43 protein-coding genes (2 of these 43 cut by a window edge) are annotated in these 57,671 nt (G+C 58.8%); 28 read left to right on the forward strand and 15 right to left on the reverse strand.

Going from position 1 to position 57,671, the window contains the following annotated elements; all coding sequences use genetic code 11:
• A protein-coding gene (locus tag NG895_RS27840; protein ID WP_252855843.1) for an FG-GAP-like repeat-containing protein crosses the window boundary here: on the reverse strand, positions 1-727 show its beginning. Its footprint begins 1,772 nt before the window's first position; 727 of the gene's 2,499 nt are visible here — the first part of the coding sequence; it begins with the start codon at positions 725-727; its stop codon lies off the left edge, out of view.
• 682 nt (positions 728-1,409) lie between these two features.
• On the opposite strand from NG895_RS27840, the gene NG895_RS27845 reads away from it, so the two are divergent.
• Together NG895_RS27845 and NG895_RS27850 are read left to right on the forward strand one after the other, a co-directional pair.
• On the forward strand, positions 1,410-1,808 hold the full coding sequence (locus NG895_RS27845; RefSeq protein WP_252855844.1) for a BlaI/MecI/CopY family transcriptional regulator: 399 nt from the start codon (positions 1,410-1,412) through the stop codon (positions 1,806-1,808).
• On the forward strand, positions 1,805-5,950 hold the full coding sequence (locus tag NG895_RS27850) for a M56 family metallopeptidase (protein WP_252855845.1): 4,146 nt from the start codon (positions 1,805-1,807) through the stop codon (positions 5,948-5,950). Before NG895_RS27845 ends, NG895_RS27850 begins: the two co-directional genes overlap by 4 nt.
• A gap of 1 nt (position 5,951) precedes the next feature.
• On the opposite strand, the gene NG895_RS27855 is transcribed toward NG895_RS27850, so the two are convergent.
• From NG895_RS27855 to NG895_RS27865, 3 genes are all read right to left on the reverse strand, one after another.
• Complete coding sequence (locus NG895_RS27855; protein ID WP_252855846.1) at positions 5,952-7,187, reverse strand: leucine-rich repeat domain-containing protein; 1,236 nt, start codon at positions 7,185-7,187, stop codon at positions 5,952-5,954.
• 15 nt (positions 7,188-7,202) lie between these two features.
• The gene (locus tag NG895_RS30710) at positions 7,203-8,402 is read right to left on the reverse strand and encodes a leucine-rich repeat domain-containing protein (protein WP_252855847.1); all 1,200 of its coding nucleotides are present in this window, start codon (positions 8,400-8,402) and stop codon (positions 7,203-7,205) included.
• Between the two features lie 87 nt (positions 8,403-8,489).
• On the reverse strand, positions 8,490-9,320 hold the full coding sequence (locus tag NG895_RS27865; protein ID WP_252855848.1) for a rhomboid family protein: 831 nt from the start codon (positions 9,318-9,320) through the stop codon (positions 8,490-8,492).
• A 141-nt stretch (positions 9,321-9,461) separates the two neighbouring features.
• Here NG895_RS27865 and NG895_RS27870 point away from each other — a divergent pair, with 141 nt between their 5' ends.
• From NG895_RS27870 to NG895_RS27890, 5 genes are all read left to right on the forward strand, one after another.
• On the forward strand, positions 9,462-10,475 hold the full coding sequence (locus NG895_RS27870) for an ABC transporter ATP-binding protein (RefSeq protein ID WP_252855849.1): 1,014 nt from the start codon (positions 9,462-9,464) through the stop codon (positions 10,473-10,475).
• A gap of 185 nt (positions 10,476-10,660) precedes the next feature.
• Positions 10,661-11,494, forward strand: coding sequence for an ABC transporter permease (locus NG895_RS27875; protein WP_252855850.1), 834 nt, complete (start codon positions 10,661-10,663; stop codon positions 11,492-11,494).
• Between the two features lie 157 nt (positions 11,495-11,651).
• Positions 11,652-11,849: a type II toxin-antitoxin system HicA family toxin gene (locus NG895_RS27880; RefSeq protein ID WP_252855851.1), complete on the forward strand. Its 198-nt coding sequence runs from the start codon at positions 11,652-11,654 to the stop codon at positions 11,847-11,849.
• On the forward strand, positions 11,846-12,079 hold the full coding sequence (locus NG895_RS27885; protein ID WP_252855852.1) for a hypothetical protein: 234 nt from the start codon (positions 11,846-11,848) through the stop codon (positions 12,077-12,079). The genes NG895_RS27880 and NG895_RS27885 overlap by 4 nt, the downstream gene beginning before the upstream one ends.
• A gap of 81 nt (positions 12,080-12,160) precedes the next feature.
• Entirely contained in the window at positions 12,161-12,460 is a 300-nt protein-coding gene (locus tag NG895_RS27890; protein ID WP_252855853.1) for a hypothetical protein, read from the forward strand.
• An 85-nt stretch (positions 12,461-12,545) separates the two neighbouring features.
• On the opposite strand, the gene NG895_RS27895 is transcribed toward NG895_RS27890, so the two are convergent.
• Together NG895_RS27895 and NG895_RS31005 are read right to left on the reverse strand one after the other, a co-directional pair.
• The gene (locus tag NG895_RS27895; protein ID WP_252855854.1) at positions 12,546-13,091 is read right to left on the reverse strand and encodes a hypothetical protein; all 546 of its coding nucleotides are present in this window, start codon (positions 13,089-13,091) and stop codon (positions 12,546-12,548) included.
• 132 nt (positions 13,092-13,223) lie between these two features.
• A complete protein-coding gene (locus NG895_RS31005) occupies positions 13,224-13,865 on the reverse strand; it encodes a type II secretion system protein (RefSeq protein WP_425267267.1) in 642 nt (213 codons plus the stop codon).
• A 726-nt stretch (positions 13,866-14,591) separates the two neighbouring features.
• Here NG895_RS31005 and xrt point away from each other — a divergent pair.
• Both xrt and NG895_RS27910 read left to right on the forward strand, forming a co-directional pair.
• On the forward strand, positions 14,592-19,745 hold the full coding sequence (xrt, locus tag NG895_RS27905; RefSeq protein ID WP_252856070.1) for an exosortase: 5,154 nt from the start codon (positions 14,592-14,594) through the stop codon (positions 19,743-19,745).
• A gap of 23 nt (positions 19,746-19,768) precedes the next feature.
• Positions 19,769-20,428: an exosortase-associated EpsI family protein gene (locus tag NG895_RS27910; RefSeq protein WP_252856071.1), complete on the forward strand. Its 660-nt coding sequence runs from the start codon at positions 19,769-19,771 to the stop codon at positions 20,426-20,428.
• A 53-nt stretch (positions 20,429-20,481) separates the two neighbouring features.
• Here the strand turns inward: NG895_RS27910 and NG895_RS27915 are convergent, their stop codons facing one another.
• A complete protein-coding gene (locus NG895_RS27915) occupies positions 20,482-20,910 on the reverse strand; it encodes a hypothetical protein (RefSeq protein WP_252855855.1) in 429 nt (142 codons plus the stop codon).
• A 241-nt stretch (positions 20,911-21,151) separates the two neighbouring features.
• Here NG895_RS27915 and NG895_RS27920 point away from each other — a divergent pair, with 241 nt between their 5' ends.
• From NG895_RS27920 to NG895_RS27935, 4 genes are all read left to right on the forward strand, one after another.
• Positions 21,152-22,237: a polysaccharide biosynthesis/export family protein gene (locus tag NG895_RS27920; RefSeq protein WP_252855856.1), complete on the forward strand. Its 1,086-nt coding sequence runs from the start codon at positions 21,152-21,154 to the stop codon at positions 22,235-22,237.
• 1,856 nt (positions 22,238-24,093) lie between these two features.
• Positions 24,094-24,639, forward strand: a complete 546-nt coding sequence (locus NG895_RS27925) for a hypothetical protein (protein ID WP_252855857.1) — start codon at positions 24,094-24,096, stop codon at positions 24,637-24,639.
• A 269-nt stretch (positions 24,640-24,908) separates the two neighbouring features.
• A complete protein-coding gene (locus NG895_RS27930; protein ID WP_252855858.1) occupies positions 24,909-25,505 on the forward strand; it encodes a hypothetical protein in 597 nt (198 codons plus the stop codon).
• A 252-nt stretch (positions 25,506-25,757) separates the two neighbouring features.
• On the forward strand, positions 25,758-26,507 hold the full coding sequence (locus NG895_RS27935; RefSeq protein ID WP_252855859.1) for a J domain-containing protein: 750 nt from the start codon (positions 25,758-25,760) through the stop codon (positions 26,505-26,507).
• A 34-nt stretch (positions 26,508-26,541) separates the two neighbouring features.
• Here NG895_RS27935 and NG895_RS27940 read toward each other — a convergent pair whose 3' ends face one another.
• Complete coding sequence (locus tag NG895_RS27940) at positions 26,542-26,817, reverse strand: hypothetical protein (protein WP_252855860.1); 276 nt, start codon at positions 26,815-26,817, stop codon at positions 26,542-26,544.
• A gap of 155 nt (positions 26,818-26,972) precedes the next feature.
• On the opposite strand from NG895_RS27940, the gene NG895_RS27945 reads away from it, so the two are divergent.
• The 8 genes from NG895_RS27945 (at position 26,973) to NG895_RS27980 (ending at position 37,714) form a co-directional block, all read left to right on the forward strand.
• On the forward strand, positions 26,973-27,614 hold the full coding sequence (locus NG895_RS27945; protein ID WP_252855861.1) for a hypothetical protein: 642 nt from the start codon (positions 26,973-26,975) through the stop codon (positions 27,612-27,614).
• A 902-nt stretch (positions 27,615-28,516) separates the two neighbouring features.
• A complete protein-coding gene (locus NG895_RS27950) occupies positions 28,517-29,527 on the forward strand; it encodes an AAA family ATPase (RefSeq protein ID WP_252855862.1) in 1,011 nt (336 codons plus the stop codon).
• Between the two features lie 53 nt (positions 29,528-29,580).
• The gene (locus NG895_RS27955; RefSeq protein ID WP_252855863.1) at positions 29,581-30,456 is read left to right on the forward strand and encodes a DUF58 domain-containing protein; all 876 of its coding nucleotides are present in this window, start codon (positions 29,581-29,583) and stop codon (positions 30,454-30,456) included.
• Positions 30,453-31,454, forward strand: coding sequence for a hypothetical protein (locus tag NG895_RS27960; protein ID WP_252855864.1), 1,002 nt, complete (start codon positions 30,453-30,455; stop codon positions 31,452-31,454). Before NG895_RS27955 ends, NG895_RS27960 begins: the two co-directional genes overlap by 4 nt.
• On the forward strand, positions 31,444-32,532 hold the full coding sequence (locus NG895_RS27965) for a vWA domain-containing protein (protein ID WP_252855865.1): 1,089 nt from the start codon (positions 31,444-31,446) through the stop codon (positions 32,530-32,532). Before NG895_RS27960 ends, NG895_RS27965 begins: the two co-directional genes overlap by 11 nt.
• A gap of 25 nt (positions 32,533-32,557) precedes the next feature.
• Positions 32,558-33,655, forward strand: coding sequence for a VWA domain-containing protein (locus tag NG895_RS27970; RefSeq protein ID WP_252855866.1), 1,098 nt, complete (start codon positions 32,558-32,560; stop codon positions 33,653-33,655).
• Positions 33,656-33,666: 11 nt separating this feature from the next.
• Positions 33,667-34,875, forward strand: coding sequence for a hypothetical protein (locus NG895_RS27975; RefSeq protein ID WP_252855867.1), 1,209 nt, complete (start codon positions 33,667-33,669; stop codon positions 34,873-34,875).
• Positions 34,876-34,915: 40 nt separating this feature from the next.
• Complete coding sequence (locus NG895_RS27980) at positions 34,916-37,714, forward strand: BatD family protein (protein ID WP_252855868.1); 2,799 nt, start codon at positions 34,916-34,918, stop codon at positions 37,712-37,714.
• 45 nt (positions 37,715-37,759) lie between these two features.
• Here the strand turns inward: NG895_RS27980 and NG895_RS27985 are convergent, their stop codons facing one another.
• Positions 37,760-39,229 (reverse strand): DUF1501 domain-containing protein, encoded by a 1,470-nt coding sequence (locus NG895_RS27985; protein ID WP_252855869.1) that lies wholly within the window; start codon positions 39,227-39,229, stop codon positions 37,760-37,762.
• Positions 39,222-42,332, reverse strand: coding sequence for a PSD1 and planctomycete cytochrome C domain-containing protein (locus tag NG895_RS27990; RefSeq protein ID WP_252855870.1), 3,111 nt, complete (start codon positions 42,330-42,332; stop codon positions 39,222-39,224). Before NG895_RS27990 ends, NG895_RS27985 begins: the two co-directional genes overlap by 8 nt.
• Positions 42,333-42,402: 70 nt before the next feature.
• On the opposite strand from NG895_RS27990, the gene NG895_RS27995 reads away from it, so the two are divergent.
• From NG895_RS27995 to NG895_RS28010, 4 genes are all read left to right on the forward strand, one after another.
• Positions 42,403-43,155 (forward strand): AraC family transcriptional regulator, encoded by a 753-nt coding sequence (locus NG895_RS27995; protein ID WP_252855871.1) that lies wholly within the window; start codon positions 42,403-42,405, stop codon positions 43,153-43,155.
• 124 nt (positions 43,156-43,279) lie between these two features.
• Positions 43,280-44,209, forward strand: a complete 930-nt coding sequence (gene pyrF, locus NG895_RS28000; RefSeq protein ID WP_252855872.1) for an orotidine-5'-phosphate decarboxylase — start codon at positions 43,280-43,282, stop codon at positions 44,207-44,209.
• A 10-nt stretch (positions 44,210-44,219) separates the two neighbouring features.
• Positions 44,220-44,648, forward strand: coding sequence for a GNAT family N-acetyltransferase (locus NG895_RS28005; RefSeq protein ID WP_252855873.1), 429 nt, complete (start codon positions 44,220-44,222; stop codon positions 44,646-44,648).
• 97 nt (positions 44,649-44,745) lie between these two features.
• Entirely contained in the window at positions 44,746-46,062 is a 1,317-nt protein-coding gene (locus NG895_RS28010; RefSeq protein ID WP_252855874.1) for a 3-keto-disaccharide hydrolase, read from the forward strand.
• A gap of 473 nt (positions 46,063-46,535) precedes the next feature.
• Here NG895_RS28010 and NG895_RS28015 read toward each other — a convergent pair whose 3' ends face one another.
• From NG895_RS28015 to NG895_RS28025, 3 genes are read right to left on the reverse strand one after another with little or no spacing between them, the layout of a single operon-like run.
• Entirely contained in the window at positions 46,536-46,976 is a 441-nt protein-coding gene (locus NG895_RS28015; protein ID WP_252855875.1) for a hypothetical protein, read from the reverse strand.
• Complete coding sequence (locus tag NG895_RS28020) at positions 46,960-50,637, reverse strand: serine/threonine-protein kinase (protein ID WP_252855876.1); 3,678 nt, start codon at positions 50,635-50,637, stop codon at positions 46,960-46,962. The genes NG895_RS28015 and NG895_RS28020 overlap by 17 nt, the downstream gene beginning before the upstream one ends.
• Positions 50,630-51,208 carry an RNA polymerase sigma factor gene (locus tag NG895_RS28025; protein ID WP_252855877.1) on the reverse strand — a complete coding sequence of 193 codons (579 nt, stop codon included), beginning with the start codon at positions 51,206-51,208 and terminating at the stop codon, positions 50,630-50,632. The genes NG895_RS28020 and NG895_RS28025 overlap by 8 nt, the downstream gene beginning before the upstream one ends.
• 447 nt (positions 51,209-51,655) lie before the next feature.
• Between NG895_RS28025 and NG895_RS28030 the strand changes: the two genes are divergently transcribed.
• The 3 genes from NG895_RS28030 (at position 51,656) to NG895_RS28040 (ending at position 52,860) form a co-directional block, all read left to right on the forward strand.
• The gene (locus NG895_RS28030) at positions 51,656-52,159 is read left to right on the forward strand and encodes a hypothetical protein (RefSeq protein ID WP_252855878.1); all 504 of its coding nucleotides are present in this window, start codon (positions 51,656-51,658) and stop codon (positions 52,157-52,159) included.
• Between the two features lie 104 nt (positions 52,160-52,263).
• On the forward strand, positions 52,264-52,557 hold the full coding sequence (locus NG895_RS28035; RefSeq protein ID WP_252855879.1) for a hypothetical protein: 294 nt from the start codon (positions 52,264-52,266) through the stop codon (positions 52,555-52,557).
• A 102-nt stretch (positions 52,558-52,659) separates the two neighbouring features.
• A complete protein-coding gene (locus tag NG895_RS28040) occupies positions 52,660-52,860 on the forward strand; it encodes a DUF2530 domain-containing protein (RefSeq protein ID WP_252855880.1) in 201 nt (66 codons plus the stop codon).
• 167 nt (positions 52,861-53,027) lie between these two features.
• Here the strand turns inward: NG895_RS28040 and NG895_RS28045 are convergent, their stop codons facing one another.
• Together NG895_RS28045 and NG895_RS28050 are read right to left on the reverse strand one after the other, a co-directional pair.
• Entirely contained in the window at positions 53,028-55,979 is a 2,952-nt protein-coding gene (locus tag NG895_RS28045) for a hypothetical protein (RefSeq protein ID WP_252855881.1), read from the reverse strand.
• A 317-nt stretch (positions 55,980-56,296) separates the two neighbouring features.
• Positions 56,297-57,671, reverse strand: partial view of a LamG-like jellyroll fold domain-containing protein gene (locus NG895_RS28050; RefSeq protein WP_252855882.1) — the end only. 2,768 nt of this gene lie beyond the right edge of the window; the window shows 1,375 of its 4,143 coding nt (coding positions 2,769-4,143); the start codon falls outside the window, past its right edge; it ends in the stop codon at positions 56,297-56,299.

The raw sequence follows: 57,671 nt of genomic DNA on the forward strand, positions 1-57,671 counted from the left end.
GAGACACCTCCAGTGGGGCGTCGCTATCCGCGACATTTTCCACCACGCTGCGGGTCCAGGAACTGAAGCTCGAGTTCGCCCGGTACACGGCGATCTCGCCGTCCAACTGCGATGACGAGACAATGTCCATTCGGCCATCGCCGTCGATGTCCGCGGCCAATACGTCCACCACGCCGTTGGCGGAGCCATTGCTAGTCACGGCGCGTGCCGAGCCCAGCGTGCCATCGGTGATCGAGGGGGGCAGGATCTCCACTTGGTGGTCCTCGACCTCGCCGTTGTTTACATCGCCCCCCTGCCCTACCCCGTCGGCGGCCGCTCCATCACTCACCCGAAAGCGAGCGTAAGTGAGGCCGTCTTCGGCAATGGCCGGAATGTCGAATTCTAGCAACACCACGCCATTGCTCACCTCCCGCGCATCGAAGATTTGTTCAGCGGCCCCGCTGAATGATCCGTCCTGATCGAAATCGATCCATGCATCGAGGATCGAGCCACTGTTCGCGCCCGAAATGGTGACCACTATCTGGGCGTCGAGTTGCCCTACCTGCATCGCAAAGAACTCGACCCCATCGTCGGCGGTCCGTGCCGTTCCCAGTCTGGGCCCGACAGAAGCCGTGACGGTGGCCTCGGGGTAGGGAACTGGTGCGTCTCCCACCAGGGTTAATAGATCCCGCCGTTCGAGTGGTTCGAAAATTCCTCGTCGCCTGCCCCCAATGTTGCGCTGTCGCATACCAACCCCGGCTAATCAAAAGTGTCGCGCCCCAGATCTGGCCGACATTGTATCCGGAATCGGCAAACCCTACCAATTTGTTACCAGAGTGCTGCCATCGCCGCCACCGAATCTCGATGACGGACTCCGGAATCGAACGCTCTGCGGGGGGCAGAGTATTAGAGGTTTTGGTTCGCTTCTTCGAACACGCTTTTTTGGGATCCAAAACCTCCTGGGTTATGGTCATACCGGTATCGAAAAGCCCCTGTTTTTATAGGGAGAACCATGTGGGGGGGTGACCAGAACCCTGGGGGTTTTGACCCCACGCATTCGAAGGCCACCAAAACCCAATTGCAGCAGCGATTTAGAGGGGCCGTGGCGCGGGGGCGAGCGAAGTCGCGGCGATGGCCGCCATCCTCTCATTGGACCAAGTTCGCGGGCGACCTCAACGGCCAGCGTTTTGCACGTCCTGGCATCGGCGGTACGGGCCAGACTTTTGAGTCTCGATCGGGTGAAAGTGGTAGCCGGCGCGTCTGCCCCGCCAAGTCGAACCGGATCGTCGAAGAAATTAAAAGATTGTGTTGACGCCGTGATTCGGCAGCGGTAGGATCATCTAAAGAATTCGATGATGTGGCCCCGCTCGCCTTCTCAACCTCCCGCGGGAGCCGCCAGCGTACCAGCGGTTGCGTAAGGAAAAGCGACGATGCCTCGGCCTGAATCGGAAAATCCCACCGAGCTGGAGCTCGAAATCCTCAAGGTGCTGTGGGGCGAGTCCCCCCTGCCGGTCCGCGAAGTGCGAGCCCGGCTCGAGGCCGACGCTGGCCGCACGCTAGCGCACTCCAGTGTGATCACAATGCTCAACATCATGCACCGCAAGCGGCTGGTAACCCGCAAGAAAGAGGGCAAGGCGTTCCTGTTTTCTCCCCGGGTGGAGAAAGAGCGAGTGACTGGCCAGATGATGAGCGATCTGGTGACACGCGTGTTCGATGGTTCGCCCGCCGCCATGATGCTGAATCTGATCGAATCTTCAGAACTCGATGCAGAGGAACTAGCGGAACTTCGTCGCCTCATCGGCCGCAAGGCAAAGGAGCAACAGCAATGAACCTAGCATCCTGGTTCAGTCCCGAAGCAAGTGCTGCGCTCAGCTTGACGCTCGTTCACTCGCTGTGGCAGGTGAGCCTTGCTGTCGTGACGCTATGGTGCATCGGCCGGATATGGGGACGGATGAGTGTCGAAAGATCGTACGCACTGCACGTGGCTGCGCTCGTGATCTGCCTGATAGCGCTGCCAGTTACGTTTGCGACGTTGTATTCGCCCCAGCAGACCGGTGTGACCCGTTCTCAACCGGTGCCAGATGGGAAGGCCGTCAGGTCGACCACTGCCATCGAGAGCACTCCCCTGCCCCAGCCGATTCCCCCGGGAGGAGATGCATTGGCGGCGTTCTCCTCGGATAGCTCGCCATTGGTCGTCGAGCAGCCCAGCGGTCCTGTGGCCTCCCTGCGAGACAATTGGTGGCTTGATCTTGCCAATTGGACAAGCGGCGCCTACGTACTGGGCGTGCTGATCATGTTGCTGCGATTGGCGCGGAGCATCTACCGCACCGAACGGCTGCGGAGTCAGGCGCAGCCAATCACCGCGGGGCCACTTGCGCAATCGCTCGAGCGTTTGGCGCGCGAGTTCGCGCTACCGCTGCGGTGCACGTTAGCCTCCTCGAGTGAGGTGCTGGTGCCGACCGTGGTGGGGTTCGTGAAACCGACTATTCTGCTACCGGCGTCGGCGCTCACGGGACTCTCGGCCAGCGAACTGGAAATGATTCTGGTGCACGAGTTGGCACACGTTCGTCGCTATGACTTGTGGGTGAACCTAGTACAGCGCTTGGCCGAAGTGGTGCTGTTCTTTAATCCCGCGCTCTGGTACCTCAGTCGCAGGATCGCCACGCTGCGAGAGTATTGCTGCGACGAACTCACCTGCCGGCAAGCAGCCACGTCGACCAGCGAGCCCCGCGTCGAGTACGCCACGACGCTGTTGCGAGTGCTTGAACTCGCGCGGCCTGAGACGGCGCATGCCGACCTGGCTGCCCTAGCAGCCACGGGACGTACGCCATCGGAATTGCGCCGCCGCGTTGCGCGACTGTTCGGCGAGCCACTCACCGAACCGGTGCGGCTGTCGCGTGGCGGAATGTGGCTGGTGGGCGTGATGCTACTGTTGTGCTGCGGTGTGTTTGCGCAGTCGCAGAGCGGTGGTGACGACCAGAATACTGCGGAGAAGGACTTTACGGAGTTGAGTTCCTCGGCAGAAGACGACGAGGGGGGTAAAGCAAAAGCACCTGACGGCTCCGGAGATGAATCGTCCGTAGATGTCGATGTTGCCACCAGCCGACCGACCCCGGCAATTGATCCCGAGCGGATCAAGTATCTGAAAGAGGTCGTCGAGTCGCGCCGCCACGAGTTGTCGGTGGTGGAAGTATTGGTTCGCACAGCTCATGCGCCGCAAAACGAAGGCCTTTTGGCGCAGTATCAACTCGCGAAGGCCGAGGCCGAGTTGGCAACCGCCCAAGGCAGGCCGGAAGAGGTCGTCAAGCACTACGCCGAGGCCGTCAAGGCCGCGGAGCGAATGGTCGCTACACATGAGGCTGTCTACAACGCGGGCGTAATACCTATGGACACGCTGCTCATCTCCAAACGTCGCCTGGCGGAGGTGAAGGACCAACTGAGCATGGTGAAGCGTGCAATGGTAGAGGCGAAAAACACGTCAGCCGCCACCGAGGCATCCAATTCCGACGCGGAAGATGAGCAACCCGATACGGAACGCATTAAGTACCTCGAAGAGATAGCGGAATCGTACCGCAAAGAACTTGCCGTTGCCGAAGTTCAGTTTCGGCAGGGAGAACGAACGCAACGCGAGGTGCTTCTGGTCGAATACGCGCTAGCCACTGCTGCCGCTCAGTTGGCAGAGGCGAAGGGCGCGGCGGAGGAAGTGGTGCAGCAGCGCGAGGCTGCGGTCGCCGCCCTGCAAAAGAGTGTCAAGTTGTTGGAAATGATGTACCAGCACGGCGGCGTCGTGACCTACACGGAGGTCCTCCAGGCGAAACGCCAGCTCCTGGAGGCCAAGGAGAAGCTGAGACTGGCCAAGCAGACGTTGGAGCAGAAGGACGCTAAAAAGTCGACGCGGGCCACATCTCCGGTCCCAATGTTCTGCGTCGATGCCGATGGCAACGGGGTGGCCGGCGCCGAAGTCTATGTGTTCCAGCACACCGGTGGTGACGACGGTGAATACGAGCAGTTTGGTCCCTTCACTACCAACGCGGAAGGGCATGCCGAGTGCGCTGAAGCGGTCTTCACCAGCGATGTGGGCAACTTCGACCGTTTCTACTACGCACGCCTGCCAGGCAAGTTGGTGGGGGTAAGTCGCTCGGCCAATTGGAAGAACCGCAGCACATTCAACGTCGAAGGCAAAGTTGAGATGCGTCCTTCACGCACGATCGATGGCAAAGTGAACGTGCCCGAAGGGTTCGATCCGACAAGCGTCAAAGTAGTCGTACGCTCGCTGAACGTTCGCACTGGGCCGGGTGAGCTCGAGTTCAAGATGTTCCCTCGCCACTTGCCGTTTGCCACCCTCGACACCGCTTTGCCGCAACTCTTCGAAACGATCCCGGATAGCAACGGGGCATTTCGTATGCACGACATTCCCGTAGAACGTGGCGCTACGCTGGTCACTGAAGCCCGCGGCCTGGCCGAAGCGCAGTGGTACAACCGAGACGGAGAAAATACTAAGGGGCCGATTGAATTGAACTGCGTCCCCGAAAGCGTACTCACTGGTAAGATCACGACGCCAGATGGTTCGCCCGCAGCGGGCATTGAGGTCACTGCGCGAATCCAATCCGGCATGAACCGGAGCGTCGGATTTGAGACGACGTTCCGCACCGTGACTGACGCGGAAGGACGCTACGAGCTGGGCGGGCTGCCCGAATGGGACCTGGTGATGTCGGTCCGCGACCCCCAGGATCGCTGGATAGCGTGTCCCAGCGAGCCATTCTTCCTGTCGCCCGGCAGCAGCGAAACGCTGGACCTGCAGTTGGAAGATGGTGTGATGGTTTCGGGACGAGTGACGGACCCCGAGGGCGCACCGGTGGAAGGTGCCGCTATCTCGGCGCTGGTTAGTAACAACTTGCACTCCGGAGTCGCGGGTGACTCAACCGATGCGGATGGGCGATACACGCTGCGCATGCCGAGTGGTACTTACGAACTGTATTTTAATTCCCTGCCGCCGGGGTTTGCTTACCCCGACCCGCAAATCGTCAGGGCGTTTGCGATCAGAAAGAACCAAGCTGCCATCGACAACATGGACTTCACACTTGAGCGTGGGACCGAAGAAGCAAAGCCGGCAACGAATACTGTTCCAAGCGACACGCGCGACACCTTGAAGTCGCTGCTCGAAACGATGGCGCTGGTGCATGGATACGCTCTGGATGAGGATCAAGTTGTCGGCCGGGTGGCCCCACCCTTCCCGCCGCTTCGTGCGGAGTGGTACCGCCTGGAGCGGGGCACCGAGCCTGATTCCAATCCGCCGACGTCCATGACGTTTCGCTGGGACGGCGACACCCTCACCAGCTGGGGGATGAGCTTCAACGACCCGGACAACCCAGGCTACACGCTCAGCGGTTTGATGAACGCACTGGTCAACATCAAGCCACAGCAGATGGACGGGCCGGCAGAGCTGCTCGATCGGCGCTTGCCCGGCGACTGGGTCATCCGGCCGGGCGCCGACCGCCAGGAGGTGATCGCCCAAATCGAAGCGATCCTGCGCGAAGAGTTTGATATGAAGGTGAAACTCGAATTCCGCGAAGTCCAGCGCGAGGTGTACGTCGTCAGCGGAAGGTACCACTACAGCCCGCTGGAGGACCAAGTAGACGAGGAGCCCCCGCGCCGCGGGGCGTCCGACCCCATTCAGGTGTTCGGCACAAAGACGCTGCCTGAAGACTTCGCTGGGAACGGGCTTGGCGACTTTGACAAGTTTCTCCGGGGGGTGGGTGACTGGATCAATACGCCCATCGTGAACGAATTGGAAGTGCCCACCCAGCGTCGACTTACTTGGAAGTTTTACCGGAAGTCTCCCCACACCAACGAGAGTCATCGCCAGAATCACGACCCCGTGACGGTACTGCGGACCATCTCTCGCCAGACCGGACTGGAATTCACCAAAGACAGACGGAAGGTAGAACTGTTGTTCGTGGAGCCCGAGTAGGCTAGAACTCGAACGGATTGTCGATCCTGCCCGCTTTGTTGGGGCGGTTGTCGAATGCTCGCCACAAGCTTCCAGGGTTTACGCTGTGCCATTCAAGTTCGACAGTCGATGGATCGCCGAACAACGCCGCGGCTTGCTTGTGCTCCGATGGTTTGAGTTCCCACCCCACCTGGCTGCCAAACAGCGACAGGTGCCTCAGCGACGCTAGTTCCGTAAGCTCTTCGAGGCCTTTCAGATCGACTTCGGTCCGCTGCAGGTCGATGGTTTGCAGCTTGTCGAGTGTGGCGAGCTTGGCCAGTGCGTCGCCAGTGATCTTCACGCCCGCCAGACCAAGCGAGGTGAGCTCCTGCAGCGTGGCGATTTGTTCGGCCGCAGCGTCGGTCAGAGGGTTTTCAGAAAGATCGAGTTGCCGGAGTTCAGCCATTTGTTGCAGGCCGCTGAGGGTTTCGTCAGTGATGCCGCAATGCCGCAGTTGCAATGACTGTAGATTTGGCAGCTTGGCAATTTCGTTCACCCCATGGTCGGGTAGCCGGCAGTCGAACAGCGATAGTCTGCGCAGCTTTTTCAGGTTCGCGATCGTTTGCAGCGAGTCCTCGCCCAGGTCGACTTTGTATAGTTGCAGTTCCTCCAGATCGCGAAACGTGGCCAGCGGCGCGAGGTCGATCTCGCCCTGAATTCGGTTGCTGGGGACGGTGCTGTTGAATTGATTGTACCGATCGGCGTCGGGGGCAAGTGCCAGCCGATCGACGCGGCAGCCAAAGTGCGGGTGGACCCAATAGCACATCTGCTGGGCCAGCGCCCCATCGCCCAACAGCCCCAACGCATAGGCCGCATCGACACTAATGCCCTGCTCGCCCGACTGATCAAGTTCATCGAGCGCACGTGCCTGCCGCCGTGCTCGCATTAGTTCGGTGCCAAATGTCCCCAGCAGCACCGCGACCAACGTGACCAGCACCAACATGGTCCGCAGGCCGAACCTGGGGAGGCGAAAGCGACTTGATGGCGGCTGATAGCCGTCGACGACCTGACTGGCCAGCAGGCGAAGCTCCTTGCGCAGCGTGCGCAAACGCCACAGTACAAACCCAGCGAACAAGAATACCAACAGGCTAATCACCGAGAGGGTCACGTTCCAGGTGCTGGTGGTGGATGGCTGCGTTAAGGGAATGCCAGCCCCGCTATCGAAGGAAATGGTTGTGTCGTCGGCCGGTCCAAACAGATTGGTCAATTCGGAATCCATCGCCAGGTCCTACGGTTAAAACGCCCCGCCACCACCGAAACCCCCGCCACCGAAGCCGCCACGGTAGTACAACGAACCGGGGCGGTTGTCCTGCAGTTCCCAAGGTTCGTCGAGGCCGGAACCGTACTGCCAGTCGAGTTCGATGAGCGGGTTCTTTCTGAGCTCTTTCAAAAACGCCTCAGGTTCGCCCTTCTCGTTCCAGTGAATGGACTCGAGGCCAACCAGGTTCAGGTAGCGGAGACGAGGAAGCTGATCGAACTCGGCTACGGCCGTTGGAGTCAAGTTGGACTGCCCGACGTGAAGTCGGATGAGATTCTCGAGTGCGAGCAGGTGCCCCACTCCCGCATCGTCGATGGGATTGTTCGACACGTCCAGAACCTGGAGCATCTGCAGCTTTTCGATCTCTCGCAGAGAGTTGTTGCTCAAGCGATTTGAGCGGACTGACAGTCGCTTGAGCTGCTTCAAATTGCCGATGCCCTGCATGCCCTCGTCTTCCAGGTGGCAGTCGCTGAGTACCAGTTCTCTTAGTTGGTGGAGCCTCTCGAGGTGCTGGCCCACCTTCGGTGGCAAGTTGCACTCGCAGAGCGACAGCTTGTGAAGCTTCGGCAGGCTGCAAATGGCGTGCAGTTCCTCACTGGTGAGGTCGCCCTGGATGATCTGCAGTGCTTCGAGATCGTGCAGCTCGCCCAGACTTGCCAGGAAGTCCGCTTCCATTTCTGGCGGTGTGACCACGCGAGACCGATCGCCCTCGAGTACCAAATGCGTCAGTCGGCAACCGAAGTGCGGATGGACCCAGTTGCAGATCAGGCCGGCGAGTTTGCTATCGCCCAGCTTTCCGAGACGGTAATGCACTCCGTCGTATTCATCGAAGTCCGCGGAGATCTGCAGATGTTCGACGATGGACGCCTGCCGCCGAGCGCGAGAAAACTCTTTGGCAAATAAGCCGAGCAAGACCGCTACGATGGTGAAGACGAATAGCATCGTCCGCATGCGAAATCGCAAGAACCCCAGGGGGCCGGGCACGGGCACTTGTTGGCCGCTGTCCTGCTGAAGCTGTTGAACCACCCGTACCAACGAGCCGACTCGCCACACGCTCCACAACTGCAAAAGCACCAGCAAGACGATGACCGGCAAGACAATCCAGTAAGCATGCCAACTCGGAACCGATGGGGTCGGCACCATGGTTTGCGCGAAGACTGGTTCGAGGCTGGTCACGGCGAACTTCCAGCGGCGAGGCAACGGTTGGGGGGAGAGTGCGGAGTAGGTTCGGCCCGCAGCCCCCAGTCTATTCCGTCCCTCAGTTTACTTCTTCGCCGCCGCCTCGACCACATGTTCGTGATCGCGGATGTGGTCGGGGCAGTAGCATTGCTGGCCCACGCATTGCGAGCAGTAGCGGAACGAGGTCTTCGGCTCTTCGGCGCTCGAGCGGCCGCAGACCCCGCACACGTGCACCAGTCGCTTAGAGCTACTGGGGGCGGCTTTGGCCTGAAACCTCGCCCGACGTTGGCTGTCCTTGAAGGCGCGAAGGTGATCCTTCCAGAAGAACAGCAGGTAGTTCGCAATGGTCGCCAGAATCATCCATCGCATAGCCGGTGCGGTGACTAACACCCCGCCGAGCAGCGCCCACTGAAAGTAGGCCAGCCACTTCGCCTTGATCGGCAGAATGTAGAACAGCCGGATCACGTAGTCGGGGTACAGCCGGGCAAAGGCCAGGAACACGCTCGACAAGAAAAACGCATTGGTAGCGGGGATCGCGGGTTGCAGGAAGGCGGCAGCCACCGTGGCCAGGTAGCCCACCAACAGGTACATGTTGTACCGGAATACGCCCCAGCTGCCTTCGAGCACCGAGCCGATGAAATAGAAAAACAGCCAGGCGATGAGGTTGAAGAGCAGTCCATTCGCTCCATCATTTGGCGGGACAAACACAAAAGTGAAGACACGCCATACCTCGCCGCTGTAGACCAATTGACCTAACAGCATCATTCGCGACACCAGGGACGTGCCCCCATTGTCCTGGGCCAGCGATGCCATGTCCGCTACGTACACCAGCACCTGCCCCAGGATCAGGAGCAGCGTTATGTTCGGGATCGCGTAGGGCGACAAGCGTCGCTCCAACCCATCGAGCAGCTTCATCGGGGCGGCTATGTGGTGCAAAGGGGCAGATGAGCGGGAAAATGCAAACCGTCCAGGGTAATCGGAATCTGCCGCGGCCGATAGGCTGGCGGCCGGCGCGTCTCTACCCGTCGTGGAGGTGGCTGTCTATAATCGACTGCTATGGCTGTCATTGAAATCAGCGGGCTGAAGAAGTCCTACCGGGTGTACCAGAAGCGGGAAGGACTTTGGGCGTCGCTCACAGGTCTTTTCAGCCGCGAATTCCGCGACGTACGCGCCGTGCGGGGCATCGATCTGACGGTCGACGAGGGAGAATTCGTCGCCTTTCTGGGGCCCAACGGCGCGGGAAAGACCACCACGCTCAAGTTGCTTTCGGGTGTCATCAGTCCCACTGCGGGCGACGCCCGGGTGATGGGTTTCGTGCCGTGGGAGCGGACCAACGAGTACCGCCGCCGCTTCGCCCTGGTGATGGGACAGAAGAACCAGCTGTGGTGGGACCTGCCGGCTGCCGAGTCGTTCCGCCTGCATCAGCAGATTTATCGCATCGAGCCGGCCGACTTCGATCACACGCTGGCCGAGCTGACCGATTTGCTGGACGTCGGCAAATTGCTCAACCAGCCAGTCCGTGAACTGTCGCTGGGCGAGCGGATGAAAATGGAGTTGATCGCCGCCCTGCTTCACTCGCCTGAGGTGCTGTTTCTCGACGAACCGACGATCGGCCTCGACGTAATCGCGCAACACAACATTCAGAAGTTTCTGAAGCACTACCAGGAAGTCCGCCGCATCACGATCCTGCTCACCAGCCACTACATGAAGGACGTCGCCGCGCTCTGCCAGCGCGTGGTGATCATCGCTCAGGGGCAGATCATGTACGACGGATCGCTGGCCGGCGTCGTGGATAGCTTCAGTACGCACAAGGTGCTTACCTTGCAGTTCGCCGACGACCAGGTCCCCTCGGATCTAGACCGCTACGGCGAACTAATCGAGCTGGTGCCGCCTAAAGTGAAGCTCCGCGTCGAGCGGGTCGACATCTCGCGGATCCTTTCCACCGTGCTTGCCGACCACGCTTTGGAAGACGTGAGCGTCGAAGACCCACCGCTGGAAGACGTGATCGCCGATCTGTTCACCCAATCGAGCGAACAAGCAGAGCGGGAAGAAGTGGCGGCGACGCAGTAGGCCGTGCGAACATAGAATCGTTGGATAGGTCAAGCGAGTCTCGGCTCCCACGGACCCGTCGAATCGAGTCTAGTGCTACCGAAACATCAGACGATAAAAAGCGGATGACGGGGCCGCGGCGCTGTCGCTTCTCGAACCAGCCTACCGGCTAGCGACCTCCAACTTCCAACACCTAACTCCCAACTATGCTAGCTCGCGCTCAAACCTGGTGGACCATCCTCCGCATCTGCATTGAAGAGCGGCTCGTTTATCGGGGCGACTTCATGCTGGGCACGTTGATGCGGTTCATGCCGATCATCACCCAGATTTTCCTGTGGACCGCCGTGTACGCGGCCGCCAGCCGGGCAACGTTGCCGGGCGGGTTCAGCAAGGACGACGTGATTGCCTACTATCTGCTCACCATGGTAGGCCGAGCATTCTCCAGCATGCCGGGACTGGCGTCGGGCATAGCGCGGCAGATTCGCGAAGGCGAGATCAAGAAGTTCCTCATCCAGCCGATCGACCTGATCGGTTTTTTGCTGCTGGCGCGCATCGCCCACAAACTGGTGTACTACGCCGTGGCGATCATCCCGTTCGGGCTGGTGTTCTACCTGTGCCGCGACTTCTTTACCCAAGGCTGGCCTCCTGCCCCGGTGCTGGCGGCGTTCGTACTGTCGCTGATTATGTCATTCCTGCTGGGTTTCTTTCTCGAAGCGGCCATCGGCATGATCGGCTTCTGGTTCCTGGAAGTCAGCTCGCTGCTGTTCGTCTACATGCTGTTCAACTTCTTCTTCTCGGGCCACATGTTCCCTCTCACGTTTCTCACCGAATTCCTGCCCGGCTGGCTGCAACCGGTGATGCAGTATCAACCGCTGCAGTACCTGGCCTACTTCCCGGCCGCGGTGTTCCTGGGCAAGATTTCCGGCCCCGAATTGGTCCAGGGCCTCATGGTGCAAGCCATCTGGGTGGTGGTGTTCGTCGTCGTGTGCCGCGTGGCGATGCAGCGGGGGTTTAAGCGGTACAGTGGGTACGGTGGGTGAGGCTGTTGGCTGTGAGCTGTAAGCAGGAGAGGCTGGCGAGCGGAGGCCGTCAGGCTTCTGGTCGGTTTGCCATGCGTTTGCCGCCGCGATCGGGCGAAGCCTATACTGTTTAGTGTTTCCCATGCTTTCCTAATTCTTTCGTTAGCTCTCCAGAACCATGCCACGGAAGATTCGAGCGCTGATCAAAGACTTGGAGCAGGCGGGGTTTGAGAATCGCGGCGGCAAAGGTAGCCACCGCAACTTCGTGCACCCGAATGTTGAACGCCCCATCACGGTTGCAGGCAAGTTGGGCGCCGACGCCAAGCCCTACCAAGAGAAAGCCGTCAAACGGGTGATAGAGGAGTCGCAGTCATGACTGAGAGTGATCGGTACGTCAAAATTGTCGAATGGTCCGAGGCGGACGGGTGCTACGTTGGTAGTGCTCCGGGGCTGTTCTATGGTGGTTGCCACGGGGACGACCAGCAGCAGGTGTTCGCCGAATTGTGCCAGATTGTGGACGAAACGATCGCTCTCTACCACGCCGATGGCAAACCCTTGCCACCTCCGACGGCCGGTCGCGACTTGGCTAATTCGTTGAATGCTTAGTAACGGTTGCTGGGAAGAAGCTATTGGCAGGCGGAGTTCTCAATCCTCGCGGAGCATGTAGAGTCATCAACAGAGCGACCCATGGCATTCATCCAAGAACCACGTCCCGAGGAAGTCGAACATCGAATCGTGTGCGATTTCGACATAGCCCAGCAGGGACGTGTCCGTGAGATCTTCTCAACCGTCGGCGACGTCAAACCGTGGCATCGGCCTTGGGTACAGCTGGCTGCACTTCGAGCTGCAAACGGGAGAGTGGAACAACTCCAGCAATGGGTCGATCTTGGCAACCGGGACCCGCGCGACTTGCAGCTTGCGCTTGAGTTAATTGCAGGTCCGGGATGGGAACGTCCGCACGTGATTCATGGCAGCCGCAAAGATTGAGCGTTACTAAACTGCGCGACCTCCGCTTCCCCTCCCCGGGCCCGAGAGCCCGACCCTACCTCCGGAGGGTGCAGGTCGCTGCCACCTACCGAAATCGCCCAATCGGTTCCATCCCCCGCTCTTCGCGGCGCTCCTTCACCATTTTGAAAAACTGCGTCATCGTCGCACGCATCTCAGGCGTCGATCGGTCGAGGCGGCCTTTGCCGCGTTGGGCCCGCTGCGCGCTGGTCATCTCACCGCGTGGGGGACCGCCGCCGCCATTACCGGCGCCAACGCCGCGGGGACCTCCCCTGCCCTGCCACTGGCTGCGCCGCTGCTCCATGCCGTCGATCCATTTGTCGAGTTCCGCCCGCCGCTGGGCCTCGGGCATCGACATCAGGGCGTACACCCGTTGCTGCATCTCCGCTTGGCGGGCTTGCATCATCGGCTCGAACAACTGCCGCCGCTGCGCGTCGCTGAGCGACCGCATTCGCTCGCCAAAGGCCTGCCGGTCTGCTTCGGACATCTCCTCGCGATTCTCCATCTGCTCGCGCAACGCCGCTACCTCGGCGTCTTCGCCACGAAACCACCACACTCCTAGTAGGAGCAACAGCAACAGGGCGATCCCACCGATTACCTGTTTCCGATTCATGTTGCGTTTTCCTTTTGTTCAGAGCGATTTTCAATTCACCACAACGACACGACGAGCACAACGCAGCTACCCTTATCGTCGTGCTCGTCGTGCTGTTGTGGTTGATTCTTGCGGTATGCCAGGCAAGAGTGACTACTGCGCGACGATCAAAGCATCGACGTGGCCGTCGAGGTACAGAAAGTTCCGCGAGCCATCGACGCCCGGGCTGCCATGGAATGATTCGAAGTCGTACACGATCCACACTTCGCCCGACCCTCGTTGATCGCCGCGGCGAGTGGTCAGCACCTGCTGGCGGGTTTTGTCTTCGAGGCGGAACGACGGGTACTCGAAGCTCAGGCCTTCGTTCTTGTAGTACGGATCGCCGTTGGCGTAAGGGTTGCCATCGGGGCGGACGTACCCGTCGTAGGCGATGCGGTCTTCGTTGTACTTGAGCGGCCCATAATCACTCGGGCAGCGGTACATCCCCTGGTTTGCTTCGCCATAGCCAGCCAGCACCTGGTAGATGGGCCAAGTCGTTTTGTCCGCCTCGTCGTACGGCGTGGACGAAGGCAGCATGGCGGCGGCCGGAAACTTTCCACGCTGGCCTTGAACATCGAGGAATTGGGTAAGCGCCAGTCCAATTTGGCGAAGGTTGCTTTTGCATTCGGTCCGGCGACTCGCCTCGCGCGCCGACTGCACGGCGGGCAGCAACAGAGCAACCAAGATCCCAATAATGGCAATGACGACCAACAGTTCCACCAAGGTGAAACCGCGGTCCGAGCGGTGAGTGCGCACGGCGATCCCTTTCAGCGCATGGGTCCATCGCGACGTATTTCGAGAACACTGCAGGCCAAGGGGACTGCACCTTGCACGTCGCTGAGAGTTAGAACACCGCCGGGTCGCGAGGGTTGCGAAATATTCTCGGGGCGTTGGCGGGGATGCTAGCGGGGCGACGGGACGGGAGGAACGACGGGATTCTGGAAGCCGCCGGGGCAAGTCTCCGAAGGGGCCGCTGGGCTATCGCTCCTGCGCTAATCGACTGGCTCCCACACGGTCGCTATCGGCAGCCAAGATCGACGCTGCCGGTAGACGCTGGCTTGATGAGCCGCGCGAGCCGGATCGGGTTTGCTCGATGGGAAGTGGGTTGTTCAGGGGCGACTGGCTAGGGAGCAAATCATCGACCAGAAGCTGAGCAGGCGGAGTACGAACGCCAGGCCCTCCCCAGCTGGAAGCCTCGGCAGTTACACAATTTTCGCTACGCAATTAAGATTCAGCCCGCCAAGGGCGGAGTGACGAGAGCATCGGCGATGGCTGCGTAATCGGAAAATTCGAGATCTCCGTTGGATCTGGCCCCATTGGGAATCTTTGGCCTTTGCACCCTATAATATTGTAAACTCAGTCGCTTGCGTGAAGCCGCGGAGTTGACCAAACTGGAATTTGGTGAGATTTATCTGATTAGCTGCGTTGGGGGATCCTGATCGCAGCATTAAGTTGTTTTTGGGGGGACTTCTCGTGACGCAGATGTCGAAGGCGGAGCATCAGCATTCCAGCAGACATTCCAATACCACACCCCAGATCGTAGCGGGGCTGTTGCTTATTATTGGCTTGTGGGCCTATTGGCCAACGCTGGTGCGAATCGTCGGCAGTTGGAATTCCGATCCTGACTACTCTCACGGCTACCTGGTCGTTCCTCTGGCCCTGTTTTTTTTATGGTTGCGCCGCCAGCAACGGCCCTCTCTGGAACTAGGATTCCATCCGGCTTGGCTAGGGCTGATCGTCGTGGCCGCTGTGCTTCGGTACATCGCTGGCCGTTTCTATCTTCCTGAAATCGATGCTTGGAGCATTCCGCTTTGGCTCGGAGGTGTCGTTGGTTGCCTGTGGGGCTGGCCCGCGCTCCGCTGGGCTTGGCCTTCGTTGGTGTTCCTGTGGTTCGCCACCCCGCTGCCGGGAACAGTCGCCCTGGCGCTGAGCAACCCGCTGCAGAGAGTGGCCGCCGAACTAAGCGGCATCGCCCTGCAAATCTGTGGTCTTCCAGCCATCGTCGAGGGCACCACGATCTTGCTGGGCGAGGAGACGCTGGAGGTCGAGAGGGCCTGTAGTGGATTGCGGATGTTCTATGGCATCACGGCGCTGGCGTTTGCGAGCATCGTTATCATGCGGCCGGGCTGGCTTAAGTCCATCGCCATCGTGCTGGCGATTGCCCCCGTCGCGGTGCTGATGAACGTACTGCGGATCACGGTAACGGGGGTCCTGAACTATTCTTATCCCGATGCGGGGATAGACGCGATCGTTCACGACTGGTCTGGCATACTCGTACTTCCGCTGGCGATGTTGGTGTTCCTTGGCTTGATCGTCTTGTTCGATCGTATCGGTAACAGTTGGAAAGAGGACCCCCGACGTACCGCTCCGTGGTTGATTGGCGGGGTCGTGGGCTGCATCGTGCTGGTCTTGCTGGGGACGTGGCGATATCGCGCCCAATACGATCAATCCTTGGCGATCCTAAGCGATAAGGCCAAAGAGTATGAGGAAGCGGGTGATCTTCCTAAAGCGATTGAGTACCTCAATCGCTATACCCTGGCCCGCCCTGATGAGATCGAACAGCAAGTCAAACTTGCGGATCTGTTCTCCCAAGCGGCACAGTCCAGAGGCGAAAAACTTCGCGCTGTCGAGCTGCTCAAAACCGCTTACCAAGTGGATCCCACCCAGCGTAAGCTGGGCCGGAAAGCATTGGACTTGGCCCTGGAAACAGAGAGTTTCGACGCGGCGTTTAGCCTTGTCGATCAGTTGCTGAAAGCGCCCAAAGATGACGCTACTGAGTTAAAGCGAAAGCGGGCCGATGTGCTCCTGGCGTATCTATACTCCTCCGCCGGCGAGAGGCAGCTCAAGTACACCTGGGACGATGTAGCTGCCGCACTGAAGGAGTCGATTGATTTGCCGGACTATCCTGTGCCACATGCAAGGGCCCTGGCGGTGATCACCCGAGAGAACCTCACTAAGCCAGAAGCCGCAGAGCGTGAGGCCTATGCGGACGGGGTAATGAAGAAGCTTCTGGAAGACCGCGGCGAAGATACCGAAGCTTTCGTGGCGCGCTATCGCTATGGGATGGACTACGGTAACGAAGAAAACGGGTTCGATCCCGCAGCCGACCTGGAGTCGGCGTTGAAGTTCCGAGAGAACGCAACCGCCAAGGCGCGGGCACAGGCCCTGACACTGGCTGCCGGAAGGATTCGTGCGACCGATCCTGAGACCGCGAAAAAGTACTTGGAAGAAGCGGTAGGAGCAGACCCGACGGCTATTCAGGCTTACCTTGCCTGGGCGGAACTCTTGCGTGTAACGGCCGACGATCCCGAGGCGGGACTGCAGGCCGCAGTCGACATCATGCAGGAAGCGCTCGCTGCGAATGGGAACGAGCCACTACCGCTGGTATTTGGCTTAGCGGAGCTGCTGGCGGAACAGGGCCAAAAGGCGGAAGCCCAGGAAGTGCTGGAGCCAATTCGTGAGCATCTTGACGGGATTAACGACCCAGCTCTTCGCGGCTATGTCAAAATGGAGCTGGCCACGGTCGAGGCGGTTATCACTGATCTCGACGGAAACACCGCTGTTGCCGTCGACCAGCTCAGAGCTTCCCTCAAAGGTCCCGACGCGTTCGTGGCCACAGCGAAATACCCGCAAGAGTTTAGTGCGGCTTGGCGTCGGTTGGCGGGTTGGTACTCGAAACTTGGACGCGGAATCGAAGCGGCAGATGCTTGGAAGCAGCTACTTCGAGTGTCGCCCGATTCTTCCGTTGCTCGAGTAGAGCTAGCCCGAACCGCTCTTGCGGCTGGAGATCTGGAAACAGCCAAGGCTGCAGCAAGAGAGCGGGTGACGCGGAATTCCGACTCGGGGGCAGCGTGGGTTGCCCTGGCCCGAGTTCTGTTGGCCGAGCAACTTGCCGAAGCTCCGGATCGCCGCTCCTTCGCGGCCGTCGAGTCTGCCCTCAAGAAAGCTTCAACGCTACAGCCACCCCCTGCATCGTTCCTTAGTGTCCTGGTCGATTTGCAGCGTGCACAGGGCCGCCAACAACAAGCCATTAAGGCGATCCAACAGACGTTGGAGAAAGAACCAGCGAGTACTGGCGCCTGGAGGATGCTGGCCTCGCTGCAGCTCGAGACCGGCGAACTGGATGATGCCGCGGACTCGATTGAACAGTTTGCGGCTCACGGTGGCGCCGCGGTCGCCGTAGCTGCCCTGCGCGCCAATTTGAGCGTTGCCAAGGGGGACAACAAACTTGCCCTGGAGCAGCTGGAGTCAAGCCGAGTTAACGCGACGGAGGATGACCGGGTCAACCTGGCGTTGCTTTCGGCGGCGCTGCACCGCCAGTTGGGCAACAACCAAGAGGCCGAAGCCGTGCTTGCCCAGGCTTACGAAGAGGCTCCGAAAGATCTCCGAGTGTTGGAGAATCTGGCTCAGCTTGCTCTTATATCGAAGCAGTGGGACAGACTTGCCAAGTTGGAAGGAGCGCTCAAGAAGACGGAGGGGGATGACGGTAGCCGCTGGAAGGCATTTCGAGGAATGCGATGGCTGATGTCGGGCGAGGAACTCTCCGGGCAACAGTTTAATCAGCTGGCGGAGTATGCCCGGGATGTGCAACAGGCACGCCCCCGCTCCGCCCTGGGGCCGTACCTGCTGGCGCAAGTCGCCGTCCGGCGGGGCAATCGCGAGTTGGCGACCAAAGAACTCGAGAAGGCCTGGCAATTAGGTTTGCAGGATGCCGGAAGTGCTCAGCAGATTCTGGAGTTGCTGACTGCCAGTGGAGACACCGAAGCCGTCAAGCGTTTTGCTTCCCAGTTGGGAGATCTTTCCCTCTCAAGCCCGGGCGTCTACGACCAAGTGTTGCCGTTGCTCTTGAATTCCTCTCAGCGCGACGCCGCGCTGCAGCGGGCGAAAGAATGGGCCGATCAAGGCGATGCCGGCGACCATATTCGTCTTGGCCGGGCCCTGCTTATTGATGCCAACGCCACCGACGATGCCGACGCACGTCAGGCTCGGTTGGCCGAGGCGGAAGCAGCATTCCGGAAGGCGCTGGAGCTTGCCCCGGGAGATCTGCAGCCGTGGCTCACCCTCTACGCTTTTCTGCTGGAGACGCAACAGCAAGAGAAGGCTTCCAAATTGCTCGATCGACTGCAAAGCGACTCACAGCTTGAACCACTGCCTCGCGAATTAGCGCTCGCGCAGCTCAGCACCGTGTCAGGCCAACCATCCAAAGCAGTGCATCGTTACCTGGCCGCCTGCAAGCTGGCTAGCGATGATTCGACGGACAACAAGTCAAAGGCTCTATCACAGGCGGCTGCCTACTTCTCCCGCTCTTCGCCCCCATTCGCGATTCGCCTGGCACGTGAAGCCAACAAAGCGAATGCTGATTCGGCAAACACTAAATTCTTGTTGGCCGGATTGCTAGGGAGCACGGGCGAGGAAGACAAGCTGGACGAAGCCATTGAAATTGTCAAAGATGCCCCCGATCAACCACCAGGCGTGGCCCAGCGGAAGCAGCGCTTAAAGGCCCAATTGCTTGGTGCGAGAGGGAACGAAGAGGAAGACGACGTGGTACTGGCGATCCGTTCGCTGGAGCAAATCCCTCAGCCGATGGCCGCGGACCAACGAGCACTCGCCGAGTTATACGAGAAGGACGATCGTCTGGCGGATGCATACGATTTGTGGGATCGTCTGGCGAAGATGCGGCCCGCAAGTATTTCGGACCACATTCGCTTCCTGCAATTCTGGCAGGAGCATTACCAGGCGGAAGGACAATTCTCAGGACGAGCCAAAGAAGTAGTGGTACAACTCGGCCGCCTGGACGGAGGACTCGTTGAGCAGTTGCGCTGGCAGTTGCGAATTAACGCTGATGAAGAGGGCGTCGTTGCCGAGGATTTAGCTGCCGAGTTGCTTCGGCGATACTGGAATAGCCCGCGGGTACAGCAAGTCCTGAGCAATCCGCAGCAAGCCGCCAGCCTGTTCGCAGGCGTGATTGGCATCTTGCTGGATGAAGAACAATGGGCCGCATTGGAAAAATTGGTGCAGCAGCCACCTACGCCGGCCATCCCGCCCGCCTTGGCGTCACGGTTGTTGGCAAATGTTCTTGTGGTTCGATCCGAGCGAACGCCGGAAGAAGTCGATCGGGCCGAGCGTCTTTTGGATGCTACCATCCAGGCGAACCCCAAAGATATCGATCTTTTGCGCGATGCAGCCGACCTGGCATCCATTGTCGGCCACAAGGATCGTGCGGAAGGTTTCTACAAGAAAGTTCTGGCAGTCCAGCCTTCCAATGCCGCGGTGAGTAACAACCTGGTCAGTCTATGGATGGAAGATCCCGACAAGATCGATGCCGCGACGGCGCAGCTGGAATCTTCGCTTCAGGAGCATCCCGATGACGCGTCGTTGCACGACACCAAAGGGCAGTTGCTGTTTCTGCAAGGGAATGCCGCTGGAGCCTTAGAGGAGATCGACGCCGCCATTCAGCTCGATCCGGCTGCTGCCACCACCTACTTGCATCGATGCTTAGTTCTTAGCGAGCTTGGTCGAAGTGAAGAAGCGGAAGAAGCCCTGCTGACAGCGCTGGTACTGGGAATCGAAGGACAGCCGAAATTGCCAACCGACCAGCGGTGGCTAACGGAGATGCGCAAGCGTCACAAGCTATAACCTGAGTGAACGGTTTGGATATCATGAAATCAAATACCACTATTGTTGTGACGCTTGTGGCGATCGCGGTTCTTACCATCGCACCCGCGATATTGCATGGGCGATATGTGTCCCGCTGGGGAGACCCGGCTGAGCAGGCTGTCGCGGCGAAAGCTTTGAGTGAATTTCCCAGTCAGTTTGGTGACTGGGTGGCGGTTGCCGAAGGTGAACCGTTAAAGGAGAGTGTGGAGCACGAATTAGGTCTAAGAGGCTACGTTAACCGCGTATATCAAAATCGCGCTACCAGTAAAGAAGTGTCCATTCTGCTCATGGTCGGCGAAGCCGGACCGCTTGTCAGGCATCCCCCGGAGATTTGTTATGGCAGCGTGGCAAATAGGATCTTGGCCTCGAAGGAAGTGAAGGTGCCCTCGGCAACCGGGCCTGAGAACCAGTTTCGACTGTTGGACCTGGCTTCCAACAGCAAGCTTATCCCGCCGTTTACCGTGGCCTATGCCTGGTCGAGCGGTGGCCCGTGGAGTGTGCCTGCATGGCCGCGTGTGGCCTTCGGTGGAGAGCCCGTGCTGTACAAGGTTCAGATCCAGTTGGTGCAGTCGGAACTCGACGGCGGAGACCCGGACGAGGTGCTCGAAGAGTTCGCCAGTGCATTTGACCGATTTGTCGCATCAGCGAGCCCCAGCGAGTGAATCGATCCCGTTCGTCGGGAGCGATACCACTGTACTTGGCTTATAGCGAGACATTACCGCCGACTAACCGTCCGCGGCTGTGGCCACTGCCCATAGAAATGCGACCGTTGATTGAACTGGTTTCGCGTTCCGAAGTTGTAGAACCACGCTCCCTTGCCGGTTGCCCCAACTTCAATCTGGTTGAACTCTTCTTGGGTACGCTCGATTTCCAGCGATTGCTTTCGCAATGTCAGTGCAGACTGTTGATTGATTTGCTGCTGACGCTCCAACGGTCGCACGAAGGCAAAGTAGTTGGGGATGGCGCTATTGTTGTTTCGGAGCAAGCCCAGGTAGGGGCTCAGGGTGGGCCTCGACGGGGTATAGCGAGGGATATTCTGGGCTGAGCAGTTGGCGCTCAGAAACAGGGCCAACCCCACCATGGCAATCTTGCCGGCAAGGCGGCTCGTAGCAAAGGTTGCTTGCATGTGCTGGACGTGGAGCATCTTATCAGCCTCGCGGTGATCTGAAGGGTTTGCGGTCACTCAATTCTATCGGGCAATTGGGCAGGCAATAGCTACCCAAACAGGTCCAATTGTTCTGAGTTGGAGAATTTTGCCGATTATGCCGATCCTAACTGCAGGGGAAACGCTACGCATCCGATTGCTGATTTGTAGCTGCATCTCTTTGGTGACGTTTGAGGATTCGAATAGGTGCCATGCTCGGCCTAGAACTAGGATATCAGTGATGATTTCTCGGATTGCTCAACCGCTCACACAAACGGCCACGACCGTCCTGATTCTGATTGGGTTGGTTGGGTGCCATGCCATTGAGCATCCCTACTCCAATGTTCCGGGGCCCTGTGCCCCCGTCTATCCTTGTCAGCCTAAAGAGCAGCAAAAACTGTCTCTACCAGATTATACGATCGAACCTCCGGATGTCCTCACGATCGAGGCAATCAATCTCATTCCGAGACCACCCTACCGCCTCCGGCCGCTCGACAACTTGCTAGTCGAAACCAAGGGGCTGCCGGATGATTCGCCCCCTGCTCGCGAGATTCCGGTCGGTATCGATGGGACGCTGGTCCTCGGCTTTGGTTACGATTCGGACGACGGAAAATACGCCCCGATTTCGGTAGTGGGTCTTACCTTGCCAGAAGCTCAGGCGAGGATTGCAGACCGATTGGCGACTGTTGCGGCCGACCCTGAGGTTTGGATATCTCTGATCAGCATCGCCAACCAGCAGAACGTGGCTGGCGAGCACCTGGTGGCCCCGGACGGCACCGTGAACCTGGGCACCTACGGACGGGTACGTGTCGTGGGAATGACGATCGAGGAAGCCAAGTTGGCCATTGAATCTCACCTTTCGGAGCGTTTCCTGGACCCGGAAGTCGCCGTCGACGTCTTCGGCTACAACAGCAAGAGCTACTACATCATCACCCAGGGAGCAGGTCTTGGCGATCAAGTTGTGCACCTGCCCGTAACTGGTAATGAGACGGCGCTCGACGCCATCAGCCAGATTCAAGGCCTGTCGGGAACGTCTTCCACAAGGATGTGGATTGCTCGGCCGGGGGCAAATGAGGATGGTGGCGATCAGATTATGCCAATCGACTGGTTGGGAATCACGCAACGCGGTGACGTTACCACCAACTACCAGATGCTGCCTGGTGATCGGCTCTACATCTCAGAAGACAAACTAATCGCACTGGACACCGCCCTTGCCAAGATTATCTCGCCCGTCGAGAGAGTATTCGGTGTCACCTTGCTGGGAACTCAGACGGCCAAACAGATCAAGTTTTTCGACCAGTTTAACAATAACGGCGGCGGCCTGTGAGATTCCCTCGAACATCACCGTAGCGTGACAATTCTTGGCCAACATCGACAGTTCATTGACGGGGTTGCTATCCCGCAGCCACTCCGCAATCTGTCCAAAAATGGCCGTGACCCAGTCTAAAGCGAGCTATCACGTGACTACCAAATCACCCGCCTTTCTCGGGGCAGTACTTGCCTTGCTTACAAGCTCTGTGGGGTGCCAATTTAACTGGAACCCCCACAGTTGTCCCACGGATGCCAGGGCTATCACCTGTGCGCCGGGACAGGAAGCGGTGCGGCAGTGTCCCTGTGGACCCGACGCGCTCTTCTATGGACATAAGCCGACTTGCTGGGGGGCGTGGCCAGCAGGTTGGGATGTGTATCATGCAGACCGCTGTGCGCCAGGCTGCACAACCTGCGAACAGATGCCAATGGGGCAAGAAGTTCCCACCGAGCAGGTTCCCGTCGACCTGACGCCACCCACGATGTTGGAAACTCCTACGCAGCCGGAGTTCGTGCCCACTCCGGCAGATGCATCTGGGTCGGCGTCGGCATCCGCTCCCTCGGGGCCGGCAATGCTTCAGCAGTTGCAGGCCCGCAGTACGAGGACCGGCAATCCGTTCCGTTCGCCGGTGCCACCCCCTGCCCTGCAAATCCCATCCGAACCGAAACCTGCAACTGCTCTGCAAAGGCAAGGGGCATCGCTTGAACCGCCGGCGCATAATGGCCGGCCCGAGAATCCGTTTCGGTCAGCAATGCTGGATGATGACGCGATGCTGCCCTGAGGCGACCAAGAAGCTGCGGATCGCCGTAGCGAGACGCCAGCGAAGTTGCCTTCGGGGCCACCGGGGGTGATGTGCCTCAGGACGTAATGGTGCCACACCCAAATAGCCGGTCGTCCAATCTTACGCGACTGGAGCGTCTCGACTTGCTTTGGGAGGCAGAGGGGGCTTGGAGACCTTCGTCTCACGCCACGACCGCACGAAGAAGGTGGAAAAGCAGCAGTGGCAGCGCATACGGGCAAGCAACACGATTCGATAGAGCTTCAAATCGTGGCTCTGACTCCGGCGGACATTCTTGGACCGACAATACGGGCATTCCATGCGCGCAAGACCTCCTCTAGAGGAATTCTTTCGGCCCTACTCAAGCCCCCGATTTGGTAAGACCAAAATCTCTCGGATCGTAGAGGTTATAGGCGATTCGATGGCAGGTTGCGGCTTACTTGTGCAGGCTCCGATGGGAGAGAGCTCATTCGCCGTGGGCGGCCTCCGGTGAGAGAAATTCGTGCGGCTTCGCGCATACTGGATGATCTGGCGAATTTGATGCTTGTGCAGTTTCTCGGGTGACCGTATCCTGAGTGGGTGTTCGGGTTTTCATGATTTGGGGGGATTCCCGGTGATCTGCTTTAGGCAACTATTGCCGACGTTTGCTATGGCGTTGCTCCACGTGACAGGAACCTATACGTGTTGCGCGAGCATCGTTGTCAGCGAGGTACCTCACCTGGGCGACTCGCCATCCGTCAGTTCAGCATCCGCCGTTGGTGCGGGAGTGGATATTGAACGTCCGGACAAGAAACGTTTGCCGGAACCGGATCCCAAGTTGCCAGAGTTGGTGACACTTGGCCTAACGGAATCTACAACATCGGGTGCTAATACCTCCGCCACAGGAGGTGCTACATCGGGAAGTTCGCCCGCCTCTTTGATTTGGCAATCGAGCGTCCCAGTCGGGGACGAGCAGGTGGGGCCAGTCGCAGCTGAGTGGAAGCTGTTGCTGCCCGAATCTCCCAGTGGAAGTGTTTTTCATCCGCCACGGGTCAGCTGATTTTCTTGTTCGTTTGTTGTATTAGATCAGATAGAAACTTAATTTAAGAGTATTACGATGAAACTCAAATTCGCAACCGCATGTGTTGCCATAGCAGGTTTGGCTGTTGCCCTCGCAGCTAAATCGGAAGCGAGCCTGCAAGTTAATTGGACTGGTGCCACGAAGTTTGTGGGGACAGTCGATCCCGATGCGCCTCCTGGTAGTCTCGTGGCAGAGGCAGATAAGATCAATAAGATGATAGGTGTGCTTCCCAGCACTTCAGAGGTAATTGACTCGAAAACATACACGAGAAGCGATCTGGATGTGCTTTTCGACCCAGTCGATTTGAATCTGGATTATTTCAAACAAGACAACGGCAATACGACGCTGTCGTTGGGCAATTTGGCCGCCCAGTACATCTTTGGAAAGTACGGGAATGTTGGCTACGTATGGTATTGCGAGGAAGGGTTTACAGGCGACATTGTGCTCCCTGCCACGGCAGGTGGCAATGGGTTATCCCACTCGTCGGCCTTCAACGTAGTTCCCGAAGCGGGCAGCTTGATTGTGTGGGGCGGATTGGCCCTCACGGGTCTCTGCCTCTGTCGCCGTAAGTTAGTCTCCTAGGCGTCGCGAACGACTGACAAGTTGAAACACCAAGAGACCGCTGGCTCGGTAGAGTCAGCGGTCTTTTTTTGTTAGCGCTCGCGCCCAGTAAGCATTCTCATGGCCGCTCCATGGGTTTCTCGAATTGATAACTCCTGGGGCATTCAGTTTTCCGCAAAGCAGCGGTATTGCTGGCTGTATCGGTAGGGCAATTCATGTATGCTCGGAGGAGTCGTCGTAGGCGGTCGACGAGGGGAATTTCCGATTGATTTCATGCGAACGGGGAAGAGATGCGTGCTTCATTGACTCTGGCCGTGCTTGCGGCCTTCTGTTGCTTCAGTGCCGCTGAAGCTTCGATCAAGATCGACTTCGAGAGCGGACCCACTGGCGCCGTGGGTGGTGGCAGTGTGGTCTACAACCAAGGCGGGTTCACTGTTAAGGTCTCCAACCACGAGGGGTCCATCGTTAACACGGACGCTTCTCTGGGGCTGGACAATTACTACCTGTCTTCCGTGGATCCCACGAATGCGAATGGCAATGACTACTCGGTCAGCCTGAATTTCAGCAAGCCCATCTCGGGGACGGTTAGCTTCGACGCTGCGTACCTCGATCAAAACGGGCTCGACTTCCGTGTGATTGATCAGGTGTCTGGCGATACGGTGTTCAGCGCCTTCGATGGTGCTGATCCCAACCCGAAGGCCATTAGCTTCGATCTTCCTCAGCCGACGACGAGCTTGATCTTCCGGGACAACAACGTAAAGACGATTGCCATCGACAATTTGGTAGTGCAACCGGTTCCCGAAGTGGGGAGCATTCTGGTTTGGTCGGCCGTTGGCTGTGGCATTTTTGGTATGGTGCTGCGTCGCCGCAAAAATCACGTCGGCTAGCTGGTCAGTAACCCAAACACAGCCCGGTTGGGGCTTGTGTTTGTCGATTCATATCGGCGGGCAGCACTATTTGCTGCCCGCCATTTTTGTTTTCTGGGCCACAACCAAACTGAAGGGAAGCTACACGGCGAAAGACTTCGAACGAATGATTGCCTGATCTTTTGGCGAGCAATAGTTGTCCTCTCACATCGCCTGCCAGCTATAATCGGATGTGCGTTTACCGACGAATCCGCACTCCATACACTGCTAAGCATGGCTGGTCAATTTCAGAGACGGCTTCAGGATGGGATAGCAAATCTCCAGGTAGATCGACGTCCCGAGTGCATGATCACGTTGGGACTGTCACCACCGTACGTTCTGGAGGATGTGAAGGCAGCCTATTATCAAAAGGCTCAGACCTGTCATCCCGATCATGGTGGCTCGGCTCAGGACTTTCATCGCTTGCACGACGCCTTCGAGCAAGCTCAGGAGCTTGTCGACTACCAGGGAGACCGCCGGCGGTGGATCGCCGGTAAGCTGCATGACTACCTCTCAATGCGACAGGCCATCCAACGGTTCAAGCAATTGGGGGCTTCCACGACGGTCGTATCGGCCGAATGGCTGAAGAACTCGGTGGGAGAGTTCGCGCAGCTCACGGAAGCGGTGGTCAGCGTGCGGCTTGTCGATGCCCCGACGGGTGACGATTTCATTCAGGTGCTGCTGGAGGAACTGCCCGCGCTGAAGAATCTCATCAAGATCGAGATGCCTGGGTGTTGCGTTTCTGACAATGCAGTGCTCCGCTTGGGGGCCTACACGTGGCTCCGACATTTGGATCTAAGTCGCACACCAATCACATCCAGCGCGCTTTCCGTGCTCGACGACCTGCCGAATTTGCAGTCCTTGAACCTGGACGGGACTCAAATCGGCTGGTGGACTCGCAGGCGAATCGAAAAGCAAGTTCGCAGGCGTGGCTGCGAGACTTACCAACCTTTTGGCAAGCTTCCCACTGCCAATCAGCGGTAGCTCCGCCTTTTCGGTGCCTGGAGCGTTTTCCTCTTTAGTGTACCGGTTTGGCTTGTGGTGTCAGTCCGCTGCTCTGTCGGCCTGCATCGACGGATAGCAATTCGCCCGCTTCGGCCTCCGCATCGCGAACCAACTCACCAATTCTGAAAAACGTTCCAGTACGATATTGGGCTCGTGACGTCTGCCCAAAATCTCTTTCGCGGCGAGCCGATGTTTCCCGACAATTTGGCCCTTCTGCCGATTGCGTTTGCTGTTTGATTTGTTGCCTTCGGGGAGCTTTAGGTAAAACTAATGTGAAATAACTAGTCATGCGCCGCTATCCTCAAGGAAGGAGAGAGAAAAGTGATAAATTCCGGAGGAACATTGACTCCTCGTTGTCCTGGTATTAAAGTCAGTGCCGGGGTGAGATAACATGAGTTTTGTGGTTTATCAATTGAATAGGAATTAATTGTGGTTGAAACAGCAATGAAACGCTTTGGACAGCTATTGAGCCTTGCGATTGTGATAGGACTGTGGGCGTCGCCCGCGCACGCTTCCATCTCGTTGACTCTCGATAGTTATGACGTCGATGGACTGGATTCCGATCCGGGGCTCGTTATTGAGACCGCGAACCTGCTTCCTCAGCCGTATTCGTTTGATCTGGAAGTGGGCGAATCGATTACCGTCGAGCTGTTTGACATCTGGACCAACGAGTCGGCCCACAATCTCGATGACTCCGTTCAGAAGCCCATTTCAGTGGACTTCTTGTTCAGCGAGCCGGCACCGGCGTTTGGCGGCAGTGTGGATGGCGGAACATCTGCTGTGACGGGAACCATTATCGTCATCCCGTTTTCCGCTGGCCTGGTGGAATGGGATGGAGTTTCCCAGTTGTTTTTCGGTCCCAATGGCGATGGGATCCTGGAAGTCACTTTACTTGACGAGTATTTCAATGGCTCGCTAATTGGTGGGTTCGATCCTGGCCGAGAGAATGGCGCTACGATTAACGCTGATTTTAAACTTCTGGTGGAACCAACGGCTGTGCCGGAGATGTCGTCAATCATCGTTTGGAGCTTCATCGGCCTGGGCGTGGGCTTGGTCGCCTATCGGCGCCAGTGCTCGGCAGCCTAAGCCTGCTGGAGACACACTCTCATAGGTGAATATCGCCCTGCCCTTCTGACGATGGCAGGGCTTGCCGACTGGATGACTATTGGGGGGACCGTTTCCCCCTAGTCATCGGCGGCCTGCTATCTGCGATTTGCCTCCCCATGTTGATTTGGCGATCGATCGACTGGATCGGTCATGGGCCCAAAAATCAACTTTCTCCAAGGGAGGCTTGAAGGTGAGTGCCGACCCTGGCGCTCGCGCGGCATGCCGGGAACCGATCGGTTGAGTTGTGGACGCACACGAGCGGTCTACTGAGGACGATTCTAGTTATAGAACCGCAAGACGACGCGAAGGCCCACCAAGTTGCTCCGGGGCTTGAAACCGATGAGCCGTGGCTTCGGTCGTGTCGCTGTTGTGTTTCTCGCTCTGCCCCTGGGGCATGCCGATTCTCAGGTCTCCCTGGCGAGGCACATCGGAGGATGGCCGAATGTGGTCAGGCTGCGGCACGAACTTCTCTAGCCAACGATGCTGGTCGTACGCGGTTTGAGCAAAGGCTCACCGATGTCCACCAACCGGCAGGCGGAAGGTCTCGAGGGCCATTTCGCAGGCATTTAGACCCGAAAATCCGGCTCGAAACGGGCGTGCCCGTTATATCGCTTAAGCCCGCGAAACTGGCCCAAACTCGGTAGAGTTTAGGCGACCAGCAGAACCTTCGTGGTCACACATGCGTATTCTGCTGTATCGAGGCTCATTTATTCGCTGAGCCTCAAAAAAGCCCGAATATGGACGTGTTACGACGGGATCGAATTACCTGTCTCGCATGTCCCGACCATCTGTTCCCACAGGGGTGCAACGGGCTCCCGCCACCAATCTCCAGCGCTACCGGTCTAGGTGCTGGGGTCAGCATGTACCTGGAACCAATTACAATGACATCAACAGCTACCAATACCCACGAAAAAATTGAAGCCCTGTCCCAACAAATCAAGGCCCACAGCAAGCCCTTCCGCCAACTGATTGCAGAAGTGGGCAACACGATTGTCGGTCAGGAAGTGCTCATTCACCGCATGCTGGTCGGCCTGTTGGGCAACGGCCACCTGTTGATCGAGGGTGTACCCGGGCTGGCGAAGACCACCGCGGTGTCGTGTCTGGCGAAGGGAGTTCAGACCGGCTTTCAGCGATTGCAGTTCACACCAGACCTGCTGCCCGCCGACTTGATCGGAACGCTGATCTACCGTCCACAGGATCAGAAGTTCGTCGTGCAGAAAGGCCCGATCTTCTCGAACATTATTCTGGCCGACGAAATCAACCGTGCTCCTGCGAAGGTGCAGAGCGCCTTGCTGGAAGCGATGCAGGAACGGCAGGTCACCATTGGCACCAACACCTATCCGCTGGACGAACCGTTCTTGGTGATGGCCACGCAGAATCCTGTGGAGCAGGAAGGCACCTATCCGCTGCCCGAAGCACAGATGGACCGCTTCATGCTCAAGGTTGTGGTGAACTATCCGAATCGCGATCAAGAGCTGACGATTCTGGAACGCATGTCGTCGACCCGCCCGAAGATCGCGACCAACGCGGTCACGAGCCCCGCAGAGATTGTCGCCGCCCGTTCGCTGGTCGACCAGATCTATGTCGATCGCAAGGTGCAGGAGTACATCGTCGATCTGGTGATCGCCACCCGGGAGCCCAAGGCGTACGGGTTGGAACTCGACGAGTTCATTCAATACGGCGCTTCGCCACGGGCGACCATCAATCTGACTTTGGCAGCCAAGGCGAATGCCTTCCTCCATGGTCGTGGGCATGTCCTGCCGACCGACGTGAAGGAGATGGCACTCGATGTGTTGCGGCACCGCGTGATTCTGACCTACGAGGCCGAAGCGGAAGAGAAGACCTCGGAAGACATCGTGCGGGCGATCATGGACGCCGTGCCCGTTCCCTAAGCGTCGCAGCTTCCGCCCGTGCGTTTATTCACCCTCCTTAACTCCCCACCGACATGATCCCTCGCGAAATCATCAAGAAGATCCGCCGCATCGAGATTCATACGACACGAATCGTCGATGAGCTGCTGGCTGGCCAATGGGACTCGGCCTTCCGCGGAAGCGGTATCGAGTTCGAAGAGGTCCGTCCCTACCAAATAGGCGACGACGTTCGGGCGATTGACTGGAACGTCACTGCCCGGACGGGTCGCCCGTTTATCAAACTATTTAGGGAAGAACGCGAGATGGCCGCAATGTTGCTGGTCGACCAAAGTGCCTCGCAAGGCATGGGGTCGCATTGGCAGACCAAACGCGAGCAGGTCACCGAGCTGAGTGCCACGTTGGCGTTCTCGGCGATCAAAGGCAACGATCGCGTCGGGCTGACGCTGTTCACCGACGGCATCGAGAAGTTCGTTCCACCCCGCAAAGGGACTCGCCATGTGCTGCGGATCATTCGCGAACTGCTGTACTGCGAGCCGATGGGCACCGGCACGAGCCTCGCCAAATCGTTGGAGCACCTCAACCGCACCATGTCTCGGCGAACGGTGGTGTTCTTGATCAGCGACTTTCAGGACACCGGCTACGAGAAGGCGCTGAAGATCGCAAGTCGCAAGCACGATATTGTTCCCGTCGTGGTGGCCGATCAGCGGGAGCTCAAAATGCCCAATGTCGGCCTGGTGCGGCTGCGTGATGCCGAAAACGGGCGGATGGTCACGTTCGACTCGTTCAGCCGCTCCAATCGCCGAGCTTATGAACAGTACGCTCAGCGCAGGATCGACGAGCGGGACGCCTTGTTCCACCGGCTGAATCTCGACCCGATTCACATCTACACGGGCGAGGATTTTATCGAACCACTTAAGCGATTCTTTCACCGAAGGGAGAATCGGCAATGAGCTATCCACCACGAATCGCCGCCTTCCTGCTGCTGGCAATGCTGGTAGCGACAACTTGCCTGGCGGCAGATACCGCTGCGGACTCGCCTAAGTCTGTTGTGAACCAAGGCCCTGTGACGCTAAGCGTTAGCGTCGATAGGCAACTTGCGCAGGTCGCCTATCCCATGCAGCTGGTTGTTGAAGTAACGGCCCCGCAGGGCACGCGGGTCGAGTTGCCACGCCTGCCCGAGCAGTTGGGCGACTTTGACGTCCGTGGCCAGGAAACGTTGCGTGACCTTCCCACGGCGGCGAGCTCTGACAACCGACTGTGGGTACTGAAAGCGACTCTGGAAACGTTGAAGACCGGACAACTCCAGATACCTGCACTCGAAGTGCACTTTGCGACCAACCAGCAGGCTACTGCGTTCGAGAGCATTCGCAGTAAACCGATCGAAATACAGATCGCCAGCGTTCTCGAAGATCGGCCGGATCCTACAAAGATTCGCGACATCAAGGACACGGTCGACTTGCCAGTGCCCGAGCAAGGTTCCAGTGCCTGGCTGTCGATCGCCCTGGGCGGCATCGCCGCAGGCGTGGCAGCAGCCATCGCGATGGTGTTGCTGGCGAAGCCGCGGCGTGGCATCGCTCCCGCGGCGTGGGTGCTCGAGCAGATTGACGATCTCGAGCAGTTGCTCGCGGATGAAACGGCCGACACCCAGCTGATTTACAATGAGCTGGTGGACGTGGTGCGGGAGTACTTCGAGTTCGAATACGACGTGCCCACCCGTACCCGCACCAGTGCCGAGTTCCTTACCGAAGCGGTGCACACCGTGCAGTTGGGGGAGACCCCGCGCCGGCGACTTGCTTCGCTGGTGTCGATCGCGGACGACATCAAGTTTGCCTGCTATGGCGTGGGCAGTAGTCAGATTCAGCAAGCTTTTGCCGACGCCAGGGCGTTTGTCGAGGAATGCCAGCAGCACCGCGAGGCGTTAGAAACGGAGAAGCGAGATGTTGCATAATCCCTGGGTTTTGACGCTGCTTCTGCTGCTGCCGCTGATCGCCTGGCGATTGTGGGCGGGCCGGCGGCGGACGGCGGTGCCGTTCAGTTCGACAGAATCTCTCCGCCACCTTCGGCCCACCTGGCGGCAGCGGCTGGCCTGGCTGCCCGCGGTGCTGACACTGACGGCCATCGCCGTGACGATCGTGGCACTGGCTCGTCCGCGTGAAGGTCGCGAGCAAACCGTGGTGGACGCCGACGGCATCGCCATCGAAATGGCGGTCGACCGCTCGGGCAGTATGCGTGCGCTCGATTTCCAGATTGATGGCGAGCACGTCGACCGCTTGACCGCTATCAAGAATGTGGCGGGGCGATTCATCGAAGGCGACGACGAGGAGTCGCAACACGATGGACTTTCGGGCCGCGTGAGCGATCTGGTAGGGCTGATTACCTTTGCGGGCTACGCCGATGCTGTCACTCCACCGACGTTGGATCACGCGTTTGTGACCGCGCAGTTGAACCATCAGGACATTGTCACCGAACGCGCTGAGGATGGAACTGCCATTGGCGATGCGATCAGCCTGGCCGTGGAGAAGCTTAACTCCCTCGACGACCGCCAGGACAAGAAGGTGAAGAGCAAGGTCATGGTGCTGCTGACCGACGGCGAGAACAACGCCGGCGTAGTCGATCCGCAGCAGGCGGCCGATCTGGCACAGAAGATGGGCATCAAGATCTACACGATCGGAGTCGGCACCCGTGGGCGGGCGCCGGTGCCGGTGGTGAACCCCTTCACCGGCCGCGAGCAAATCGAGTGGGCCGAAGTAAACATCGATGAAGACACGCTGAGGCAGATCGCCAGCGAAACGGGTGGCAAGTACTTCCGAGCCACGGATACCGAATCGCTGATGGAGATCTACCGCGAGATCGATTTGCTCGAGAAGACGAAGATCGAGGAACAGCATTTCGTCGACTATCGCGAGCTGGCCATCCAATCCACCCCTGTTGGTTCGGTCGTGTTCCCGCCGCTGGTGCTCGTGGCACTGGGGCTGCTCACCGCTCGCGTCGTGCTGGCCAACACCTTGTTCCGTGAACTTGCCTGATAGCCAAGACCCCCGTTAGATCATTATGGACATTCAAATTGGCAACCCGACTCAGCTTGTTTGGCTGTGGCTTCCAGTGGTGGCACTGGTGGCGGTACTGTTCGCCGCTGGCGCTCGCCGTCGGGCCAGAATGCGGTTTGCGACTGCCAACCTGGTCCGCCGGGTGTTTACCACGTCGGGCAAGTTACGCACCGCACTGTGCGCGGCATTCGTGACCACGGCCATGGGTCTGATGGTGCTGGCTCTGCTCGATGTGCGTTGGGGCAAGGTGTCGCGCGAGGTACCGCAAAAGGGCATCGAAGTGATGTTTGTGCTCGATGTCTCGCGGTCGATGCTGGCAGAAGACGCCTCGCCAAGCCGGCTGGAGCGCGCCAAGCAGCAGATTAAAGACGTGGTCGACGAGATGGCTGGCGACCGTGTCGGGCTGGTCGTGTTCGCGGGCGATGCCAGACAGCAGATTCCGCTGACGACGCACTACGACGACTTCAAAGAATCGCTCGATGCGGTTGGCCCCCACAGCATTCGACGTGGCGGTTCGCAGTTGGGCGAGGCGATTCGCGTCGCGTCCAACTCGTTCCTCACCAAGCTCAACGCCCACAAAGCCATGGTGATCTTCACCGATGGCGAAGACCAAGAAAGCGATCCCGTGGCCGTGGCCAAGAAGGCTCGTCAAGATACTGGCGTACGCATCTTTACCGTTGGTCTGGGCGACATGGACCAGGGTGCACGTATTCCCACAGCCGACAACGGAGGGAAATCCTACCTGCAGCATGATGGTCAGCAGGTTTGGTCGAAGCTACACGGCGACATCCTTCGCCAGGTGGCCGTCGAAACCGACGGGGCGTACATCCCTGCTGGCATCAAACAGGTAAACATGGCCGACGTCTATCAAGGTTACATTGCGGACGTCGAGCAGATGGAGTTTGAAACGGCAAAGATCGACCAATATGAAGCACGATTTCAATGGCTGCTGGCTCCAGCACTACTGCTGCTTTTGTGCGAAGTAGCCATCGCGACCTGGCCCACCCGACGAGTTGCCCAAGCCGAGCACACAGCATCGACAGGGCGCGGGCAATCGTCAGCCTCCGAGGCCAACTCACCCGAACACTCGACCGCGGCATGATGAATAACCTCATGAAAACCTTGTTCAGTATCGTACTGCTCACCATCGGCAGCGCCGGCCCGCTGTACGCTGCCGAGGCCAACCAGGACGTGGCCACGCAGCTCAACTCGGCAAACGCCTTGCTGCGGGATGGCGACGTGGAGGGTGCTATGGCGGCCTACCAGCAACTGGAGCAGCTTGGCCCACCTTCCGCAGCACTGATCTACAACCACGCCGTAGCTCAGTATCGTCACGGCGACGTGGCCGCGGCGGCCGAGCAATTCAAGTCGGTCGCGGCATCGGACGACGACGCCATCGCCGCCAAGGCACGTTTCAATCTGGGCAACTGCGACTACGTCTCCGCGCTGCAACTGGTGGAACAGGACCGCCCGGCCGCTATCGATCGCTTGCGGTCGGCCATCGAGCATTATCGCAGTGCCCTGGACGTCGACACCGCAGATGCCGAAGCTCGCGCCAACATCGAGCTGGCGGCCCAGATGATCGATCGATTGCAGGAAGAAGAACGCCAGGAGCAAGAACAACAGCAGGAGCAGCAACAACAGCAAGATCGACAACAGCAAGACCAGCAGGATCAGCAAGGCGAGCAGCAGGACCAGCAACAGGACAGCTCGCAGCAGTCACAGGACCAGAATCAATCGTCTGCTGAGCAACAAAATAGCGAGCAACAAAACTCCGACTCGTCCGAGCAATCGCAGCAAGAGGACCAGCAGTCGGACAATCAGGAAGCAGAAAATCAGGAGGCCCAGGACCAGCAGGCAAGTGATGGGCAATCGCAGTCCGAACAACAGCAGCCGGAGGACCAGCAAGCCCAAGAACAGCAGGCCGGCGAGGACGCCTCCGAATCGGAGGAACAACAGCAGCAGAATGCAGAGACTCAGAACCAGCCCCAGGCGTCGACGCAGTCGATGTCGCAGGAGCAAGCGAGTCAGCAAGAGTCGCAGGAAATCGGCGAGGAGCAGAATTCGGGTGCGGAGTCGGACGAGATCTCGGAAGAGCAAGCGAACGAACCGCCGAAGGGAGAGCTGTCGGCCGTCGAACAATCGGACGAGCAGGATGCAGACGAACAGCAGGCTGCTGGCAAGGTCCTGAAGGAAGGTGAGATGACCGAGGAAGAGGCGGACAAGATGCTGCAATCGATTCGCGATCGCGATATGCTGCGTCGTCTCCGCCGCGAGGCAACCGAACGCAGTCGGCACATCCCTGTTGACCGCGATTGGTAGCAGACCGCAAACCACGACGACCCTTTACGATATAAGCATCATGCAACACTTCATCCCAACCATCTGGCGTGCCCTCCTGTTGGTGGCGTTTGTCGCTGCCGGGGCAACTTGCGCAACGGCCGCCGACGTGCGCGTTGGCGTCTCGACGAAGGATACCTACGTCGGCATGCCGATCCTGGTGCAGATTCAGGTCAACAACGCCTCGGATGCCAAGCCGCCCGTCCTGCCCGATGTGGATGGGCTGGCCATTCACTCGCGTGGCACCCCGTCGCAGAGCACGCAGATCACGACGATCAATGGCGTGACGACCAAGAACACGTCGCTGACGTACGTGTACGAGGTGACACCTCAACGCGCCGGCAGCTTCCGTATTCCACCCATCACCGTCGAGGTCGACGGCAAACAGCAACAGACCCGCGCGATTGAGTTCGTGGCCTCGAAGAGCGAAACCGGCGACTTGTTGTTCGTCGAGGTGGCTGGCAAGGAAAAAGAGATCTACGTTGGCCAGGCGTTGGACCTGACGCTGAAGATCTGGGTTCGGCCTTTTCGAGATGCCGAGCGAGACATCACGCTGTCGGCGGGTGATATGTGGCGGATGATCTCGCCGCGGTCGAGTTGGGGCATGTTTAAAGATCGGATGACGGAGTTGGCCAGCAATCGCGAACGTCCTAAGGCGCTGGAAGTTCTGCGCAAGGACCGCGATGGTGTGGAGCACAGCTACTACCTGTACGAAGTCGACGCCACGATCTATCCCAAGAGCCCGGGCCGAATCCAGGCCGAAGACGTGCACGTTATTGTCGAGTACCCCACGGCCCTCGGCACGGCACGCGATCCTTTCGCTTCGGTGTTCGACGACATGATGCCCCGTCGATTCGCCAGCCCTTTTGGTGCGGATGACTTCCCCTCCCCCTTTGGGCGACGGCTAGCGGTGCAGTCGGCCCGGCCCATCGTGGCGGATGCCAACGTCGAGCCGATCCACGTGCTCTCGATCCCCACCGCCGGCCGCCCGGCCGACTATCGGGGCGCCGTAGGAAATTATCAGATTGTCACGAATGCCAGAACCACTTCGGTGAAAGCAGGCGATCCCATCGAGCTGCTGATCGGAGTTGTGGGTACGGGGCCGATGGAACTCGTGCAGGCCCCACCGCTGGCCGAGTTGCCCGAACTGACAGCCGACTTCAAGGTGCCCAGCGAGCCACTGGCTGGCTTCGTACAGGGCGATCGAAAGGTGTTCTCTACCACGATTCGTCCTCGTCAGGAGGGCATTACCGAAATTCCCGCTATCCCCTTCACGTTCTTCGATCCACAGCAAGACCGATTTGTCACCGTGCAAAGCGACCCGATCTCGATCCACGTTGATCCGGCCGATACGCTCGCCCTCGACGCGATTGTCAGCAGTCACGCACGGGCAGGTCAGTCTGCGGATCAAGCCAGCACTGCATCGACGGCGCTCGTTCCAACTCTAGCGAACTACCCAGGAGATGGTGTACTGAGCAGCGAGTCGCCACGAAACTTGGTCTCAGGAATGCTCATGCTGCTGTTGGCGCTGCCACCGTTAGTTGTGGGGGCAATCTGGATCGGACGCCATCGTACCGGCATCGCCCCACTGATGGGCCGGCTGGGCTTTGGGGCTGGTCGAGCGGAAGCTCGTATCCAGCAGTCCGAAACCATCGATGAGGTTGCGGGCGTACTCGAGTGGTACCTGGCTCGCCGCCTGGGTGTGAGCGCCGCCAACCAGGACACGGCCGCGATTCTCGGTGCGTTGCGTGCCGGGGGGCAGCATAAGTTAGCCGTTCGCTGCGAGCGAGTGTTCTATGCGGCTCGGCAGCCAAGTGCCAGCGGAGTGAGCCGCCCTGTGTCGCTCGGCGACGCCCAACATGAAGCGCTTGAAGTGTTGGCAGAAGTACGCCGTCACCACGAGCAAAAACGTGTCGCACGCACCCCTCGACGCCCGTCGTCAGGCAGGGTCCGTCCCGCTGGCCGGCGTGCTTCGCGGGTGGCGAGCGCTCTGATTGCTGCGGCTCTGGTCGCCGGCGGAAGTGTGGCTTCCGCCAAAGCGGACACCGCTGCAAGTAACGCTCCGCTGAATGCCGCGCAGCAACAAGCGATATTGGTCGAGGCCAACCAGCGGTACGTAGCCGCGATGGATTCAGCCGGTGACGACGCGGCCGAAGCCAAGTTGGGGTTCGAAGCTGCGGCCGAGAAGTACCAACTGCTGGTCGACTCGGGCGTCGCGAACAGCGAGCTTTACGTCAACCTGGCCAACGCCTACCTGCAAAGCGGTCAGTTTGGTGAAGCCGTTGCCAACTACCACCGCGCACTGCAAATCGACCCTGCCAACCGCGCTGCGAAGAACAACCTGCAGTACGCACAGCAAGCCTTGTCGCCCTCGGGGAGTGAAGACTCCGGCGAGATTGGTACCGGCGTGGCCGACGTTGCGTCGGTGGCAAACCAATGGCTCTTGCGCCGCGTGAGCCTGCGAACCGTGGGAACCCTAGCGGTGTTGGGATGGTTCGCTCTCTGGCTGGCCCTTGGACTGCGGCTGTACGGCATTCGCTTCCCGTGGAAGTCGGTCGCCGCAACGGCCACCGCCATCTGCATCGCGTCGGCGAGTCTGTATGTTGCCAACTGGGAGAGAAGCGATCAGCCGATCGCCGTAGTGACTGCCCCTGCGGTCGCACTTCGTCAAGGCGATGGCGACCAGTTCCCCACGGCCGGTGCATCGCTGGACGAAGGCCAAGTGGTCGAGTTAGTAAAGCAACGTGGCAACTGGCTGAAGGTTTGTCTGCCATCGGGTGAAACCGGATGGGTCGCTGAATCCAGCGCAGAGGCGATCTAGTAACTTGGCACCGGGGCTGGGGAGAGCGTGCGCCTGGCAAGTGACTCAGGCAAGTATCTCTTCGACCACTCGCGATTCTTCCACGCCCGTCAGTTTGTAGTCGAGGCCCTGGAAGCGATAGGTGAATCGCTGGTGGTCAATGCCCAACAGGTGCAGCACCGTGGCGTGCAGGTCGCGAACGTGCACTGGGTTCTCGGCCACATTGAAGCTGAAATCGTCGGTCGCGCCGTATGTCATTCCGGGACGGACACCACCGCCGGCCATCCAGATGGTGAAACATCGCGGGTGGTGGTCGCGACCGGCGTCGGTGCTTTGCCAATCGCCCTGCCCTGCCACGCCACGGCCGAATTCGCCGCCCCAGATCACCAGCGTCTCGTCCAACAGGCCACGCTGCTTGAGATCGGTCACTAGTGCGGCGCTCGGTTGGTCGGTGTCGCGGCAGCGGGCCACGCACCAGCTGTTGAGCTGCGAATGGTGATCCCAGTCGGGGTGGAACAACTGCACGAACCGCACACCGCGCTCGATCATTCGCCGTGCCATGATGCAGTTGGCGGCGTAGCTGCCTGGCCGGCGCGAGTCGGGGCCGTAAAGATCAAAGGTCGACTCAGGTTCGTTGCTCAGGTCGGCCAGTTCCGGCACACTGGTTTGCATGCGCCACGCCATTTCGTACTGGCGGATACGGGTGTCGATCTCGGGATCGCGTGTTTCTTCAAGTCGCATCTGGTTCAGCTCGGCCAGGCTGTCGAGCATCGTGCGACGGACCCCCCGAGGCATGCCGTCGGGATCTTGCAGGTAGAGCACCGGGTTGCGCTCGGCGCGCAACTGCACGCCCTGGTACTGCGACGGCAAGAAGCCGCTGCCCCAGTAGTAGTCGTACAGCGGCTGATCGCTGGGGCGGTTCATCTTCGAGATGAGCACCAGATAGTCGGGCAGATTGCGATTTGCGCTGCCCAGGCCGTAACTGGCCCACGCCCCCATCGAAGGTCGACCGACGAGCTGGTGGCCGGTGAGGAATTTGGTCATCGCCGGGGCGTGGTTGATCTGGTCGGTGACCATCGACTTGACGAAACAAACGTCGTCGGCAATCTTCCAGTGGAATGGCAGCCACTCGCCCAGCGTCGCACCGCTTTGCCCATAGCGACCGAACTTTGTGCGGGGCGGCATGATCAGCTGTTTCTGGTTGGCTGTCATCGTGGTGACTCGCTGGCCTTGCCGTACACTGTCAGGCAGTTCCACGCCGGCCCAGTCATGCAAGCCCGGTTTGTGGTCGAACAGCTCGATCTGCGAAGGACCGCCACTTTGCGTGAGAAAAATGACGTTATTGGCCCGCGGCGCGAAATGCGGCAGGTCGCCCCGTCCGCTGGCGACGTTGGAAACACTTGCCGCGGCGACGTTTTCCAGCAACCCTAGCGACAGGGCGCCGAGACTCAGCCCTGCCGAGCGACCCAGAAATGCTCGGCGTGCCAACAGCCGGGCGCCTTCGTTGGTCGTAATACAGCGGTGATCGTTATTCATGTGTGATCGCCTCGTCGAGGTTCAGCACCAAACTGGCTAGCACGGTGTACGCCGCCGTATCGGCCATTTGCTGGTCAACGTTCCGCTCCGGCTGACCGAAGTCGAGCAGCATCCGTGCTTCGTCGGGCGACTGCCGGTACTCGGCAAGCCATGCAGTAAGCTGCGGCTCAAGCGTAGCAACTTCGGCTGTGGTGGCGCTGCGCGACAATACGCGCTGGAATAGCCAGTCGATTCGCTCGGCAGGTGGACTCTCAGTGGCCACCATCTGCACGGCCAGCGATCTGGCGGCCTCCAACTGGCTGAGGTCGTTCATCAGCGTCAGCGCATGCAACGGGGTGTTGGTACGTCGCGGGCGGACTTCGCAGGTCCGCCGGGGCGCGACATCGAACAAGTAGGTAGGGGTCGACGACCGCCGCCAGAAAGCGTACAGCGTGCGGCGAAACTGGATGTCGCCTTGGCTTGGCTCGTAGGTGAAGCGGCCCTTGAACAATGCTTCCCAAACCCCCCGGGGCTGGTAGGGCATCATCGGTGGGCCGCCGAGCGATTCGTCCAGCAATCCACTGGCCTGCAGGGCGGCGTCGCGAATCATCCAGCTGGGCAAGCGGAAGCGCGCGCCGCGGGCCAGCAGTTTGTTTTCGGGATCCTGTTCCAACAGCTCAGGCGTGAACTTGCTGGATTGCTGATAGGTCTCGCTGGTGACGATGAGCCTCATGACGTGTTTCACGTCCCAGCCGCTCTCGACGAGTTCGACCGCCAGCCAGTCGAGCAACTCCGGATGCACCGGCACTTCGCCTTGCAGTCCGAAATCCTCGGGCGTGCGTACCAGGCCCGCCCCAAAACAGATCTGCCACAATTGATTGGCAACCACTCGTGCGGTCAGCGGATTGTCGGGCGAGACAATCCAGTGCGCCAGGTCGAGACGCGTTTGGGTCTTCTCCTGGGGCCACTCGAGCACCGCGGCTGGCACGCCGGGCGTTACCTGTTCGCCATGTTGATCCCACACGCCTCGCTGCAGTACGAAGGTGTCGCGCGGCTGCTCGCGGTCGTGCATTACCATCACTTTCACCTCACCTGCTTGCGACTCGTAGGTTCGCAGTTGCTGGCGGGCGGCGTCGGCCCTGCGTTTTGCCTGCCGGTAGGGTTCGTAGGTAGCCAGGAACTGCTGGCGGAGCTCGCCGAGGAGTTTCTCCGGTATGTCGTCGGTCGAATCGGGCGCTAGCGTAGCCAACCGCTCAAGTGGCATTGTCTGGTCAATCGCCACGACCGATGCTGGTTGATCGGTTACCGACAGGCGGAATCGTCCGACGTTTGCCTGGTAGATGTCCGACAGCTGAATCATGATCACTTGCAGACGCTCGTCGTCCTCCATCTCGAGCGGCTCGCGGAGGCGGAGCACCGCCGTGTGAGGTTGGTCCAACACCTCGCTGGCCACCGCCCAGCCGTTCCGCGGGTCGTCGAACAGCAGGTGTCCGACGCGGCCATAGCTGCGGCTGTTTTCCTTGCCTTCGGGCACCGGGGCTTCGCTATCGGCAGCTGCCGACGCCAGAGGGACATCGCGTACCTGCAGCTGACCTTGCTTGGCTACCTGCAGCTTGAACGTCGTAATGGCGAACTCGCCGGTTGGCCCGCGGCCAATGCGTTTCAATGGGTGCGAGGCGTCGGGTAGCACCTCGAGGCGGACGGCAGTAATCGTGCTGCCAGCAGTTGGCTTGCACTGGACCTGGTACTCGTCCTGATCGGGATTGGGGCCGCTGGCCACGATGCTGAGATCGGGCTGCTGTTGGAGCTGCGCGCGGCTCGCCGTTTTCAGCGATTCGGCGGCGAGTGGAGTCCATGGTTCGAACCCATGTTGCACGTTCACGATTTGATCTTCGAGCCACCGCTGAAAATGCGGCTCGGCCGCCTCGCTGGCCGCGCGCTGGTGGGCGCCGCGTTGCTCCGCCAGATGTTTTGCCTGCGCCACAATCTCCGCCACGTAGGGCGATTGATAGTCCAAGTACGGCTTGGCTCGGCGGCCCGCTTCGCCTGTTTCGTCGATGGAGTTGAAGAACGCGGTGAGCTGGTAGTATTCCCGCTGCGAGATCGGATCGAACTTGTGCGAGTGGCACTGGCAGCAGCCGAGTGTCAGTCCCAGCCACACGGTGCCGGTCGTGTTGACGCGGTCGATCACGTAGTCGACACGCGATTCTTCAGGGTGACGACCCCCTTCGCCGTTGGTTTGATGGTTGCGATGGAAGCAGGTCGCGAGCTTCTGCTCGGCCGTGGCGTTGGGTAGCAGATCGCCGGCCAGTTGTTCGATGGTGAATTGGTCGAACGGCTTATTGGCGTTAAAGGCGTCGATCACCCAGTCACGCCACGGCCAGTTGGTGCGTATGGCGTCGATCTGAAACCCGTCGGTGTCCGAGTACCTCGCGGCATCCAACCACCACATCGCCATCCGTTCGCCAAATCGTGGGGACGACAAGAGTTCGTCCACTAACTGCTCGTACGAATCGGTCGCGTCATCCGCATCGACGGCGGCCACCTGCTCCGACGTGGGTGGCAACCCGGTCAGATCGAACGATACCCGCCGCGCCAGGGTGTGAGGCTCGGCCTCGTTCGAGGGGCTGAGTCCCAGTTGCTCAAGCCGCCGCCGCACCAACACGTCGATGGGGTGCTGGTCGGCCGCTGCCATGGATGGACGCACGGGTCGCTCGAATGCCCAGTGCTTGCCCCACATTGCCCCACCGGCGATCCAGCGGCGAAGGATGTCGACTTCATGTGCTGCCAACGGCTTGCGATGCGAGTCGGTTGGCGGCATCACCATCGACTCGTCGTCCGACTCGATTCGCTGGAGGATCTCGCTAGCATCCGGATCGCCTGGCACGATCGCGGCGTAGCCCCCCAGATCGGCGGTGGCCGCTTCACGCACGTCGAGGCGCAACCCGGCTTCGCGATGGGTTTCGTCAGGACCATGGCAATGGAAGCAGCGGTCGGAGAGGATTGGCAGCACGTCCCGCCCAAAGCGAGGTGCCGCCAGGTCACCGGCAGCGCAAGATACCGGCAAAGCGACCAGCAGGGCCAGCAGTGTTGCCCAGCGGAATAGTCGTGGGGAATGGAGCATCTGCGCATCTTATTACCAACGCGGTACGGTTGTCTTGGACAGGTAAAACGCAAAATGGTACATTTTGACCATGACCCAGCTCAGCTCCGATCTGTTTCAGCAGCAATTTTTCAAGCGGAATCCGTTGGCCGAATCGGTCATTCGCCTGTTCGACGCCCTGCCGCAGGCCTACTTTTACGCCAAGGACCGCCAGGGGCGGTTCGTGAAGGTAAATCACCTTTTCTTGGAGAATCACGGGCTGGACGACGAGTCGCAGGCCCTTGGTAAGACCGATCTCGATTTTCATCCGCCGCTCATGGCCAAGGCCTACATGGATGAAGACCAGCGGGTCATGCAGAGCGGCCAAACACTGCCCGGCCAAGTGTGGCCCGTGCTGCATCGCCGGCGGTGGCCACGATGGTACGTCTCGACCAAGACCCCGCTTTTCGACCCGCAGGGACGGGTAATTGGCATCGCGGGAGCCATGTATCGAATCGAGGCACCTGAAGAACTGGAGAAGTTCTTCCAGGAATTGGCCCCCGTGGTACGCCACATCGACGAGCACTACGCCGATTCGATCTCGATGGCCGACATGGCCGTCCTGGCGACCCTGAGCTCTACGCATTTTAACCGGCGGTTCAAGCAGCTCTTCCGCATGACGCCGATGCAGTACCTTCGCACGGTGCGCGTGCAGGCGGTGCAGCGGTTGCTGACCACCACCCAGAGGGGCATGGCCGATCTCGCGGCCCTGACCGGCTTCGCCGATCAAAGCCACCTGATTCGCGTGTTTCGGCAAGTCACCGGAATGACTCCAGCGGCATTTCGGAAGCGATTTCGAGAGTAGGAAGTTCCGATACTGCCCGGCCCGCAAGGTCTCGCGCCAACGGACTGTGTGGCCCTGGACAGCGGTTGCGATACGGGCGAAGATCGCTCGACGGTTCCATACGCCTTCTCTCCCGAGAGAGAAGTTGCTGATTATTCACGCCTCGCGATTCGATACCATCATGCCTGCATTCTTCGATCGTCTTGCCGCCGCGGTAAAGCAGAAGCGTACTCCACTCGTGGTGGGGGTCGACCCTCGCTACAAGTCGTTGCCCGCAGATCTGCGGCAAGGTGGTGAAGATTTGGAAGCCCAGGCCCAGGCCTTTCGCGATTTCTCCATCGGTTTGCTCGACGTCGTGGCGCCGTTGGTGCCGGCGGTGAAGCCGCAGGTGGCCTTCTTCGAGCAGCTTGGTTGGCGTGGCATGCAGGCCCTGTCCGAGGTGGTGCAGCATGCCCACAACTTGGGTCTGTTGGTGATCGCCGACGCCAAGCGAAACGACATCGGCTCGACCGCCGAAGGGTACGCCGATGGCTGGCTGGGCGAGCAATCGGCCTGGCAGGGCGACGCACTGACCATCAGCCCTTACTTGGGCGACGACAGCCTGGAGCCGTTTGTCCGCACCGCCGAACAGCGCGACGCCGGGTTGTTCGTGCTGGTGAAGACGTCCAATCCCGGCGGCAAGTTCCTGCAGGACCTCACCGCGGGCGACACCACCATCTACAGCAAGGTGGGCAAACTGGTCGAATCGCTTTCGAACGACACCGCCGGCGATTGCGGCTATGGGGTGGCCGGCGCGGTGGTCGGGGCGACTTACCCCGAGCAACTCACAGAGCTTCGCACCCGCATGCCCCACACCTGGTTTCTGGTTCCCGGCTACGGCAGCCAGGGAGGCACCGCGGCCGATGTGGCGGGGGCTTTCGACTCCAGTGGATTGGGGGCCGTAGTGAACAGTTCGCGGGCCATTATCTTCGCCCACGCTCGTGATGAGTTTGCCGGGCTCGATTGGCAAGCAGCGGTCGAGAAGGCCACGCAACAGGCGATTGCCGACTTGGCCACAGCCTGTCCGCTCAGCTAACGGCAGTTTCATGCAAGTTCGCACCATCCAGTACGACACGTCCGAGTATCGCCAGGAGCTGGAGCTGCGCAATCGGTTGCTCCGCGTGCCGCTGGGGCTGGACATCTACGCCGAAGACTTGCCCGCCGAACGCGAGCAACTGCATTACGGACTGTTCGATGGAGAGCTGCTGGTGGGGTGTGCGATCGCCATCCTCAAGAGCGACCAGCACGCCAAGATCCGCCAGATGGCCGTCGACACCGGCTTGCAGGCGCAGGGGCTGGGGCGGCAATTGCTGACGGCCGCCGAGGACGACCTGCGACAGCGTGGAATCCAGTGGCTGGAGCTCGCTGCCCGCATCGAAGCGGTCGGCTTCTACGAAAAGCTGGGCTATCAGACAGTGGGGGATGAATTCGTTGAAGTCGGTATCCCGCATCGCCACATGGAAAAGGCGCTGTAAACCCGGTGCTACCGCGTGACTTGCCGGGCCCAGTAAATTAAACTCGGCATTTGTCACAGCAACTTCCCGCCTTACTCCACCCTCTGGATACGCCTCGATGTCAGCTTGTATGCTTCGCGTCGCGCTCGTAACGCTCGCCGTTTGCCTTCCCGCCGTAAGTTTTGCCGACGATGTGCCCGAGGGCTTCACCCCGCTGTTCAATGGCGAGGACCTGACCGGCTGGCACGGTATGCCCCACTTCGATCCCAAGCAGTGGGACGAAATGGACGAAGAGGAGCGCGAGAAGAAGCTCGCCGAGTGGAACGCCGACGCCAAAGAGCATTGGACGGCCGAAGATGGCGAACTGGTGAACGACGGGCACGGCGTGTTCTTGACCACCGACAAGGAGTACGGCGACATCGAGTTGGTGATCGACTACAAGACCGTGCCCCGCGCCGACAGTGGCATCTACCTCCGCGCCACGCCACAGGTGCAGATCTGGGACTACACCGAGCCCGAGAAGTTTAACCTGGGAAGCGACCTGGGGAGCGGTGGTCTGTGGAACAACTCGCCTGGCGCGCGGGGCAAGAATCCCTTTGTGCTGGCCGACCATCGTTTCGGCGAGTGGAATCGCTTTCGCATCCGTCAGGTTGGCGCGCGGACCACGGTGTGGCTGAACGACATGCTAGTGGTCGACCACGCCACGATGGAGAACTACTGGCGCCGGAATGATCCCTTGCGACGATCGGGTCCCATCCAGTTGCAGACGCACGGTGGCGAGATCCGCTGGCGCAACGTGGCTGTTCGGGAGATTCCCGCGGAGGAGGCCAACGCCCTGTTGAACGAATATGAGTCCCAGGCGTTCGAGTCGCTGTTCAATGGCAAGGATCTGACCGGCTGGCACGGCGCGGTGGACAACTACGAAGTGGTTGACGGCGCTATCCGTTGCAAAGCGGGGCATGGCGGGCTGCTGTTGGCCGAGCCCGAGCTCACCAACTTCGTCGCTCGCGTCGAGTTTCGCCTGCCTCCAGGCGGCAACAATGGCCTGGCGATTCGCTCGCCCGGCACCGGCGACGTCGCCTACAACGGCATGTGCGAACTGCAGGTACTCGATAGCGAACATCCCAAGTACGCCAATCTGGACGATCGGCAATATCACGGCTCGGCCTACGGCATCGCAGCCGCCAAGCGTGGTTATCTACGACCGACCGGCGAATGGAACTTTCAGGAGGTCACCGTCGAGGGCAGTCGCGTGAAGGTCGAACTCAATGGCACCGTAATCCTGGATGCCGACCTGAGCGAGGCGCAGGACTTCATGGCCGGCAGCGAGCATCCCGGCCTGTCGCGCGAGAGCGGTTACTTTGGCTTCGCCGGTCACAGCGATCCGGTCGAGTTCCGCAACGTCTCGCTGAAGTTACTACCTGGTGGGAAATAAGCAGAGTTATCGTAGCGCTCCGTTTGGCGTCAGGTTTCCTCTTCACCTGCTCGAATTCCAGGTAGATCCGGACAATTATTTGGTGCAGGACGGCCCAGGCCGCCGGAAGTGCGTCTGCTGCCAACCGAGTAGGTTAGTTCCTAGGGTAAGGCTGCAACGGCCTCACTCCAAACGACTGTTATCTTTGACAACAAAGAACTCCCGCTGCTGCGTCCAGGGATGAAGGTCATGGCGGAACTAAAAACTGTCGAGCCGACAGGTTCTGCGCAGTTCAAGCACCATATCAAACAGAAGGTGAACCTCCTCGAGAGGCTTGCGACCGAAATCGATGAACGAGAGAAGTGAATCGAACACGCTGAGAAAAAATACCTACGCATCAAGCAAACTGGCAACCAACCCGACGCAACAAGCGACTGCAACCAGCGGGTCCGGTGCATCAGTAGAGTTTTGCTCCGGCATGTTGGTGAGATTCCTCATCTATGGTCCGTTTTACGGATGCTAGTTTGTCTGCGATGAGATTCGACGGCAACGCCGAGGAACGCGCTCCCTAGCCACTGGCCTAACGGGATAAGGAAAACTCCGATAGGCTGCACCAATCGATACTCCGGATCTGTTTGGTAGAAGTAAGCGTGTGATGCTGCCCCCCAAAGCCCCCATACGGTCAGTGCCAGGCTGGACAGAAAGATCACCCATGCGAGTCGACGGCTGACCCGACCAAACCAAGCGACGGCTGCCAAGGCCAAATAGGGTCCAACAATATACAGCAAGATAGCCGCATCGCTAGGCTGCAGCGACCAAGGGTTGTTGGTTGCCAGAACTGTAAGCACCAAGTCGATTGCGATGGCGAGAATGCAGATGACGAGCGTCACAATCGAGACAACTGGTGTGGAAGTATTGCTATTGAGTTGGCTCATGAGGTGACTCGGCTTGTGTGGCTGCTTGCGTGTAATTATCCCAAAGCTGCAATGCGATTTCGCGTGAGGCGTCGCTGATCGTGTTATCAGCTTCGATGTGTTCTCGCCCTTGTTGTAAAGAGGAAGCGATTCCGGCCACGTAGCGCACAACGCTCGAGGCTACTCGCTCTTCTTGAGTGGTATGCTTACTAGGCCGAAGATCCCAAACCATGGCAACTCCGCTGGCACTGCTCGACGTAGGATACGACTCACGAACTCCACCTGCGACCAAGAAATCTCCCCGTGAATCAAACGACAATCCTGTAGATGCACCTTCAAGCCTCAAAAGCTCTTGATGCGATGCTAGGTCGTAGACATGTATCTGAGAATCTTTGCCGATCAATATACGACGACCATCAGGACTGAAGGCAACGTGACTGAAGGCAACTGGTTGTCCACCAAGTTCAAGAGTGTGCAACAGTGAAAAGTCCGACGTGTCGAGTATATAAGTCTTATTAGGTGACGCAATTGCAAGCTGTTCATCCTTTGTGCCAGTAGCCAAATCAGTTATCCGTACGCAGGGAGCTGGGCCTTTCGTCACCACGCGGTCGCTGCCTGGATCGTATATGCCCAGGTCGTAGGGAGTGGTCTTGTACTCATCGCTACGTGGATCGATCCAGTTCTGGTGGCCTGCAAAGATCAGTTGCGTGCTAGATGCGTTGAACGCGATGAAAGAAATTGAGTTCCACTTCAACGGATGCCGCCTCACCAGAGTGCCGTCTGACGCAGTACGAATAACGAGATCCTGTCCACTCTTCCCTGATGCAACGGTTGCGACTAAGCGACCATCAGAACTAAATGACAGAGGTTCTCCTTCTCCTTTCCAGTGATGAAGTTTCCGACCAGAATAAGCGTCGTAGATGACAACCCCTTGAGATGCCCGGTAAACGACTGCGAGCAACTTCCCTGTGGTATCGAATGCCAATTGCCTGCATCCCATGGGGCTTCCAGCAATTTCAAGGAGTTCCTTTCCAGTCGTTCGATCCCACAGTCGAATCTTCGACGCGATCAATCCACCAAGTCCGTTAACCACGGTTGCGATCTTCGTGCCATCTGGGCTGATCACTGCATCCACTACTCTCGCGTAATGTGGTGATGGTCCTTGCGGCGGGTGGAGAAGGACCAAGGCCTCTTGATTGGTGCACGAATCCCAAATGTGGGTGCCGCTCATAGCGGATGTAGCGACTCGCCAGCCATCAGGGCTAACAGCCAAGGCCTTGCCATCGGTGTCTTGCACCCGAATTGATGCCTGTGGCGTACCTTTGGTGAGGTCAAGCATCTCGACCGTTCGCTGCGACCAGGCCGCTGCACGAGTGCCTTCGGCGTGCTGCCATGTGGCCAGTTGCGGGTGTCGGGCGATGACTCTGCCGTCGTCCGCACTCCATGTTGTTCCCGCTGAGCAGATCGTACCGCCGTCGTTGCTGAAGACAACAGCATCAGCGCCGCCCTCCATCTCTAGTTCTTTTCTCCCTGTCTTGATGTCCCATACCGCCACGAGTCCCCGCCCGTTCACGACAGCTAGTCGTTTTCCACTCGGGCTGAATGCGAGTCCTTTTGGTGCATTCTCTAGGGCTGGCCCTAACGCTTGCGGAGAATCGGGCCGCGGACTCTTGAGTGGTACATTCAGCACTTCTCTACCCCCATCAAGCTTCCATACCTTCACTTCGCCACATGTCAATAATTCTTCCTCGGCACGCCGGAATTGAATTGCAAGAACAACGGGACTCGTTTGATGCGCTGCCGCCACGAACTGTTCGTCCGGCGATACGACAAGTTGAGTGACCAAGCCGCGCGACGTTGCAACCTTTACCTTTTCCTGTGTTGTCAGTTCAATAGCGTTAATTGTGTTCGTGAGTTCTAGATTGCCACTTCCCGTGACATAAACCAATTTCGAGTCGTCGTTGGCGAACGCGACTTGCTGCACGATGCCCTCCAGCTCAAATTGCTGCACAAACTGATTTGTGTCTACGCCCCAGAGTAGAACAACCGAGCCGCCTGCGACAGCAAGGAGCCGACCTTCCCTGCTAAAGGCAAGGTCCGAAATTGGACCACCTTCAGTTAAATCGGCCAATGAGCAATGGATGAGGCGGTCAAGGTAATGCCACTCGAGCCCACGACGGTCCATTTCATCGTCTCGCGGAGTCGTCAACTGCAGCAACCGAGACACTTCATTGGTGAGGCCAACGTCCCAGGCACGCTTTGCAAGAGTGAGACGCGTCGCGTAGAGATAGGTGTTCGATTCGTGCGCTGCCTGTGTTGCTTGCCGGGCACTGCGACGCGCTCTTTCCGCTTCTTCGTTGGCCCGCGCTCGCTGCTGGTTTGCCCTTGTACTCGCAAGTGATTCACGCCTGGCCGACTCCTCCGCACGCAACCATTGAGACGTGACCCCTGCAAAACCACCCGCAAAGGCAAGCAGCAGCAGTGCCAGCAAACTAGCGGGAAGTGGGTTTCGTTTGCACCAACGCCATCCTCGTTCGAGTGGACCGACGGGCCTCGCCAGCACACTTCGCCCCTGCAAGAACCGATGTAGATCATCGGTAAGTAACTTTGCTGTCCCGTAGCGACGGTGGGGCTCCTTGCTCAAGCACTTCAGACAGATCGTATTTAAGTCCCGAGGCACTGAGGGATTGAGATCGCGTGGCGGCACTGGCTCTTTTTTCAACACCTGCATGATCGTATCGACCGTCGACTCAGCGACGAACGGCGCCCTTCCGGCCATGCAACTGTACAAAATCGCCCCCAGGGAGTAGATGTCGGAAGCAGGACCGATCAATGCGGTCTTGCCAGATGCCTGCTCCGGCGACATGTAGCTGGGAGTGCCGAGGACTTGTCCCGACGCGGTCAACTCTTCACGATCGTCATCGTCATCCACCTCGAGCAGCTTAGCCAGACCGAAGTCAGTGATGTGTGGTTCGCCGTCACTATCAATGAGAATGTTGGCCGGTTTAAGATCACGGTGAAGCGTTCCTTTTTCGTGAGCATAATGGACAGCCTCGGCAACGGTCGCAACGATCTTTGCAGCATGCTTCGACGGGAGCGTCTCTTTGCGGATCAATTCCGCGAGACTGCGACCTTCCACCAGATCCATCGTAAAGTAATGGTGTCCCTCGTACTCGCCGACTTCGTGAATGGGCACGATATTCGGATGCTTCAAACGCCCCGCGGCACGGGCTTCGAGTTGAAAACGTTCTACGTCGGCAGGGCTGGCCAACCGACCTGCGAGAATCATTTTCAGGGCGACGACACGCTTGAGTGACTGTTGCCTCGCCTTAAAGATGACACCCATGCCGCCGCGGGCGATTTCTTTCAAGATCTCGTAGTCGCCGAGATAGCGGACGGTATCCCCCGCAGACAACACTGGCGAGGTGGAGTTATTCGCTATAGTCTGCACATCGTCGCTGTTACTTTTCGGCAAGTGCTCTGGCACGAATTGCAGGGTTGCCTGTTCCAGTAAGTCTTGATCATCGAGAAACTGCTGGATTGCCTCCGCATAGTCTGGATGGTCGGAAGCCAACTGTTCACGATCGATGGTTTCTCCTCGCTGTAGTGCCTCAAGACAGGAGACGAGAACCGATTGGAACGCCGGATCGTCGATCAACTTTGAATCAGATGGATCACTCATTCGGTTCACCTTGATTCGGTTGCATGATTTGGCGAAGCCGCGCCGTGCCACGGAATATTAGAGCTGCCACGGCTCCCTTTGTGCGTTGCATCCTTCGGCCAACCTCTTCTAAGGGCAGCCCACGTAGATGGTGCAATTCGATCGCCTCGCTTTGGGGGTCGGGGAGCGTTGCGAGCGTTTTCGCCAACGTGAGCTCGTCCTCCGCGCGCACGGCCATCTCACTGGGCGACGGACCATTACTCTCGATCCACACCTGCAAGCGAGAGGCGGATTGATCGATACGGTGAGACAATGGTCGCTCGCGACGCACATCGCGCGCCTCGGTGCGGAACTTGCGAATCTCATCTAGCAGGTTGTTTGAAAATATCCTGCGCAGCCACGGCAGTTTGTCGTGGTCCTTCAGCGAGCCCCACCCCGATTCACACGCTTCAAGCATGGTCGATTGAACGACGCCCGAAACGTCGACTTTGGCTTGCAAAACGGGTTCCAATTGGAGTCGTCCAAGCAAGGCAAGGTAGTCGCGGTACTGGTCCAAGTGATTGGCAGTCTGGTCGTGATTCTTCGGCGACATAGGCGGTCACTGTGTGATGAGACGGCATCCCCTGCTTCAATACAGCGTGCCTTGCCACTCAGTATTACGGCATTTCCCCATGTTTTCCATTTTTTGCCGTAACCGCCCCGTTCGCGAACACGCTTCAATATTTAAGAGGGGTGCGGTTTTCCAATGCCGCGTTCGTGTAGCAGGCAATCTGCGGCCACATTGGCGGTATTATTCTTAGGAGAGAAAGCACCGTGAACTCAATAAGCGGACTCCTGGGCGCTATATTCTTCCTTTTGCTTATCGCGGCGGTAGGAGCGGCATTTTATTATACAGAACTGCCGCATTGGGGATATTTTATGGGAGCCGCCGCCCTTGGCGCCGTGCTGAGTGTGCTCCTGTTTCGCAAGCGGTGAGACTATCGCATCAGAGGCGAGAAGTGGCATAGCTTGACTTCCTCATCAATCGCAGTTCTCAATTATGAAACTCAACGACTCCAAGTATTTGTGGTTCGTCGGCGAAGTCACGATTGGCATCCTGTGTTGCTTGGTGGGACTTGGCCTCGCCTCCCTGAGCGATCCTCGAAGGTATTCACTGTCGGCGAGTGACGACCAGTACATCTATGGCTATCTCTTGGCGGGTTTGGTGTTGACGCTGGCAGGTGTCGGTTTGTTCCTTTACGCCGTAAAAGGCACTACTGCTCACATGACCCCGGAATTGCGAAAACAAGTGAACACCGGGATTGGTATTGGCTATGCGCTTCAATGTGCCGGTTTATTGGCCGCAACCCAATGGCCTGACAACCTTGGTACCGCTCTGACACTCATGGTTCCCGGTGTCGCTACATTTACGTGGGGCACAATGAAATATGCGCTGGGTAAAGGCTACGCACAGGCCTATGGGCTGTTGGGACTGCTCGGCGTGGTCGGACTTGTCATTTTGATTCTGCTACCCGAACGAACTGCGGGCCAGACTACCGACTGAAAACACTAGGGATGATCGCCATGGAGACAGTGGACACTTCAGTTAGGCGACGACTTACAAGATTCACGTCGTCCACCTCCCGGTAAGCACCGAGTGATCGGAGTATGAATCACAACACTCAGCAGATCGCGACTTCGAAAACTACCCTGATTCAACAATTGCTCACCGCCGATGTCGCAATCGTACTCGGCGCCGTTCTCGGGCTGGGCCTAGCATTCAGGAGTCCAAACCCGGACATGCTCGGAATAGCCCTGTCTACCGGAATCGGAGCCCTGGTCGGGTTGGCCTTCAGCCGAATCCTCAGACAGTTCAGCCTGCGAATTAGAGTGATCGCGATCATCGTGTTTGTACTGATGGCACTGCCACTACTGGGCGCAATTGTTTACAGCGCCGGTTGACCAGAGTGATTTCCTGGTGCGGTCGGACGAATAAAGTCCCTACCTGATTCCAGTCGCACATGGAATCATTCTGTACCGGTCCGGATCGGAGGAACAAAGAGGATGAACAAACCAATCTTCCCCGCAGTTGCCATCGGCATTGGCATGGTTGTTGGCGAAGTTGCTGGCAACTACTTTCGAGGTGAGGAACCTAGTTGGTTGTTTGTAATTGTGGGAGGAATCGGCGCTGGGCTCATTGCGTATCCGATATTTCGCTGGAAACAGAGCAAAACGAATTCATCCTCCGAACCAAGTGATTCGTAACCAACGAAAACTTTCCCTGTAGCGTCTGGCTAAGAACTCACGCCCAAAGGCAAGCTGAGCTACCATGCAGTTTGCAGAGTTGACGGTTTCGAGCACCACTCGCAAGACGTCACTTGCTAGGTGAGCAACAGGCCGCCTTTGGGGGCGCGGTGGGCGACGACTCGTGTTCAGGGTGTACTTGGATTTATTGTGTACCAGGACATCCCGCCTGCTGGTACCGTGACTTCTATGGTCACCCGGTGACGGTCGTCGACATCCAGTTCAATCTGCCGCCCGTCCCCAGCGCGGACCATGACGCGTTGGTTTAACCCTGTGTAATAGATGCTGGGGCTAAGGTGTCGGGTCACTTCACGGTCGAGTGGATTGTAGACGCACAGCATCCCTGGAGTTTCCAGTTTGGGATTAACGTGCAGTACCCAATCGAGATCGCGACCATCGGCGCGCCGACCGTGGACGATGTCCGATTCAAGGATGTCTCGATGCTGCTTGAACCAGTCGACCTGCTCTTTCACAAGCTCCTTGGTTTCGGGGCTGTCGAACAGGCGGGGGCCGCGGTAGTGGGCTTGAACGCCCATGCCCAAGTTCGATTGTAGCATGCGCCGATAGTGGTCGAGGTGATCGTGAAGTGGTTCGATGGTGGCTGCGGCTCCGCCGCCATGGTATTGCGAGAGAGGCACGAACATCCATCCCATGCTGGGTGTCTTTTTCCAGGTGCCATCGTAGATGTTCTGCCGTGTGTGGATCACCTGTTGGGCGCGGGGGAGCGACCAATTGACCTCACGATATCCCATGCCACATTTGTTTGTACCATTCAGGTAATAATAGTCCGGTGCGTTAATGTAGATGCCCATGCCTCGCAGGTCGCGATACAGCTCTACGGTGTCTCGCCATTGCAGCCAACGCGAGTCGAGCACTCCCTGCTGCAACGGCGGCCGTGACGTGACGTCCACATCGCCCGGGTAAGGGCCATCGTTTTCGAATTGGTCGAATCCCGTCGCTTGGTAGAAGTCTCGCATGGTTGCCAGCCAGTGCTGTCCCCAGGGCGACGTCACGGCAGGGCATTGTCCATGCGTCGGTCGCTGTCCGTCGGGGGAGACAATCATGTCCTCCGCCGCCACCCCGCGAGAGGAGAAGAGCGAGTAGCATCCGAGTTCGATACCTTGCTCTTCGGCATAGTCGGCCACTTCCCGCCAAGTCCGCAGGAACTGTTGATCGCGCTGCTCCATGTTGAAGCCGCTGCCGAACGAGAGGATGATCGCCTCGAAGCCGACTGCGACCGCCTCATCGATTGCCTGACGGACTCGCTCGGGGTCATGACTCAACAGATGATGGGTGACGGGGTTCTCGGTGACCCAAGGCGCGAGCGTGCGATAGAACCGCCGCAGCGCAAGGCCGCGGCGTTCGCGATTGCCATCGTCGTAGACCAGTTCGTAGACACGGAACGACTTAAACTCTTCGCCCGCTGCAACCTTCTGAGCCGGACCGTAAGTTGGTTCCACCACGAGTCGGCAAGGAGTCTGTCTCGCATAATTCACCTGAGTGGTGTACAGCGGGTCGGTCCGCCAATGCACGACGTGCCGATTTGCGTTCGCGGAATTAAATCCTCCGAAGGCAAAGTCGGTCTCCACGTGCAGGTAGTCTGGATTGGGGATTGCGACGCCATCGCGATATTCAACCCAGTTGGAGTGCTCGACAAGGGCAAGCTCTTCAGCTGCAAAACTATCGACTGTCACTTCGCGATCGCTGCCATTGTAAACGGTGATCCACTTACTGAAGGCCGGGATCCCGTCGTAGAGCTCGTAGTGTACGCTCACGCGGATCTGGCGTGACTGGTCGATGGTCTTCTGCAGCTCTGCCATGCCGGCAACATTGATCGGTCCATAGGCCGAAAACCGAAGAAGTCGCAGTCGACCGATATCACCAGCATCAGCGTGGTCGCTATTTCCGCCCGCTTGGTCCATTTTGCCAATTCGGACGGTTAATGGTGCGCCGGCGTTTTTCGGCAGCGCGGCCTTGCCGTAGTTCTTCCACGCGCCCTCCTCCGGTTTTGCATCGCAGTAAACGGTGCGGCCTTCGAGCCGCAACCGCAGTGTCCAAGGTTTGGAGGTATCCAGTCGCATCCTTCCGCCCAGGCGAGGATTTTCCCGCTGCCCGTCCCACAAGCCGAGGAGAGGGTAGTTATCGTACGCGTTGCCTCGCGGGCGGATATTGAACTTAAGCGTCCGGTTTGCGTATACCACCGCGATGCCAGGTCCCCAACTGGACGAGGTATCTGTCCCAACATCAAGGGTTACTTCGACGATCTCGGCATCCTTGGGAAACTCCCGCTCAAGATAGGCGGCCGTGTTTGCGGGCGTATAAATTTCGCCCGGCTTGCCCTCGTTTTCAATTGAACTACGTGGATTTGCTGTCGAGACCTGAACCTGCCAGCCATCGAGCGACTCGAATTGGTCCAAGATCAGTCTTTTGCGCCCTAAGTCGCTGGGCGGTGCGTAGCCCCCGGTTTGGTTGTCGCGTCCCCCCAACCACTTTTTCGTTTCGCCCCCCCCTCCCCTGACGATTCGGTCGATCTGCTTCTGGCCCGATGAGCTCAATGCGTAATCGAAGCGAACATATGCGCCCGGCGGCGGCCAATGAATATTGGGTGCATGATGGCGCCGTCGTTTCCAATGGAAGCGTTCTGTCGGCTCCCCTACTACAACGTTCTCAAGTTGCATCGCCTTTAGGTCGGATTGCATGGCGGCGAGGAAATCTTCGGTCAGATAGGCGTGATTGGGCTGACCAACCAGACCTCCCACGTCATAGCAGATTCCGTCGACCGTGATCTTCGCTTCAGGCCGGACCGAGCGAAGCATCGACTGCCCCGTCATCAGGTTGTCCAGCGCCACGCATGCACCATTGGGCGCCAGCTTCCACGCACGCCGTACCAAGCCGTTTTCCATGCACAGCGTGTCATTCTCCTCATCACGAACCACTTCGGCCACATACGAAGATGCGTCGATGAGAAAGTCCTTGGGCGGGGCCTCTTGGCTCCAGCAAGTTGTCGATGACTGGCAGAGGGCGAATCCACAAAGGACAACAAAATGGAAGATTCGTGGTGACGGTGAGAGATTCTTCATGGCGATCACCTGCTGAATTCGTATGTAACCAAGCCTGGTCTGCCTGCAAGACGCCGTGCATTAACATTTGATGCGTTCGAGGGGGAGATCCGGCCGCGAAGATTTGATTGTGGTTTGGAGGCAATGCCACAAGCAAATGACTGGAGGGTCGTTCTCTCGCTCTCAGGCGTGTTCGCTAGGAAGCTCATTGTCAGGATTTGACGCCCGCCAATAATGAACGCCCAAAAGGAAGTAGCAGTTACCTAGGTGGCGTCTGTTACTGCCACGCTGAAGCAACTGCTACTTGGTAAGTCACTGACCAATTTTGACGCTGACACCTATACTTGGCGGAGGCGGAAGCCCACCCCCAAGGCAGCCAATAGACCGCAAGTCATCATCAGAGAACCAGGCTCGGGTACTTGCGTTCCACCACCAAGCAGTTCTCCCAGGTCTAGACTGGCAGGTGAGGCGTGGTTCGCTCTGAGCATGTACCAATCGGTGAAATTGGTGACTCCGTCATGGTTGAAGTCGCCAGCTTCCCAGCTCAACCAGTCACCGACTGCAATCTGGTTGTGGGCACCCTGCAGGATATTGGCGGTGCCCCATCCCGCCACGAACGCAGCCACGTCATCCGAGGCCGGATCGCCCGAGCCGTCGCCGTTTACAACGCCGTCCTTGTTCGCATCACCTGGCAGTAATGTCCCCTGCAGCACGGGATCGTTAGCGATTTGGTCAGCGATCCATTCATTGTCGGCAAACAGGTCGAAAGTGCCGTAGTTCTCACCACCTTCGGAAGTGTTGTCTCCGTAGACGTACATCTCCAAGTCGTCCACAACTCCGTCAAAGTAGTTTCCGTACACTGAAGACAACCCGTCACCGTTGACTTCTGCTCCACCAACCACAAGTCGACCGACAAACGCTGGGTCGCCCCCTGTATTGATGTTATCGTTGTTGGCCGATACTGCTAAACCATCCACGAACAGCACACTGGTAAATGGCCGAGCGGCGCCCGATCCCGAAACAATCTGCGGACTCCCTGGGGCACCGTCGATGTAGTTGTGGTGCATGAGGTGGTACCAAGTGTCTCCCACAACTGGATCTCCGCTCGCAGGGACTGCGCCCACTCCGCTCGCGCCGTCGACGTGGAAGGAACTCGACTGAGTCCACTGCCCTTGCGCGTTGATGGCTGGTCCCCCGCTGAAGATCGTATCGAAGACAATACTCTGGTAAGTGGTCGGCGACTGGGGGGAACCGATGGCAGACGCAGTGGGATATGCCCACGCTTGAATGCCACGTCCCGTGATACCGGTGTAGTTGATCGGATAGTCGCCGAGAATCAATCCAAGTTCGTCGGGGCGATTTAGGGGGATTCCAAACAGATAGTCGTCGATGCCATCGAAGCGAGCTCCAAAATCACCGCCACTAGCCCCCGGACGCCCCATTGCCGATACGTCGGCGTACCGAGGATCTCCCGCGACGGTTAAGTCCAGATAAGCTCCACTTGGACCAATATCGTCGCCGGTCTGCGAACTGCCCGCAATGACAAATCCGAGGGGGTTGCCGTTGCCAACATTTGCAGCGGTGTCGACATCCGGAGGTGTCAGTGTGGCGTCCGCGGAACCCGGATCGCCAAACAAGTAAGCCCGATCATTAGAAACCGCCGCCTGGGTGGTGCTGCCCAGTACCACCCAAGCGACGATCAGCATCAGGGGC

It is taken from the genome of Aeoliella straminimaris, from assembly GCF_024054565.1.
Taxonomy (GTDB): domain Bacteria; phylum Planctomycetota; class Planctomycetia; order Pirellulales; family Lacipirellulaceae; genus Aeoliella; species Aeoliella straminimaris.

Bases quoted from the DNA above. Each gene is read 5' to 3' on its own strand.
- NG895_RS27845 (WP_252855844.1), top strand. From the start codon at position 1,410: ATGCCTCGGCCTGAATCGGAAAATCCCACCGAGCTGGAGCTCGAAATC.
- NG895_RS27850 (WP_252855845.1), top strand. From the start codon at position 1,805: ATGAACCTAGCATCCTGGTTCAGTCCCGAAGCAAGTGCTGCGCTCAGC.
- NG895_RS27855 (WP_252855846.1), bottom strand. From the start codon at position 7,187: ATGGATTCCGAATTGACCAATCTGTTTGGACCGGCCGACGACACAACC.
- NG895_RS27865 (WP_252855848.1), bottom strand. From the start codon at position 9,320: ATGAAGCTGCTCGATGGGTTGGAGCGACGCTTGTCGCCCTACGCGATC.
- NG895_RS27870 (WP_252855849.1), top strand. From the start codon at position 9,462: ATGGCTGTCATTGAAATCAGCGGGCTGAAGAAGTCCTACCGGGTGTAC.
- NG895_RS27875 (WP_252855850.1), top strand. From the start codon at position 10,661: ATGCTAGCTCGCGCTCAAACCTGGTGGACCATCCTCCGCATCTGCATT.
- NG895_RS27880 (WP_252855851.1), top strand. From the start codon at position 11,652: ATGCCACGGAAGATTCGAGCGCTGATCAAAGACTTGGAGCAGGCGGGG.
- NG895_RS27885 (WP_252855852.1), top strand. From the start codon at position 11,846: ATGACTGAGAGTGATCGGTACGTCAAAATTGTCGAATGGTCCGAGGCG.
- NG895_RS27890 (WP_252855853.1), top strand. From the start codon at position 12,161: ATGGCATTCATCCAAGAACCACGTCCCGAGGAAGTCGAACATCGAATC.
- NG895_RS27895 (WP_252855854.1), bottom strand. From the start codon at position 13,091: ATGAATCGGAAACAGGTAATCGGTGGGATCGCCCTGTTGCTGTTGCTC.
- xrt (WP_252856070.1), top strand. From the start codon at position 14,592: ATGTCGAAGGCGGAGCATCAGCATTCCAGCAGACATTCCAATACCACA.
- NG895_RS27910 (WP_252856071.1), top strand. From the start codon at position 19,769: ATGAAATCAAATACCACTATTGTTGTGACGCTTGTGGCGATCGCGGTT.
- NG895_RS27915 (WP_252855855.1), bottom strand. From the start codon at position 20,910: ATGCTCCACGTCCAGCACATGCAAGCAACCTTTGCTACGAGCCGCCTT.
- NG895_RS27920 (WP_252855856.1), top strand. From the start codon at position 21,152: ATGATTTCTCGGATTGCTCAACCGCTCACACAAACGGCCACGACCGTC.
- NG895_RS27925 (WP_252855857.1), top strand. From the start codon at position 24,094: ATGAAACTCAAATTCGCAACCGCATGTGTTGCCATAGCAGGTTTGGCT.
- NG895_RS27930 (WP_252855858.1), top strand. From the start codon at position 24,909: ATGCGTGCTTCATTGACTCTGGCCGTGCTTGCGGCCTTCTGTTGCTTC.
- NG895_RS27935 (WP_252855859.1), top strand. From the start codon at position 25,758: ATGGCTGGTCAATTTCAGAGACGGCTTCAGGATGGGATAGCAAATCTC.
- NG895_RS27940 (WP_252855860.1), bottom strand. From the start codon at position 26,817: ATGACTAGTTATTTCACATTAGTTTTACCTAAAGCTCCCCGAAGGCAA.
- NG895_RS27945 (WP_252855861.1), top strand. From the start codon at position 26,973: ATGAAACGCTTTGGACAGCTATTGAGCCTTGCGATTGTGATAGGACTG.
- NG895_RS27950 (WP_252855862.1), top strand. From the start codon at position 28,517: ATGACATCAACAGCTACCAATACCCACGAAAAAATTGAAGCCCTGTCC.
- NG895_RS27955 (WP_252855863.1), top strand. From the start codon at position 29,581: ATGATCCCTCGCGAAATCATCAAGAAGATCCGCCGCATCGAGATTCAT.
- NG895_RS27960 (WP_252855864.1), top strand. From the start codon at position 30,453: ATGAGCTATCCACCACGAATCGCCGCCTTCCTGCTGCTGGCAATGCTG.
- NG895_RS27965 (WP_252855865.1), top strand. From the start codon at position 31,444: ATGTTGCATAATCCCTGGGTTTTGACGCTGCTTCTGCTGCTGCCGCTG.
- NG895_RS27970 (WP_252855866.1), top strand. From the start codon at position 32,558: ATGGACATTCAAATTGGCAACCCGACTCAGCTTGTTTGGCTGTGGCTT.
- NG895_RS27975 (WP_252855867.1), top strand. From the start codon at position 33,667: ATGAAAACCTTGTTCAGTATCGTACTGCTCACCATCGGCAGCGCCGGC.
- NG895_RS27980 (WP_252855868.1), top strand. From the start codon at position 34,916: ATGCAACACTTCATCCCAACCATCTGGCGTGCCCTCCTGTTGGTGGCG.
- NG895_RS27985 (WP_252855869.1), bottom strand. From the start codon at position 39,229: ATGAATAACGATCACCGCTGTATTACGACCAACGAAGGCGCCCGGCTG.
- NG895_RS27990 (WP_252855870.1), bottom strand. From the start codon at position 42,332: ATGCTCCATTCCCCACGACTATTCCGCTGGGCAACACTGCTGGCCCTG.
- NG895_RS27995 (WP_252855871.1), top strand. From the start codon at position 42,403: ATGACCCAGCTCAGCTCCGATCTGTTTCAGCAGCAATTTTTCAAGCGG.
- NG895_RS28005 (WP_252855873.1), top strand. From the start codon at position 44,220: ATGCAAGTTCGCACCATCCAGTACGACACGTCCGAGTATCGCCAGGAG.
- NG895_RS28010 (WP_252855874.1), top strand. From the start codon at position 44,746: ATGTCAGCTTGTATGCTTCGCGTCGCGCTCGTAACGCTCGCCGTTTGC.
- NG895_RS28015 (WP_252855875.1), bottom strand. From the start codon at position 46,976: ATGAGCCAACTCAATAGCAATACTTCCACACCAGTTGTCTCGATTGTG.
- NG895_RS28020 (WP_252855876.1), bottom strand. From the start codon at position 50,637: ATGAGTGATCCATCTGATTCAAAGTTGATCGACGATCCGGCGTTCCAA.
- NG895_RS28025 (WP_252855877.1), bottom strand. From the start codon at position 51,208: ATGTCGCCGAAGAATCACGACCAGACTGCCAATCACTTGGACCAGTAC.
- NG895_RS28030 (WP_252855878.1), top strand. From the start codon at position 51,656: ATGAAACTCAACGACTCCAAGTATTTGTGGTTCGTCGGCGAAGTCACG.
- NG895_RS28035 (WP_252855879.1), top strand. From the start codon at position 52,264: ATGAATCACAACACTCAGCAGATCGCGACTTCGAAAACTACCCTGATT.
- NG895_RS28040 (WP_252855880.1), top strand. From the start codon at position 52,660: ATGAACAAACCAATCTTCCCCGCAGTTGCCATCGGCATTGGCATGGTT.
- NG895_RS28045 (WP_252855881.1), bottom strand. From the start codon at position 55,979: ATGAAGAATCTCTCACCGTCACCACGAATCTTCCATTTTGTTGTCCTT.